This window comes from Streptomyces sp. NPDC002232, assembly GCF_042890295.1.
In the GTDB taxonomy this organism is placed as follows: Bacteria; Actinomycetota; Actinomycetes; order Streptomycetales; family Streptomycetaceae; genus Streptomyces.
Genome location: NZ_JBIARV010000003.1, coordinates 965,985 through 1,021,527, shown reverse-complemented (window position 1 = coordinate 1,021,527; position 55,543 = coordinate 965,985). Strand labels below are relative to the sequence as shown.

Below are 55,543 nucleotides of genomic sequence, written 5' to 3'. Positions count from 1 at the left end.
GCGACCTGTGGCTGGGGAAGTTCGAGGAGGCCCGCACCGGCGCCTTCCGCGTCCTGTCCCGGCTCCGCGACGAGGGCGTCATCAAGGCCTGGGGCCTCGGCGTCAACAGGACCGAGCCGATCGAGCTGACGCTCGCGCTCGACGAGCCTCGCCCCGACGGCTTCCTGCTCGCCGGCCGCTACACGCTCCTCGAGCACGAGCACGCCCTGGAACGGCTGCTGCCCATGGCCCGGGAGCAGGGCGTCGACATGGTCGTCGGCGGGCCGTACAGCTCCGGCATCCTCGCGGGCGGCACGCACTTCGAGTACCAGCAGGCGCCGCCGGAGGTCATCGAGCGCGTCGGACGGCTGAAGGCCCTCGCCGACCGCCACGGCGTCGGGATCAAGGCCGCCGCGCTCCAGTTCTCCCTCGCCCACCCGGTCTCGGCGGCCGTCATCCCCGGCGCCACGCGCCCGAGTCGCATCGCCGAGGACGTCGCGGCCCTCGACGAGACGGTCCCGGCCGCGTTCTGGCACGACCTCCGCGCGGCCGCTCTGGTCAGCCCGGCCGCACCGCTCCCCCACGGCGCCTGATCATCCCGCGCTCGTCGCGTCGGGCGCGTCGAAGTGCGGGTCCGGGCGGGTCCACAGCGTGAGGTCGCCGCTGGTGGCGACCGCGAGGGTCAGGCCCGAGGGCGAGAATCCGGCCGCGCGGAGCTCCGAGTGGTCGGAGTGGAAGACATGCCACCACGTGCCGCCCGCGGGTCCTCGGTGGGCGCCTCCGTCGGCGGAGAGGATGACGCGGTCGTGGGGCCAGTCGGGGCTCACGACGTCCAGGGTCCAGCCGTCCGGCGTGGTGCGGTGCAGGCCGCCGCCGAAGAGCCCGGCGATACGGACCGCCCGGCCCGCGATCGGACCGAGCCCGGGGCAGGTGAGCTCGGGCGCCGCGTCCGGAGTGCTGGTGTCGGGGTCGGGGTCCCGGTCGCGGGCGACCGTCTCGCCGGTGACGGCGTCGAAGACGCCGTGGCCGGCACCGGACACAACCATCACGAGGTCGTGACCCGTCCCGGGATGGACCGCGAAGCCGATGCCCAGCAGGCCCCCGACCGAGGTCGGGCGGTTCCACACCGGCTGCCACGGCGCGGGGGCCGGCATGACGGTGGCGGTGAGGTAGCGCGCACGCAGCCTCTGCTGGTACTCCGTGATCATTCCGTCTCCTGGGCGCGTCTCGGGCTCTGTGGCGCGGGACGAGGTCAGACCTGCTCGGGCGCCGCGGTGTCGGGACGTGGTGTCGTCCTTCTCCTGCGGTAGAGCACCGGGCCGCACGCCGCGAGGAGGAGGACGGCCACGGCGGTCACCCCGAGGGCCGTCCGCTCGGCGAAGAGCCTTCCCAGGACTTCGAGCGCGCCGATTCCCACGGTCGCGTAGATCAGCGCCCAGGCGGCGCCGCCCACGAACAGGGCGGGGAGGTAGCGGGGCAGCGGCATGCGCATGGTGCCCGCCAGGAAGTTGGCGGCGGTCTGGAAGCCGACGGTCAGGAAGGAGACGGCCACCACGGGCGCGCCCCACTTCTGGATCGCCCGCTCGGCACGCTGGAACTTCTCCGACGAGATCCGGTCCGCGAAGCGGCTGCGCCGGGCACCGGCGCCGGCGAGCCATCCGACGGCGAACGTCCCACCGGCGCGCAGCAGGATGATGACGTAGAGCGCCCCGGCCGTGAGCGCGACCTTTTCCACGGCGCCTCGTCCTCTCTGCGGTTCCGCCGTATGAATTCCCGCCCGCCGCACCGGAACCCGAACCCGCTGGCCGGAGTTCCGCACGCCAGGCAAGGTCAGCCTAACCTAAGGCACCACGGCTGGTACACGGCGCCCACCGCCCCGAAAACACACCATGACCGGAGTGGAGCAGGGCGGACCAAGATTCCCTGAAGCGAAAGCAAAGCGAAAGCAATCCGGTCGATCGTGCGCAAGGCTGTGCTCCGCGGGGGCGGACGACCGCTCGCGTCATCCGGAATCATGGGGGAAATACGTGAACTGGTATCTCGAAGTCCTCAAGAAGTACGTGGTGTTCACAGGGCGGGCGCGTCGCCAGGAACACTGGATGTTCTTACTTTTCAACATCATCGCGGTGATCGTCGTCGTGGTGGTCGACCTCGCGATCGGCACCTTTCCGCTGCTCTACCCGATCTACTTCCTGGCCGTACTCCTGCCGCACCTGGGCGTGACAGTCCGCCGCCTGCACGACACCGGACGTTCCGGCTGGACGGTCCTTCTCGGTCTGATCCCCCTGATCGGCGCCGTCATCCTGATCGCCTTCCTCGCCACCGAGGGCGAGCGGAACGACAACGCGTACGGGCCCAGCCCGAAGCCCGCCACGGCGTACTGACGGACACGCCTGCCCTCGCCCCCGGCGGCCGAGGGGGCGAGGGCAGGGCCTGGGCGATCCGTCAGCAGGGGCGGATCTGGAAGACGGGGGTCCAGCTCGCGGTGCCCGTGGACTTGGCCACGTTCGACCAGCGCTCGCTGCCGTCCGAGTTGTAGAAGCGGGCGCGCGTGCCGGGGGTCTGGTTGTTGTTGAAGGTGCCGTCGCCGATGCCGTCGAAGCTGTAGAGGCCACAGCGGTAGTAGTCGTAGGTGCGCCCGCGCCCGTCCGTGATGCACAGGTGGCCGTCCCCGCAGGCCAGGGCCGTCTCGGGCGAGGCCAGATCGCGGGTCTCGGAACGGCCGGGGACCTCCAGGGTGACGGTGCCGCCCGCGGTGGCGAGCCGGTTCGCGGAGATCTGACGGGCGTGCGGATCCTCCGCGAGGAACGAGTCGACCTGACGCCGGAGCTCCGCTGCCTGCCCCTCGGAGAGTCCTGCGGCTCGGGCCTGCCCGGCATAGGCGGCCGGCGCGGCCGAGGCTTGGGCGGACAGGGCGGGGCCGGCGATCAGGGCGACGGCGGCGGTCATGAGCGCCAGGGTCTTGCGCGCGGACATGAGGTGTCCCTTCTGCTTCCTGCATGCGGAAAGGCGTCCCGATCCCACGCCGGGCCGCCCGGACAACGGAATTCACCCTTCCACGGCCGGAGCGGCCTCTGAAGGACGGAACCGGTCGGCCGGAGCGGCCGTCGAACCGCCCCCTCCGCATCCGGCGGCACGACAGCTCCGTCCGTCTCGTACACGCGTGCACGCATCGATGCATGAGACAACGATTCTTCCCTGGCGGGACACGGGCTCATGCGACCGCCTGCCGGGAGGCCGCGCAGGGTCACCATGAGTGGCGGAATTGCGACGGAAAGTGATCGACGCATCCCGGTGAAAGGCTCGCGCGGCGGGCCGCGTCGGTCTTGCGCCACCCGGTCCCGCTGGAGTGGTCTGTCCTCCATGAAGAAGAGAACTGTGTGGGCACTGAGCACGGCGCTGGCCGTGGCACCCCTTCTGGCGGCGGGCGCCCCTGCCGTCGCGTCGCGCGCCGCCGCCCCCTCGCCCCCCGTCGACTCCGTACGCGTACGCGGGGTGGACCTGGACACCGTCACGATCCCCGAGTTACAGGCGCGCATGACGCGCGGGTCCCTGACGGCGTCCGAGCTGACGTCGGCGTACCTGCGGCGCATCAAGACCATCGACCCGAAGATCAACGCGGTGCTGCGGATCAGCCCCACGGCGCTGAGCCAGGCGGCCGCAAGTGACCTCAGGCACCGTCACGGGAAGGTCCGCGGCCCGCTCGACGGCATTCCCGTGCTTCTGAAGGACAACGTGAACACCCGCGACATGCCGACGACCGCCGGGTCGCTGGCGCTGGCCGGAAGCCCGCCCGGCTCGGACGCGGAGCTGGTCGGGAGGCTGCGTGCGGCCGGGGCGGTGATCCTCGGCAAGACGAACATGTCCGAATGGGCCAACTTCCGTGCCGCGAGGCCGACGTCGGGCTGGTCGGCGGTGGGCGGGCAGACCCGCAACCCGTACGTCCTGGACCGCAATCCGTGCGGATCGTCCTCCGGCTCGGCAGCCGCCGTCGCCGCGTCCCTGGCGCAGGTGGCGATCGGCACCGAGACGGACGGCTCCATCGTCTGCCCGGCCGGGATGAACGGGGTGGTGGGTCTCAAGCCGAGCCTGGGGCTGGTCAGCCAGTCCGGGGTCGTCCCGATCTCCGCCGAACAGGACACGGCCGGCCCCCTGGCACGCAACGTCGTGGACACGGCGATCACCCTCGCGGTGCTACGCGGCCACCGGGGCGGAAGCCGGGTCCCGGGCGACGACTCCGGCCGCGCGGAGGCCGCCCCGCCCGGGGCGCGCCCGCCCGGCGCCGGGCCGGTCCGGGACGGGCTGCGCGGCGACGGCCCGCCCGGAGACGGTCTGCGGGGCAAGCGGATCGGCCTGTGGCGCCTCCCCTCGCTCGGCGCCGACGTGGACGCCCTGATGACCCGGACCGCCGCCCGGCTGCGGGCGGCCGGGGCCCAGGTCGTCGAGGTGACACCCCCGTACCAGGACCGGCTCGCCGAGCTGGAGTTCCCCGCCCTGCTGAGCGAGTTCCACCGGGACATCGACGCCTACCTCGCCTCCCGCGAGGGGCCGCGCGATCTCGCCGCGCTGGTCGAGTTCAACCGTACGCACCCGGCCGAGCGGACCTGCTTCGCCGGCCAGGAACTGTTCGAGCAGGCCTTGGTCGCGCCGCCCACCACGGACCCGGGCTACCGGGCGATGCGAGCCGAGCTGAGGGACCTGTCCCGGCGGTCCATCGACGAGACGATGGCCGCCCACGGCTTGGACGCCATCGCCTCCCCGGCGAACCCACCCGCGTGGACGACCGATTGCGCGCGGGGCGACAACGACGTGATCCCGTCGTCCACCCCTGCGGCGGTCGCCGGATATCCCTCCCTGTCCGTGCCCGCCGGATCCGTCGGCCCGCTGCCGGTCGGTCTGCTCCTCATGTCCGGCGACCGTCAGGACGCCGCACTGCTGTCCCTGGGAGCGGCGGTCGAACAGCGGCTCAAGGCCTGGCGCGCGCCCCGGTACCTGCCGTCCTCGGGACCGCGTCCGGCGGCATAGCCGGAGCGGCCGGCCCCGGACGGGGACGGCCGCTCCGAGGACCCGCGGCTCAGGAGGGCTGATGGGCCCACTTCTGGTTGGCGGCGCCCGTGCAGGTCCAGATCTGCGCGCGGGTGCCGTCGGCCGAGGAGTTGCCGGTGACGTCCAGGCACTTGTCGGCGGCGGTGTTCACGACGTCGTGTGTCGTGGGGTTGTACGCCCAGCGCTGCGCACCGGTCCCGTTGCAGGTGTAGAGCTGGGCCTTGGTGCCGTCCGCGGTGCCGGCCCCGGTGGCGTCGAGGCACTTGCCCAGGGCCCGGACACTGCCGTCGGCGGCGAGCGTCCAGCGCTGGGCCGAGGTTCCGTTGCAGGTGTGGAGCTGGACGGGGGTGCCGTCGGCGGTGGCCGCTCCGGCGACGTCGAGGCACTTCCCGGCGAGGCCGGTCAGCGGCCCGCTCGGCGCGCCGGCACTCGTACCGGCCCAGGTGAAGGTGGCGGTGGTCCGGGCGGGCAGGGTGTACGTGAAGGACTGGCCGCCCCAGTCGACGCGTACGGACTGGGAGGTCGAGCCGGCGTTGTGGGCGATGAGCGCCTTCGATCCGTCCGGGTTGCGCCAGGCCACGTTCGGGACGGCGGAGTCGGCGGTGGAGGCGATCCGGTACGCGCCGGGCCGGACGAACTTGGTGAGGTGACCGGTCGTGTAGTACTCGATCGTGTAGTCGACCTGTCCGGCGCGCGGGCCGCCCTCCTGGACGGTGATCAGGCCGGTGCAGGTGCCGCAGCCGCCGTTGTGCGGGCCCATGTCCTGGTTGAGCGCCAGGCTCCACTTCACCAGGCTGCCGCTCCAGTTCCGTGCGTAGCCGACGAGGTCCTTCAGGTCCTCGTCGTGCTGGTTCGTGATCCAGGTGCCACCGGAGTGCTCCGTGCTGAACTGCCGCACGGACGGGTACTGGTCGTGGACCTGGCTGCCGACGGCCGGGTCCCCGGCGTACCCGTGCCAGGCGATGCCGCCGAAGAGGGGGTCGTTCCGCACGCCGCTGTCACCCAGGACGGCCGCGCCGAAGTTCGCGTAGTCGCCGTAGTTCCAGTCGTGCACGAGGACCTTGGTGGTGATGCCGGCGGCGCGGAACGCCGGGTAGACGTGGTTCTTGGTGAACTCGACGAGTCCCGAGGGGTTCCAGCTCATGCCGGGGTAGTTCATGGCGGTGGGGTTGCCGGCCTGGCAGCAGTTGGGCTCGTTCTGGACGGAGAGGTAGTCGACCTTGACGCCGGCCGCCTGGTAGCTCTGGATGTACTTGACCAGGTACTGGGCGTAGAGCGGGTAGTACTCCCACTTCAGCCAGCCCATCTGGTCCATCCGGCCGTTGTCCTTCATCCAGCCCGGAGCGCTCCATGGCACGGCCTTCACCCGGAGCGCGGGGTTGAGCTGCTTGGCCTGGGCGGTGAGCAGCCGCACGTTCGTGTCGTAGCCGTTGGTGCCGAAGTCGGCCAGGTCGCAGCAGGTGTCGTCGAGGGAGACGTTCCCCGGCCGGGAGAGGTCGGACGCGCCGATCGGATTGCGGACGAAGGAGAGTCCGATCCCGTCGGTGGGCGAGAACAGCTTGCGCATGACCTCGTCGCGGGTCGCGGCGCTGATCGCACCGCCGCGCAGGAGATGGGCGGTGGTGTCGGTGATGGACGCCCCGGCACCCTCGAACTGCTGGTAGGTGACGGACTCGTCGACGGTGATCGTGCGGTTCGCGCCGCCGCCGGCGGGGCCGAAGGCGACCGGCGTCTGCGGGGCGAGGCCCCGCGTGACGGTTCGGCCTCCGGCGTCGGAGGTGGTCGTCAGCCAGACGTCCACCCGCTCGCCCGCGGCCTGCGCGACTCCGGGGCCGGTGACGACGAGGCCGCCCGCGAGCAGGACACCAGACAGGAGGGCGGCGAGGCGGCGGGGGCGTGCTCGCCCGCGATGGGCGTACGACGGAGAAGTGCTCAGCACCTGACATGCCTTTCGGTGGGGGACGTTCGCGGCCCGGCAGAACGGACCGGCCGAGGCGGGTCCGTCCGTGCGCACGCCGGGAGACGACGGCAAGGCTTTTATCAAGGTGTGAAGTTATGAAGGAGCCGGACCCTCCGTCAACCCCTCGCGCACGCCAACTCCGCACGGGGACAGGTGTGTTCGACGGTTTGTCGACCATCGCCCGCGAGCCGAGTCACGGACACGACAAGGGCGGACCGGTCGATCGGAGCACCACCCGGGCCGACGCGCACTCCCCCACCCGCCGTGGCGACCACTGGACATGCTGGACAGCTGTCCAGTTATTATGGACACCTGTCCACTAAATCGAGAGGTCCCCCTCCATGGAAACCACAGCCAACGTCCTGGTCGGGCTCGTGGCCGCGCTCCACGCCTACTTCCTGGTCCTGGAGATGTTCCTCTGGCAGAAGGGGCCGGGCCGCAAGCTCTCGGGCTTCGACGCCGACATGGCCCGGGCCACCGCGCCGCTGGCCGCGAACCAGGGCCTCTACAACGGATTCCTGGCCGCGGGGCTCGTCTGGGGCCTGATCGCGGACGACCCCACCGGCTTCCGGGTCCAGGTCTTCTTCCTCGTCTGCGTGGTCGTCGCCGGCCTGTACGGCGGAGTCACCGCCAACCGGCGGATCCTCGCGGCCCAGGCCGCCCCCGGCGCCCTCGCGCTCGCCGCCGTACTGATCGCCCGATGACCGCCCCGTCCGCAGATCCCCGTACGGCGCGGACCCGGGCCAAGCTCGGCCGGGCGCTCCTGGAGGAATGCGCCCTGCGCCCGCTCGCGGACGTGAGCGTCGCCGCGCTCGTACGCCGGGCAGGGGTAGGGCGCGCCACGTTCTACCTGCACTACGCGGACCTAGAGGCCCTCGCCGTCGACGCCTGCGCGGACATCGTCCGGGAGGCCGTGGACGCCCTGCACGCGTGGCGGGGCGTCCCCGACCCCGAGGCCCCTCCCGCGGCCCTGCTGACGTTCTTCGAGGACATCGCCCCGCACGCCGCGCTCTACCGCGAGCTGCTGCGCCCGGGCGGCAGCGGCCCCCTCGGCCTCGTGCTCCACCAGGACCTCCGGGCCCGGAGCCGATCCGAGCGCGCGCTGGCCGGCGCCCCGGAACCGGACCTGGTCGCCTCCGCGGTGGCGGCGACGTTCGCGGGAGTCCTCGGCGACTGGCTGCACGGCCTCATCGACGCCACCCCGGACGAGATCGCCCACCGAGTCTGGCGCCTGCTCATCTCCCTGCACCGCACGCCGCTCCGCGCCTGAGGAGGGCAAGGATTCCGAGGGCGCGCTCGCGGGGTGAAATCCGTTTGCCGGGGCCGCGCGGGCACTGCTACGTTGCCGGTGGCCGTGCGAGAGAACAAGGAGGTGGTACCCGTGAACGTTTCGACATGGGTGCTCTCCTCCGGGGTCACGGTCGGGCGATAGGTCGTCGTCCGGGAGCGCCATTCCTGTGCACTCCGAAAGGCACGACCATGCATTTCACCTCCGAACAGCGCCTCGACGACGACGTCCGCGAGCGCGCGTTCACCCTCGGCGACATCCCCGGCATCCTCTGGACGCCGGCGTCCGCCTCACCGACCGCACCGGCACCGCTGATCCTGCTGGGCCACCCTCCCCTCGGGCTGCGCGCCATGCACCCGAGGCTCCTCGACCGGGCCCGGCACTGCGCCGCCCGGGGCTTCGCCGCCGCCACCATCGAGCTTCCCGGCAGCGGCGACCGGCCCCGCATGCCCGGCGTCGACCAGGCCCGCGCCGCCCTGCGGCAGGCCGTCCAAGCCGGCGAACCGGTCACCGACGAGATCATCGACGCCCTCATCCTGCCGCTCGTGGACGAGGCCGTCCCCGAATGGCAGACCGCCCTCGACTCGCTGCTGTCCCTGCCCGAGATCGGCGGCCCCGTCGGCTACTCGGGCGGAGTGATCTCCATCGGCGTACGGCTGGCGGCGGTGGAGCCCCGCGTCGCCGCCGCCGTCCTGTTCGCCGGGAGCTTCGTGCCCCGCGCGGTGTTCGAGGAGGCCCGCCGGGTCAGCATCCCCGTCCACGTCCTGTTGCAGTGGGACGACCGGGGCAACGACCGGCAGGCGTCCCTGGACCTGTTCGACGCGCTGGGCTCCGAGGAGAAGACCCTGCACGCCAACATGGGCGGGCACACCGGCGTCCCGCACCACGCGAGCGACGCCGCGGACCAGTTCTTCGCCCGGCACCTGAAGTGACGCCGGTCCGTCGTGCCGGCGACGGACCCTGAAGTGACGCCGGTCCGTCGCGCCGACGACGGACCCTGAACCGTGCCGGGCAGCACCCCTGCCCGGCACCTGACCCCACCCTGGGTGACGGGCGGCCGCCGCGAAGGACGCGTCGCCCGTCACCCGCGGAACCCGCTCTTCGGGGTCACGGCCCCGTCACACCGCGACGAGCTCGGGCGCGCCCAGGACGGGGTAATCGGTGTAGCCCTCCTCCCCGCCCGTGTCCATCAGGTACTGGTCCCGCACGGCGTTGAGCGGCGCGCCGACCCGCAGGCGTGCGACCAGGTCGGGGTTGGCCAGGAAGCCCCGGCCGAGGGAGATCAGGTCGGCACCCGCGGCGAGCAGCCGCTCGGCGGCGGCGCGTCCTCCGTCGGCGGGCAGCGGGCCGCCCCACCCCAGGACGGGGTTGGCGATCAGCGCGCCGGGCCAGGCCCTCCGTATCTCCTGGAACAGCGGCTGGTCCGGGTCGGCGAACACGACGTGGAGGTAGGCGAGGCCCTGATCGGCCAGCGCCGCCACGAGGGCCGGGTAGATGCGGTCGGTGTCGCCCTCCTCGATGCCGTTGACCCCGACTCCGGGCGAGATGCGCACCCCCACCCTCTCGGGACCGATCTCTTCGGCCACCGCCCGGACCACGTCGAGCGCGAACCGGATCCGGTGCGCGACGGGACCGCCGTACGCGTCGGTGCGCCGCTTCGTGTTCTTCGCGAGGAACTGGTGGATGAGGTAGCCGTTGGCCGCGTGCACCTCGACCCCCTCGAAGCCCGCGTCCACGGCCCGCCGCGCGGCGGCGGCGAAGTCGGCGACGGTCGAGCGGATCTCCTCGGCCGTCAGCTCACGTGGGACGGCGGCCGGACGGGTCCCGGCCGGGGTGTGGATGTCCTCCGGGAGCGCCACCGGCGAGGGCGCCACGGGCACGTGTCCGCTGGTGTCGGGGTGGCCGACGCGTCCCCCGCGCTGCACCTGCACGAACATCCGCCCGCCGGCCTCCCGCACCGCGTCGGTGACCCGCCGCCATCCGGCCACGTGGGCGGCGGTGTGGAGCGCGGGGATGTGCGCGTAGGTCTGGCCGACGGCGTTCGGCGTGGTGGCCTCGGCGATGATCAGACCGGCGGAGGCGCGCTGCGCGTAGTAGGTGGCCATGAGCGGCGTCGGTACCCCGTCGGCCGCGGCGCGGTTGCGCGTCAGCAGCGCCATGACCAGCCGGTCGGGCAGGGCGAGGGCCGATCACCACCGGCAAGCTGGTCGAGGAGCTCACAGCCGAGCGCGACCGGATCGACCGCATGATCCTCGACCTGGTCCGCTCGCGCGAGGTGCTCGACGAGGTCATCGACGCCGCGAACGTCACGACCTGAACCCTGCGGTGGACCGGGCCCGTTGGGCGCGTCGGCGGGCGGACCTGCGAAACGGGAGGCCCGTCCGCAGGGGCGCCACGCTCCGGGAGATCCGAGTTCTGGATAGCGTGATCGTCCAGTGCGTGGAGCGACCACGCGGCCGGCGGGTCCGTGCGAGGGCCCGCGGCGGAGAGTGATGAGGCTGCGATGAGTGAACTGACGAAGCCGGTGATCGACCGTCCCGAGGGTGACGCGCCGACCGAGCTGACGACGCGGGACCTCGTCGTCGGGGACGGGCCCGAGGCGAAGCCGGGGCGGGTCGTCCAGGTGCACTACGTCGGGGTCACCTTCGCGTCCGGCAAGGAGTTCGACGCCTCCTGGGACCGGGGCACCCCGTTCAAGTTCGCGGTGGGCGGCGGCAGGGTGATCAAGGGCTGGGACCGCGGGATCAGGGGCATGAAGGTGGGCGGCCGGCGCGAGATCATCGTTCCGCCGCGCCTCGGCTACGGCAAGCAGTCGCCGACACCGCTGATCCCGGCGGACTCGACGCTCGTCTTCGTGGTGGACCTGCTCTCGGTGGTCTGAGGCGGAGGACCCGCTGCTTGAACGCCGCCCGGGGGCCGAGGTCAGGGTTCGGTTCCGGGTCAGGCTTTGGTTCCGGTGCCGGTTCCAGTTCCGTCAGAGGAGCGGGTGGCGCCGCTGGTCCGGGCCTGGAGGGGCGAAACTCAGCCCGTTCTCGTCGAGCGCGTTGAACACCGTCACCCGCCCGGTCTCGAGAGCGAAGCTCACGTCGACGTTCCCCTGGGCGACGTCCTCGCCCGTCCATTCCAGCAGTTCGACCGCTCGGAGGGGCAGCCCGCGCAGTGCCTGGAGGTCGCCGATGGGTTCGGGTCTCCACGAGAGGTCGAAGCCGGGCCAGCGGACGGGGCGCGTGGGGTCGATCGTGTTCCACGTCAGGGACAGGTCACCGAGCTTCTGATGGTTGATCTCTACCTGCTCGCCCTCGAAGTCGAAGAGCACGGGGCAGTCGCAGAACCACTCGTCGTCGCCGAGGTCCCAGACCGCCCAGACTCCCGTGAGCGTCCGGCCGACGAGTGCGCGCAGACGGTCACCGTGCACGCGCGCGAGGTCGGAACGGCCGGTGAGCCAGGCCGGACGGTAGCCCGCGATACCGAAGTCGAACATGCCGACATCGTGCCAGAGGCCCCGGTCCGGTCGGGGCAGGGCGGGGGCCGGGAGGCGGTCCCGGTCACGGTGGAAGTACGGCCCGCGGGCTTCGGAATCGCGGTGCCGAAGGCCCCGCCGCGCGGGCCGGGCACCCGATCGTTCCGGGCACGGATCGTCGGGTGCTGGGAGGGTGGTGATTCCTACGGTGGAGGCATCAGGAGGAAGGACAAGCAGCCGTGCTGGAGCAGCTCAACCAGGCACTCGAACACATCGAGCGCCGCCTCGAAGCGGAGGCCGACCGCGAGGTCGACGTCGCCGAGGTCGCCCGGATCGCCATGACGTCGGAGTACCACTTCCGCCGCCTGTTCTCGGCGCTCGCCGGCATGCCGCTCTCCGTGTACGTGCGCCGTCGGCGCATGACCCTCGCCGGCGCCGAGGTGCTGGGCGGGGAGCGCACGCTGCTCGACGTGGCCGTGCGGTACGGGTACGGCTCGGGCGAGGCGTTCGCCCGGGCGTTCCGGTCGGTGCACGGCATCGGGCCCGGCGAGGCCCGGCGCACGGGTGCGACGCTCACGGCGCAGCCGCGCATGTCCTTCCGTGTCGTCGTCGAAGGGAGTACGACCATGCGGTACCGGATCGTCGAGAAGGAAGCGTTTCGGGTCGTCGGCAGGAAGGCCCGTGTGCCTCTCGTGCACGAAGGGGTCAACGCGGCGGCCGCCGCGCACGTCCAGAGCCTGGACGCGCAGGCGATCGTACGGATGAAGGAGCTGGCGGACGGGGAGCCGAAGGGGGTCCTGTCGGCGGTGGTGCACCTGACCGACAGCCGTGAGGAAGGCGCCGAGGTGGACTACTGGATCGGTGTGGTGGCCGAGCCCGGGGCGACCGCCGAGGAGCTCGACGCCCTCGACGTGCCGGCCGGGACCTGGGCGGTCTTCGACAACCACGGGCCGTATCCGAGCGCCCTCCAGGAGCTGTGGCGGGACGTCTTCACGCAGTGGTTCCCGTCGAATCCGTACGCGAGCCGGCCCGGTCCCGAGCTGCTGCGGACGCAGCCGGTGGAGATCGGCACGGAGACGGACTCCCAGCTGTGGGTCCCGGTCGAGCGGCTGGGCGAGAACGCCGGGGCGTGAGGTACGGCGGTTCGTCGGGGTCCCCGGTCGTGGTGTGCTCCGCCGCCGGGGATCAGGCCGGTCCGGCGATATTCCGCAGAGGGCCGTTCACCGCTGCGGCACCCGGCTGCGGAGTGCCGCGGCGGACCAGGTGAAGACGGGCTCCAGGCTCTCCGGGGCGGGCCAACCGTTGACGACGGCCAGCAGGGACAAGTACCGGTCACGTCGGGGGTCGTTCATCTGCTCCAGACGGGAGGCGAGGCGGCGGCGGAGGTCGGGGGCCGGGGGTGCGGTCGATAGCCCGAGGACGCGCGCGTAGTGGAACACGAGTCCGCTCACGATCGGTTCCGCCTCGGCCGAGTCCGGCTGCACACCGGCTTCCAGGGCCGGTGTCACCTGCGCCCGGATCCTTTCCGCGAGGAGCCGGGGCAGGCCCATGGCGTCGTCCGGCGCCCGGTCGGTCGCCAGGTTCCGCGCCACCTCGTGCAGCATGGAGCGGAAGTCGTCGTCCTGGGAGAGCTCGGCCAGTTCCGTCCACGCCTCGATCTGCTCGGGATCGGGGTCGTCGGGGAGTTCGGGGGTCAGTGAACGGGTGACCGCCGCGAAGGCGGGGTCGTCCCGCAGGTCCGTGAAGACCGCGTCGAGGAAGTCGTCGACGAGGCTTCGCCGTTCGGCTTCCGACAGGCGGGCCAGCTGGTGCATGAGTTCCATCTCCTCGGGTGTCGAGCCGCGCCGGGCCGCGGCCGAGAGCACGGCGCGGCGCCGCCGCAGGACGCGGATCTGCACGTCCAGTGCCTCGGCGTGTGTCGCCGCCACATCGGTCAGCGAGACGTCCCGGTCCATGACCTTGCGGATCGTGGCCAGATCGATGCCGAGTTCGCGCAGGGTGCGTACGAGTTCGATGCGCGCGACGGCGTCGGGGCCGTACCGGCGGTATCCGGCGGGGGTGCGGTCGGTGGGCGGCACGATCCCGGTGTCCGCGTAGAAGCGGATGGCCTTCACCGTCAGGCCGGTGCGGCGGGCCAGGTCACCGATGGAGTGGAGCGTCTCGCCGTTCATGGCTCCAGCATCGCGTCTCCCCCGACCGGAGACTCAACCCCGGCGCTTCGGTATCCGTCCCGCGCGCGGGAGTCGCGCGGTCGCCCGAATCGCTCAGCCGACCGCCGGGGGCACCCCGCCCACCCCCGCGCTCACGATCGACCTCCGGCGGCCGTCCGCGCGGCCAGGGCGTCCAGGACCGCGGCGTGCTCCCGGTCCACCGCGATGTCCAGACCCACCAGGCCGTCCTCGCCCAGGGTGACGGTGAAGGTGAAGAAGGAACAGCAGCCGGCCTCCCGCTCCACCAGATCCCGCAGCCGCTCCTCGACGTCTCCCGCCCTGACCGCTCAAGGGGTCCACGACGGCGTCCAGGCGCCTCAGCCCGCCGCGTCCGTGGGGTCGGCGGGAGCGGTGGGGCGCGCGGCGAGTCGGCGGGCTTCGGCGGTGACCTCGGCGTCGACCTGGCTCACCGCGCTGTCGCCGCATTCGAGCAGGTCGTACTCGTCGTCGAGGGCGGCGAGGCGCTCGACCAGAGGCAGCTCGTGTCCATGGCGCTGGTGCATCCGGAAGGCGAACTCCCGAGGCGTGAGTTCGCCGGTGAGCACGTGGCGCGCGAGGACTCGGACGGTGGCCTCCTGACCGGCCGCACTCCCGAGCGGGTAGAAGACGAGGCCGAGTTCGTCGAGCGCTGCGGGAAGCAGGTCGTGGACGTCGTAGTCCGCCTCGGCGCGGGTACAGGCGGCAAGCATCCGAAGGCCGGGGCTGTCGACCCCGGCGACGAGCGCGTCACAAGCGGCGTCCACCACGTCGCTCGCCGGGACGTCTCCCGTACTCCAGAGAGCGGCATGGTCCTGGAGCGCGATCTCCGCTGCTTCGGTCGATGTCACCCCTGCATGATCCCCCTCACGGTGAGTCCAGGTCGAGCCCATTTCACCAAAGGTGCTGTTCAGCGACGTACTGCACACCGGGCGGGCGGGCCCGAAGCCTGGATCGCCCCCCCCTGGCTCGGCCGGGCCGTTGGTCGTGTGCCGCCACGGATTCGGGTGAAGCCCCGGGTTCGGCAGGTCCGGGCAGCTGACCCGCACCTCCACGGTCCGGCCCGAACGTCCCTGGTGATTCCGCTCGAATCGTTGGCCGGGTGGGGGACTTCGCCGGGGTTCTCCGGTCAGGCCAGTCGCTGCGGAAAACTCCGCGACGGCGCTCGCGGCTCATGCCAGTGTGAGGGCGTGACAAAGATCGAGAGGGCAGATGTGTTCGCGGCCGGACGCCGCGGTAGGCATGGGAATCTCCATGCGTATCGGGTGCGTGGGCGGGGCCGCGGCGCGGTAGTGCTGTGGATCGGCGGCGAGGGCGACGAACCTGATCAGGTGCTGACGTTGCCGGAAGCTGATCGCTGTCAGGTGCCGGTGTTCGTGACTGTTCGGCAGGCACGGGTGTATGTGAGCCGACGGGGACGGGGGCTGGCCACCTCTGAGACCAACACGCTCGAGCTCACCCGTGTCCAGCATTGGCTGGAAGACCCGGTACGCCGGGGTGTTCCCTCGGGTGACGTGCTGGAGGCGTGGAACTTCTTCGAGGATCTGGCCCGGGGGCTCGGCGGGATCCACCGGATGCCCCAGCAGAGCGCGGTGCATCACAGCGCCTACGAGAAGCTGTTCGGAGACGAGTGCCGAGCCTGGACTCCCGCGGAGCAACACGCGGTGCTGGAACTGATGACAGCTGGGGTGGAACTGTGGAACTCCTGCCCAGTGATCGTGAAGCCCTGCTCGAGGATCGTCTTCGACAGCGGACGGGTCGGCCCCCGCTCGAACTCATCCTGGCTGAACCGGATCGAGGCCTAGGCCGTTCATTGTGGATCACTCCGGGGAGCGGGACGATGGCGGCCATGGTCTCTGACGAAACGCCCACCAGTCCCGTGAATCACGCCGCGAACGACCTCATCGCGTGCCCATGCTGCTTCCAGCGCACGTTGGAGGAGCGGGCGAACTTCGAGATCTGCCCCGAGTGCGGCTGGGAGGACGACGGGCAGGACGACGCGGACGCTCACATCGTCCGGGGCGGTCCCAACGGCCGGCTGAGCTTGGCGCAGGCCCGGTTGGACTACCTGGAAGAAGCGGCTGAGGGAAGCGATGAGTCCATGACGCGCGATGGTGAGGGGCTGTGGTTGTCAGAAGCACGGCGCCAGGTTCCGGACGTGGCCGATTAGGGCAGCGTCGAGCAACGCTGCTTCTCGTTGCCAGGGCATGCCGTTGACGGATGCGCGCCATCTTCCTCTGGTCGGCCCGGTGATCCACACGAGACCGCCTAGTTCACCGGGCCGTGCGCTACGCCGTGTCAGGCACCGAAGTGCTCGGGGTGAGGGCAGACATCCAAGCCGTCGTCCGGGCGATCGCTCCAGCCCCACCACAAGTGCCGATCCCCGCACTGCCACACGCTTCGGCAGACACGCTTCCCGTCCTCCTCCCGCCGCGAGAGGACCATCGCAGTGCAGATCATCGGCTGATCGCAGGACGGGCAACAGGGTGCCGTGCTGTTCGCTTCCACCGCCTGAAGGTAGCGCCTCGGCTCAGCCGGTCGCCCCCGACCCTCAATCCCTGGCCCGCAGGGCAAACGTTGCCTGATGCGGCACTAGCTCACGACGAAGTGGTGCGCCGGGAAGATCGTGGGCTGCACGTCCGCGTGGCCCAGGTCTGCCAGGATCGGGCCGAAGGTCTTCGCGTGGGCTTCGAGTGCCTCCGCGCTCTCCCAGACCTCGGTCACCTGGAATCCCTCCTCGGTCGGGCCCGCCGCATGCGAGAGGAGACCCGGATTCCCCAGGTCCGCGAACCGCCTGAACCCCTGCCCGCCCGTCACGCGCGCGATGACCTCGTCGTAGAGCTCCTGTCCGGCGCCCGGGAAGGTGAAGGAGACGATCACGGCCATCTGGATACCCCTGCCTGGATCCGCCGCTCGGCTGCGGCGCGCGCCCGCGAGTCTAGCTCCCCGTGTCCGTACGCATACGGGGAGCGACAGAGGTCCGGCGTCTGTGCATCGTGGTGGTCGCCAGCACTCCCCTACGGGATCGCCGCGTACCGCTCCAGCCGGTCGGCCAGCTCCACCGGTCGGCTGAGGGGCAGGCAGTGGCCGCCGTCCATGACGTCGGCCTCGACGCCCAGGCGGTCTCTGGCGACGCGGCGACTCCACCCCTCCGGAAAGAGGCGGTCGTCGCGCCCGATGAGCGCCCGGCACGGGAGCGACGGCCACCGCTCCAGCGGCCACGGGCCGTCCATCGGGGCCTCCCGCTGGATCCGCGTACGCCGCCGGGCCTCGGCGGCCAGCTCGGGCGGGACGTCGTGGTAGAACAGCTCCTCCCCGGCGGTGCGGACGAGGTCGCTGTGGCCCGTGTCGGCCCACCACTCGTTCGCGCTCTCACCCGGCCGGGGGATCATGCCGGCGACGAAGACGAGGAGGTCGGCGTCGAGTCGCCCGGCCACCAAGGGGGCGGTGAAGCCGCCCAGGGAGTGGCCGACGATGATCAGGCCGGTCCGGTCGGCGGTCGCCTCGACGACGGTGTCGGCGTACTCGTTCCAGGTCGCCGTCTCGTCCTCGCTGGGCAGGTCCACCGCCACGACCTCGTGCCCCCGCTCGCGCAGCGCCGCTTCCACCAGATGCCAGCTCCAGGCGCTGTCCCCCGCTCCGTGGATCAGTACGAAGGTCCTCATGGGGTGTTCCTTCCCTGGAAGTACCGACCGCCGCCCCCCGGGCGGAGATCCGGGGGCAGACATCGGGGGGACGGAGACCGGGCGGCGGGCGCGGAGATCCGACGGACGCGGTCGTCGTCGGCTCCAGGTTCGCAGAGAACGCCGGGTCCGGCGCGCGCCACAGATGTGAAGCAGGCATTGCAATCACGTTGCCTGGCATTGCGGTCGGCTGTCCGCCCTGTCGTTTCCCGGATGTCGTGCGGCAGGGTCATAGTGCTTGGTCCCGGCTTTCCGCACCGTCCCTTCCGGTACCGACGCACACCCAGGAACGACGGCAACCGCTCGTACAGGGGTCTCCTGCGAGCGGTCCGTCCCGAGCGGAGGATTCTGATGACGACCGGCACCCTGGCTCCCTCCGCCGCGACATTCCTGGACGATGTGCTGAACCGGCGCGCGACGCCCTGCGGCCACGACGTGGACTGGTCGGACCTCGGCATCCGCGACGAAGGCGACCTGCTCGCCGCGCTTCCGCCCCTGCTGCCGTTCGAGACGTCCGGCACCACGGGCGGCCCGGCCCTCCGGTGGCGGACCCGTGAGCGGCTCGTCCAGGAGGCCCGGCACGTCGCGGATCTCCTGGCCGTCGACCCTCCGGACGTGCTCGTCGTCCACGCCCCGCCGCGTGACCTGCACGGCCTGCTGTTCGGGTGCCTGGCGCCCGCGCTGCTCGGGCGCCACGCCCGGTACGCGCGGCCCGACGACCCGCTGCCGCGCGACGCGCGCCGTCCCCTGTTCGTGGCCGTGCCATCTACCTGGTCGCACCTGCGGCGTTCCCTGCGGGAGCTGCGCGGGTACGAGCGGCTCACGGTGACGCACGGCACCGGCCCCCTCCCGGAGGCCGCGCCCGCCGTGCGCCGCGCCGTCCCGCGACTGTCCCTGCTCGAAGTGCACGGCTCCACGGAGACCGGCCTGGTGGGGACCCGCGCGGACGGGCGATGGGACTTCACCCTCGCCCCCGACCTGGCCTTCGCCCCCCACGGGAGCGCCGCTCAGGCCACGTCACCCTCGCCCGTACCCCTGGTCGTCCGCAGCACGCGGATCCCGGCGGGCGGCGACGGCCCGCACTCGCCCGAGCACGTCCTGGCCGACCTGGTGACACCCACCGGCCCGCGCACCTATCGCCTCGCCGGGCGGCACGGCGATCCGGTCGGGTCCAGAGGACAGTGGGCCGGGCTCGCCGGCATCGAGGCCGTCCTGCGCGGCGCCGTACCGGGCGTCGGCCTGCGCTGCGTTCCGGTGCCCGATCCGCTCCGCGGAGAAGGGTACGAGGTCGTCGTCGCCGGTACGGAGCACGACCGGCGGGCCGTCGTGGCGGCGTCGCTGCGTGCGCTGCCCGCCTGGCAGGCGCCCCGGGTGGTCCGCCTTGACGCGCCCGGCGGCGCCGTCCCCGTACGCCTGCCTTCCGCCGGGGAGAACGACGCGTGACGGCTCGGCCCGGCCCGGCGGTGGCTGCGCGCGACCTGATCGGACTAGGTACGGTAAGGGAGTTGGAGCGGTTCGTGTCAGCGACGCACGCGCCCCCACCGCACCGCAGGTGAACCAGGCAGATCGACCCGGCGGCCCGGGGGTCCGGAACGTCGGCCGTGAGGAGGCTCTCATGTCCCGAGTCGTCGTGATCAGCGGCGGCGGCACCGGTATCGGCCGGGCCACCGCGGAACTCTTCGCCCGCGCAGGCGACCGGGTCGTCCTGGTCGGCCGGCGCGCCGACCCCCTCAAGCGCACGGCCGACGAGATCACGGAGGCCCTCGCCCGGGACGGCGCGGGCGACGGCCCACACGGAGCAGGAGCCGGTGCCGGTGCTGAGGTGACCACCGTCGTCGCCGACCTCTCCGAGACCGCCGGGGCCCGGCACGTACGGGACGTCGTGCGTGAGCAGTTCGGGCGGGTGGACGTCCTCGTGAACAGCGCCGGAGGAAATGCCGCCTTCGGCTCCCCCGTCGGCGACGGCGACCCCCTCGACGAAACCGCCGAACACTGGCTGGGCAACTTCCGCTCCAACGTCCTCACCGCCGTGCTCCTCACCGAGGCACTGCGCGACCTGCTGGCCTCCCCCGGCGGACGGGTGGTTCTCATCAGCTCGATCGCCGCCTACCGGGGCTCGGGCTCGGGTTCGTACGCCGCGAGCAAGGCCGCCCTCCACCCCTACACGTACGACCTGGCCGCTGCGCTCGGCCCCCGGGGCATCACGGTGAACGCCGTCGCCCCCGGCTATGTCGCCGACACCGAGTTCTTCCGGGGCACGCTGGCCCCGGAGCGCGAGCGCACCCTCGTCGGCCAGACCCTCAACGGTCGTGCGGGCGTGCCCGACGACGTCGCCCGCACCGTGCGGTGGCTGGCGGCGCCGGAGAGCGGTCATGTCACGGCACAGATCGTCCAGGTCAACGGCGGCGCGGAGCGCGGACGTTGAAGCAGCCGTCGCTGACGGGCGCCCCTGCGCTGTCCGCTCCCGCTCGTAGGAGGCGCATGCGGTCCGTGGCGCGGGCCGTCCGACTCCGGACGTAGGACCTGCGCCCCATGCGCGTCAGGGACCCGCTGGTCGGGGTCGGATCCCATGCACGACGGTAAGAAGGAGGCTTGGCTGCGGTGAGGGGAGTCCGCGGACGGCGCATGCGCGTGTGGGGCGGATCGGACGTAGGCGTCCGCAACCGCCCTGGGTGCCCTGCTTGAGCCGATGTCTCGGGGCCTCGGCCGTCCCGTTCGGACACGGGCGTGCGATGATCTTGCAGAGCTGGACCGGGCTCACCGCACGGGGGGTGTGAAGCGGATGCGTCGACTGGCGGCCACCGCATGTGCGGTGGTCCTGGGGGCGAGCACGGCCGTCTGGTGGGCGCTCCGGGACTCCAGCCCGTACAGCCTGCGCGAGACTCCCGCTGTGACCGTCACCGTTCGCGCCGCCGTGGCGGATTCCCCCGACGCCGAGGAGGTCGTCGACGAGGCGGAGCTCCTCATCAAGGCCTACGTCCAACGCCTCGCCGCCGGAGACGCAGCCGGTCTCGGCGATCTCGGCGCCCCCTGGTACACGGGCCGACGCGAGGCGGCCGAAGAGCTCGTCGCCGACTACGGGAGCGTCGCGGCGCGACCCGTCGAGGCGACCGTCGCCGATCCGGTCGTGCCGTACCTCGCCCACGTCGACGTCCGCTTCACCGGCGGCAAGCGACAGACGCTGTACCTGACCCGCGGCGACGGGGTGTGGTGGGTAGAACTCGGCGAGGACGACCCCGTCCACCCCTGAGGGCCTCTGACGGCATCTCACCCGTCCCGCCCAGGGCGGTGGTGGGCCGCTGCCCCTCCTCTCCCCTCTCCCCCCCCACACACAGGGCCGGCATCGAGACGCTGACCCACTCCGGTGATCCGCGCCGTACTCGTCGGCGCAGGCGCATGGTGTGCGGCGGCCACCCTCGGCGTTTCGGCCAGTACCGCTTCCCTCGCGTCCTGTTGCGGGAGGCGGGTCGGTGCATCCGCCACGCTCCGCCGCGCGCGGAATCTCGGGGTTCCGGCGACGACCGAAACACATGTGTTCGATATCCCTGCGGTCTCGTTGAACCTGACGACCACGCCGGACAACCGTCAGGGGGACCACGTTGACCTCGGCCGACTCCCGCACACAGCAGACCACCGCCGCACCGCCGCCACCTCCGCCCGCGGAGATCACGTACGGCGGGCAGTACTCCGTCAATCCGCTCGCCGAGACCTCCTTCCTGCGGATGTGCCGCCAGCTCCCGGCCGTCCTCGGCCGGATCGCCCGACTGTCGTGGCGGACCGACCGGCAGGCGGTGCGGCTGCTGCTCGTCTGCCAGGCGGTCACGGGGCTCTCGGCCGCCGTGCTCCTGGCGGCCACCGCACGCGCCATGCAGCCCGTCCTCGGGGACGGTTCCGCCGGGGACCGGCTGCGGGGTGCCGTCCCGGCGCTCCTTGTGGTCGCGTGCGCCGCCGGGCTGGGCCGCGGCACGGCAGCCGTGGCCGCGTACGCGGAGCGGCGGATCACCCCGCGCCTCACGACGGAGACCGACAGCGCCCTGGTGGAGGCGGTGTGCCGGGTCGAGGCGTCCGCGTACGCGGTGGACGGGTTCTCGGACCGGCACGAGGCGGCCGAGATGGGGGTGATCCGCACCCATGTGATGGTCACGGACGCGCAGCGGTTCCTGTCCTCGCTCATCCGCATGGTCACCGCGGGCGGCGTGCTGTCGGTGCTCAACCCGCTGATGCTGCCGCTGCTCCTCCTCGCCGTGCTGCCGGCCGGTGTCGGCGCCGTCCTGACCGCGCGGGTCGACTACGAGATCCACTACGCCAACGTCGCGGACCGCAACGTCAGGGGGATGATGCGCTGGTGGGCGACCGCATCGAAGTACGGCGACGAGGTCCGCGCCAACTCGATGACGGACTACCTGGTCTTCTGGTATCGCGCCCTGTCGGACCGGTGCGACCGCCGCACCCTGGCGGCCACCCCGCGCACCCTGCGGATCGCTCTCCTGTCCGCGCTCGCGGGCGGTGTCTTCCTCGTCGTGACCTGGGGCGCCCTGGCCTGGCTCGCGGTGACCGGGCGTATCGCGCTCGCGGTCGCGGCGACGGCCGTCATCGCCGTGCAGACGACGCTCGCCGCGCTGTCGCAGGTCGTCACGTACGGTGCCGCGCTCTTCCACACCAGCCTGTATCTGGGCGACATGCAGTCCTTCCTCGACGACGCGGCCGCCCGTGCCCCGCGCCGCGGGCCCCGCAGTCACTCGGCGCCGGCGGAGGAGATCCGGCTCGACGAGGTGGTCTACCAGTACCCGGGCAAGGACCGGCCCGCGGTCGACGGTGTCTCGCTTGCGCTCCGGCGCGGCCAGATCCTCGCGATCGTCGGCGCGAACGGCTCCGGAAAGTCCACGCTCACCCGGCTGCTGACCGGCATCTACCTGCCCGACAAGGGAAAGGTCACGTGGAACGGCACCGATCTCGCCGAGGTGGACCCCGCCACGGTGTGGGCCGACACCGGTCTGGTGCCGCAGATCTTCGCGCAGTGGCCGCTGCGGGTGCGCGAGAACATCACCCTCGGCCAGCCCCGTACCCACGACGACGTACCGGTGTGGGAGGCGGTCGACGCGGTGGGACTCCGCGAGGCCGTGGAGGACCTGCCCGACGGTCTGGACACGCTCCTGTCGCGCGACGTATTCGGCGGCACCGAGCTCTCCGGCGGCCAGTGGCAGCGCATCGCGTGCTCCCGGGCCCTGTACCGGCGCCCCGGGCTGCTGATCCTCGACGAGCCCACGTCCCAGATGGACCCGCGCGGCGAGCACCAGATCTTCGAGCGGATCAAGGCCATCGCGGCCGACCGCATCACGATCGTGGTCACCCACCGCCTGGAGAACACCCGGATCGCGGACCACATCGTGGTGATGGAGCAGGGCCGGATCACCGAGCAGGGCCGGTACGACGACCTCGTCCACGGCGGCGGGACCTTCGCCGAGCTGCTGCGGCTCTCCCAGGACCGCTGATCGCACGCGCCCACCCGTCCCGCGACGGGACGGGAGTTGACGGGACAGGACCCGGCGTGACGGGACGTCACGTGGCAGGCGGAACGACACCGAGGAGGAACCGTGTTCCCGTACCCCACCACCACCCCCACCGACGACCGCGTCACCCCGGCGCCGACCGTGCCACCTCCCGCCGGGGCCACGCGCCCCTCCCGTGACCATCTGCGCTCCACCCTCGCCGCATACCTCGCCCGGCACCCCGCCGAACGCGGCGCGCTCTCCGGGCTCATCGTCGCGCTCGACGCGGAGGACGACCCGACGGACCGTGTCGCACCGACCGGCCGCATCACCTGCTCCGGTGTCGTCGTCGACGCCGAGGGACGCGTCCTGCACTTCGCCCGCACGGCCTCCGGCCTTCTGCGCACCCCCGGTGGCCCCGTCGAGACCGGGGACTCCACCCTCCTCGCCACCGCGCTGCGGGAGATCGTCGAGAAGACCGGCATCCCGCCCTCATCTCTCGTCCTCGCACCGGAGTTCGGGCACACGCCCATCGACATCGACGTCCACCCGATCGCGGCCGGCGAGAGGAAGCGGGAGGATGCGCACGAGCACTTCGAATTCCGCTACGTCCTCCGTCTCGCGGCTGCCGACGGCACCGGCCTCGTCCTCCAGGAGGGAGACGTTCCGGGAGCCGTCTGGCTGCCGCAGGACGGGGTCCGGTCCCCGACGCTCCGCGCGAAGCTCCGGGGGGCCGCCCTGGAGAGGGCGATCACCCCCGTGAACGCGAGCGCCGTGATCCACGACGGCCGAGGCCGGTACCTGCTGCACCTGAGGGACGTGAAGCCCGGGATCTGGGCTCCTGGATGCTGGGACCTGCTCGGCGGCGGCCGCGAGCCGGAGGACATGACGCCGTACGACACGGTCGTCCGGGAGCTGCGCGAGGAGGCCGGCCTGGAGATCCCGGGCCTCCGGCCGTACGAGGTCGGAGCCGTGATCGGCACCGACGGAACGCTGGTTCCCGTGCAGCTGTTCACCGGCGTGTGGACCGGTGACCCGGGCACGCTGCCACTGGCCGAGGGGCAGCTCCTCGCCTGGCGCAGCCCTGAGCAGCTGCCGTATCTGACGATGCTCCCCACCACCCGGGAGCTGCTCGTACGGCACGCGGCCGAGCACCACTCGGATCCCCCGCCCGGACGGCTCACCCGTCCCCCGGCCGGTCACGGCGCCGACGCCCGGTCGACGGGGCTCCGGGCCTCGTCGCCGCCCCCGGGCACGGAACCTCATGTCGTCGGTGTCCACCTCGTCCTCGAACAGGACGGCAAGGTCCTGCTCGGCCTGCGGCATCCCGACTCGGCCTACGCGGGCGGGATGTGGCACGTCCTCGCCGGACACTGCGAGAACGAGTCGGCGACGGCGTGTCTGGTGCGCGAGGCCCACGAGGAGGCGGGGCTCGTCCTCAGCGCGGACGACCTCACCCTCGTCCACACGGTGCACGCGGCCGACCGCCCCGGTGAACGGCCCAGGATCCAGCTCTTCTTCCGCGCGCACACCTGGGAGGGCACGCCCGAGCTGCGAGAACCGGACAAGACCGTCGCGTGGCGGTACGAGGACGTCGACGCCCTTCCGGACGCGGTGGTCCCCTACACCCGCGCGGCGCTCGAAGGCATCCGGGCTGGCCGCGCCTACACGGAGACGGGGTGGTCCCGCTGACCGCCTTCTCCTCTGTCGGCGCCGTCCACGCCGAGCATCCGGCAGTGCCCCCGTGCCCGGCTGCGCCACGACACCGTTGACGCCGCCGAGGTCGACGAAGGCCTCCCCCACCCCCGAGGGGCGGGAGAGGCCGTGTCCGTACGGGTCTGCCTCCCGGGTCGGTCAGCCGGTCTCGACAGGCTGCGCCGGGGCGTCGGGCGCGGTGTGGGACGAACCACGCGCACCGGTCCTGCCCGCGTCGGCGCCGTCGCCGCCCTCAGTGCCGTCAGCGCCGTCCACCTCGTCGGCGAGCCGCTGCAGACCGCTGGTGGTCTTCAGCGGCTTCTCCTTGACGAACACGACACAGATCAGGGCAAGCAGCGCGAACGGGGCCGCGACGAGGAAGATCTCGCCCGTGGCGACGCCGTACGCGTGCTCCACGATGGCGCGGATCGGGGCGGGGAGCGTCGCCATGTCCGGCACCGCGCCGCTTCCGGCGCCGCCTCCACCGGCGGGGACGCCGGCGTCGGCGAGGCCCTTGGTGATCTCCGCGGCGACGCGGTTGGCCAGGATGGCGCCGAGCACGCTGGTGCCGATGGTGCCGCCCAGGCTTCGGAAGAAGGAGAGGACGGAGGTGGCGGCGCCGAGTTCGGAGGCGGCCACGTCGTTCTGGGCGGCCAGGACGAGGTTCTGCATCAGCATGCCGACGCCGACGCCCATGACGGCCATGTAGACGCTGGTCAGACCGAAGCTCGTGTCGGAGCCGATCGTGGAGAGGAGGCCGAGGCCGGCCGTCATCGTGGCGCCGCCGGCCACCAGGTAGGCCTTCCACCGGCCGGTCTTGCTGATGATCTGTCCGGCGACGGTGGAGGAGATCAGGAGGCCCATGATCATGGGGAGGCTCATGAGGCCGGCGACCGTCGGGGACTTCCCCAGGGAGATCTGGAAGTACTGCGAGAGGAAGACCGTGCCGCCGAACATCGCGAGGCCGACGAAGAGGCTGGCGACGGTGGTGAGCGCCACGGTGCGGTTGCGGAAGATGCCGAGCGGGATGATCGGCTCGGAGACCCTGGACTCGACGAAGACCGCCGCGACGAGCAGCACCAGGCCTCCGCCGGTCAGGGCAGCGGTCTGCCAGGAGGCCCAGTCGAAGGTGTTGCCGGCGAGGGAGACCCAGATGAGCAGCGCGCAGACACCGGCGACGATCAGGAACGCGCCGAGGTAGTCGATCTTCGCCTCGCGGCGGTTCACGGGCAGCTTCAGCGTCCGCTGGAGCAGCACGATGGCGAGCAGGGCGAAGGGGACGCCGATGAAGAAGCACCAGCGCCAGCCCAGCCAGGAGGTGTCCACGAGGACACCGCCGATGAGGGGTCCGGCGACGGTGCCGACGGCGAAGACGGCGCCGAAGATGCCGGCGTACTTGCCGAGCCTGCGCGGCGGGATGATCGCGGCCATCACGACCTGCGCGAGGGCGGTGAGGCCGCCGGCGCCGATGCCCTGGGCGACGCGGCTGAAGATCAGCAGCCCGACTTCGTGGGAGAACCCGGCGAGGAGGGAGCCGACCACGAACAGCCCGAGGGAGATCTGGAGGAGCAGCTTCTGGTTGTAGAGGTCGGCCAGCTTGCCCCACAGCGGGACCGTCGCCGTCATGGCGAGGAGTTCGGCGGTGACGACCCAGGTGTACGAGGACTGGCTCGCCCCGAGGTCGGCGATGATGCGGGGCAGCGCGTTGGAGACCACGGTGCCGGCCAGGATGGCGACGAACATGCCCGCCATCAGGCCGGACATGGCTTGGAGTATCTGACGGTCGGACATGGAGGCGGCCGGGGGCGCGTCGGCCGGCGCCGCTGGTGAGGTCACAGCATCTCTCTCAGTGTTCGTGGGTCGCCGGACCGGCCGCTTCGCGGTGTGCGCGGGCGGCCGGGGGCGGCGCTCCCCAGGGGGAGCGTTCGATGGGCAGGTAGAAGGAGAAGGCGGTCTGCGGGCTGCGGGCCGCGGGTCAGCGTCCGTCGGGCGGGGCGGGCGAGCCGGATGTGGTGCCCGGATGAGGTGGTGCGGGGAGGCCTGCGGCGAGGTGCTCGAACGTCTCCCGGAAGACGTCCGCGAAGGCGGCCTCGTCCTGCCGGACGGACCAGTGCTCGACGGCGACGCGGACGGCCGTCGTACCGACGGCGGCGAGCAGGCGGGGGTACAGCCCGAGGGCCCGCCTCCGCTCCTGGTCGTCCTCGTCGGCGAGCGGGGGACGGCCCTGGGCGAAGAGCGGCGAGCCGGCTCCGATGCGCTCGGCGAGGGTCTCGGCGAGCCCGGCCTCGTCCGCCAGGTGGGCGCCGATGCTGCGTGCGAGCAACTGGGGTGTCCGGCGCAGGACTTCTGCATGCAGCTGCCACAGCTCGCGCTGCTGCTCGATCTCCCCGAGTTCGGCCGCGAGGGCGTCGCGGAGGGCCTCCAGGGGGGAGAGTTCGGCGGGAGCGGCGAGGACGGCCCGCCGGACACGGCCACCGGCGTCGGCCCCGATCATGACGAAGACCTCGTCACGGGAGTCGAAGTAGTTGAAGAACGTCCGCGTGGAGACGCCCGCCGTCGCGCTGATGGCGTCGACGGTGACGTGCTCGACGCCGTGCTCGGCCGCGAGGCGTACCGCCGCCTCCACCAACGCGGCGCGCGTCGCCCGCTTCTTGCGCTCTCTGAGCCCGCCCGACGCAGGGACTGCCTCTGCCATACCTGCATGGTACGCAAAAATGCATGGTCTGCAAAAATAGGTCTGGTGCGAGATCACCTCCGGTGCACCGGCTCGGCGCGGGCACGTGGCTGTCGCGTCGGCCGGCGGCGGCCGGTCAGGCGGCGCATCACGCGCTGTCCTCCCCCGCCCCGCGGGCGACCGCCGGTAGCACGCCCGCGGGCGACCGCCGGTGGCACGGGTGCCTCCGCCACGGCCGTGACAGCCGTGCGGGAAACGGACGGCGGTCCGTCGTGGGACGGGCCTCCCATCCGTCGCGGGGGAACGCGGGCGTCACGGTCGGCGACCGCACACATCGCGCCGCGCCGGACGGCATCTTTCGGCGGATGATCCCGGGAAACCCTGAGACGCGCACCCGCCGACCGCCAGGATGGCCCCATGGACCAGGACGACATGCATGCGGACGGCTGCGACGTGGTGGTGAGGATCCCCGTCGAGCCGGTGGAGGCCGCCGTGGAGGCGGATGCACGTGACGCGGCGGTGCACAACGGGACCTTGGCCGTACGGGGTCCCCTGTTCGGGGTGGCCGCGCAGGGCGCGGGAGACGGGCGCCGGTGGCGGGTGGTCGTCGAGGTCACGCAAGGCTGCCCGCAGGAGGCCCGCGACGCGCTGAACTCGCTGCTCTGGTTCCGGGCGAAGGACGAGGCCGGGGACCGGGCCGAGCGGCGCGCGCTGCTCGCGGCGGTCGCCCGCCTGGAACGGGAGCGCGTGGACGAGCTCACCGTGCTCGGCACCCGCTTCCGGGTCGTGCGGGCCGAGGAGTACGCGGGCATGAACGTCCACGGGGACATCGAGACGCCACGGCCGACCGACCCCGAACCTCCCGTCCCCGACTGGAGCCGCGCTGCGCGGGGGCCGAGGGTCGACGAGGGGCTCGTCCTGGACCCCGACGCGCCGCTCTCCCCCGCCCTGGCGGCGGAACGGCTGGCGTTGCGTTCCCTCGTCTACACCGGGGCGAGGTTCCCCCACCGCGTGCTGCGCGACTCGGAGCACGCCCGGGCGAGCCACCCCGACGTGCTGCTCCTGCCCGCGCTGTTCCGGGTCGTGGAGCGGTCCGGCGGCGGGGCCTGGACGCCGGGCAGCGGCCTGCACGCCTCCGCCCACGACGCCCGGCGGACCCTGGACTTCGCCCTCGTCTGGTGGCAGCCGCGCTCACGGGGGCTGATCCCCGAGGCCTCCGCGGAGGACTTCCTCGCCCAACGCGACGCGCGCACCCTGGTCGCCGAGGGCACCGGCTCCTCCGTCGCCGAGCTGGCGTTGTACGCCGAGGCGGCCGACCGGCTCCGCGCCGAGCGGCTGAACCAGGTCGAGGTCCACGGCACCACCTCCCGGATCGGCCGCACCCGACGCCTGGTGCGCTGGGGTCCCGACGGGCCGGAGGGGCCCCGCCCGTCCGACGTCGAGAACCACGCCCCGAACGCCATGCACCCGCCCCTCGACGAGGACGGCAACGTCCTTCCCGAGGAGCCGGGGGAAGAGGACGAGGCGTACGAGGCGGGCCCGGGAGACGTGGAGGACCGGGGGGACGCCGTCTCGTGACCCCGGCGGAACGGGAACTTGTGGCCTCGGCCTGACAGGGCTCAGTTGTTCACGAACGTCAGGCTGGTCGCGTCGTAGCGGGTGCCCGCGATCTGCTCCGGCGGCGCGGCTGCCTCGATGCCGGCCAGGTCCTCGGCGGTCAGCTCCACGGTCAGCGCCGCGAGGTTCTCCTCCAGGTTCCGCTGCCGCCGGGTGCCGGGGATCGGCACGACGTCGTCGCCCCGGTGCTGCACCCAGGCCAGGGCGAGCTGGCCGGCGGTGACCCCCTTCGCCTCGGCGAGCGCGTCCAGCCGGGCGACGACCGCGAGGTTCCGCTCCAGGTTGCCTTCGGCGAAGCGCGGCTGGCTGCGCCGTACGTCGGTCTCGGCCATGCCCTCGACCGAGGCGTACCGTCCCGTCAGGAAGCCCCGGCCGAGGGGGGAGAAGGGGACGAGGCCGATGCCGAGTGCGCGGCAGAGCGGAGCGATCTCCCGCTCCAGGTCACGGGTCCACAGCGACCACTCGCTCTGGAGCGCGGCGATCGGATGCACCGCGTGCGCCCGGCGGATCGACTCGGCTCCCGCCTCGGACAGGCCGAGGTGGCGGACCTTCCCCGCCTCTACGAGTTCGGCCATCGCCCCGACGGTCTCCTCGATCGGCACCCGCGGGTCGACCCGGTGCTGGTAGTAGAGGTCGATGTGGTCGACTCCGAGACGGCGCAGCGACGCGTCGCACGCCTCCCGGACGTAAGCGGCGTCGCCGCGGATCCGGGTGGGCTCGCCCAGACGGTTGGCGTAGCCGAACTTCGTCGCCAGCACCACCTCGTCGCGGCGCGAGGCGACGGCCCGTCCGATGAGTTCCTCGTTGTGTCCGGCGCCGTAGAAGTCGGCGGTGTCGAGGAGCGTCACCCCGAGGTCGAGGGCGCGGTGGAGGGTGGCGATCGACTGCTCGTCGTCGGAGGCCCCGTATCCGTGGCTCATCCCCATGCACCCCAGACCCTGCGCGGAGACCACGAGGTCGCCCAGCTTTCGGGTGGAAACGTCGGTCATGATGGCTGCCTCCTGCGTGTGGGATCCGTCCTTGAGGACGCTAGGCAGTGGAGTGCACTCGAAGTCAACCGTGCCCCGCCGGGACCACCAGCCCGTCGCTCATCTCCCTTTGGATTCACGGCACTTGCCCAATTCGGCCATGACCGATCAGGTTCGCGCCGAATAGGTCGGATCGGGGCTCTTGAGCCCTCGGGCGTCGCGACCCTGGGGGGAGACGGGACAGCGCCCGTGGGGGGCGAGCGCCCGCACAGCTGAAACAGGGGGTTCCAACCGTGGCTTCTCTTGTTTACGACATCCTCACCGACCCGGCGCCGCTCCAGGCGTCGGAGCCCGGTCGGGAGTCCCGGGGATCGGTCTACGTCGTCGTCTCCAACCCCAACCTGAACGGGGAGGTGGACTGGCGCTCGATCGAGGTCCGCGTGCCCTTCGGCGGCAAGGCCGGAGACCTGACGTCCGATCCGGAGGCCGTCAAGGCCCGGATCTCGCAGAACAGCGCTACGGAGCCGGGCAAGGACCCGACGGTGGAGTGGGACGGCAAGAACGGCGTCCTCACCGTGACCGCCCAGCCGAACTCCCTCTTCAGGGAGGCCGGTTCCCTCGTCCTGGTGCTGGACGACTTCCCGGTCTCGGGCGAGCCGGGGCTGGTCCTGCTCCAGGTGACCGAGCGGGCGGCGGACGGCGCCAAGGTCCAGCGGAACCCGGTCGCCCTGAGTCTGCTGAAGCGGCTGCCCCGGGTGCCGCGCAACTTCCGCCCGAAGGACACCCTGGTGGCCGCGGGCGGGGACATCGTCCTCCAGTGGGACGGACCCGACACGCTGGCGTACACGATCCACGGCCCGGACGGCCTCACCGAGCCCGTGCCGCAGCGCACGGGGGCCGGATGGCAGTGGTCGCCGGTGGCGGGCAAGGAGCCGAAGCGGGACGCCACCTACACCTTGGTGGCCGCCTCGCGGTCCCCGCAGCAGGAGCCGGGCTACTTCCTCACGACCACCGTCCACCTGCGCCACCCCGAGTTCGACAGCGTCACCGCCACGCAGGGGCTGCGCACCCCGTGGGCGGAGGGCACCACGGACAAGGGGCGGATCACCTTCACCCCGCGGGGCGTGCAGGTCCACGACGACGCCCACACGCCCGGCGCCGTCACGGCCGACAAGGTCAGCGCGACCGCCGTGAACACCACGTGGGTGGGCGACCACGACGCCGGCAAGGGCTGGATCGAGTTCCCGCAGTCCGGAGTGGACGTCCGCAGGGACGGATCGCGGGAGTGGGGCACGGTCGCGGCCGACAAGGCCGACCTGAACGGCATCCACACCAAGTGGGTGCAGGGGCGCGACGGCAGTGCCGGCTGGATCGAGTTCCCGCCCGCCGGAGTGAACGTGTTCGAGGGCTCCGGGAACCGTCAGTGGGGCACCGTCGCCGCCGGGACGGCGGACCTCAACGACCTGGTCAGCCACCGGGCCCAGGTCAAGGAACGCCTCACCCTCCAGGGCGGGCTGACCGTCGACGGTGTCCTGGAGACGCAGGACGGACCCCCTCGGCTCGTCGTCCACGGCAGGCTCGACGCCCAGGGGGAGGTGAGCGCCGCGGGCGGGGTGGGCGTCGGCGGTGACCTGTCCGTCGACGGTGACCTCGTCGTCCGGGGCGATGTCCGTCCGCTGCGGAACCTGGACGTCGGTGGACTGGTGACGGCGGGCGACCTGACGGTCAGGGACAAGCTGACGACGGACCACGAGCGGTTCGCGCTCCTCGTCCACGGCGAGTCCCTGTTCCTGGGGAAGGTGAACGCCAACCGGCTCCTGTCCGTCCGGACCGGGGAGGCCTGGGTCATGCACATCAACGAGGAGATGGTCGCGATCCAGGGCAACCTGCGGGTCCACGGAGCGTTCCGCTCGGACAGCTGAGCGTCCTCGGACGACGGCCGCCCGGCGGGGGAAGCCCCCTGCCGGGCGGTCGCCACCCGGCGTTCCGCCGCCGGGAGCCCGGCCGCCCCTGGGCGGGAGGGCGAGCGGCGGCGGGGGACGTCCCGTCACGTGGCGTCCGACCCCTGGCGGTGCCTGCATGCTCTGCGGCATACTTCCCGTATGCCAGACACGAGCGTCAGGATCGACGAGACCACGCGGGACCGGTTCAAGGCCCTCGCCGACGCCGCCGGGCTGTCCGTGAAGGACTACCTGGAGCGCGTCGCGGACGAGAAGGAGCGCGAGCAGCTCCTCGACACCGCCACCGGCGCCTTCCGGCGCGCCATCGGCGCTCCCGGCGTGATGAGCCGCTTCGACGCCGACTTCGGCGGGCTGCCGCCCGTCAAGCACGAGACCGAGCGGGTGGCCTGACCCGTGCGGCTGCTCGTCGACGCCCGCTGGCTGCTCGACCGCCAGGAGGAGATCCTCCGCAGGGACCTCACGGTCAGCGACTACTCGGTCCTGGCCGGCATGGCCGCCCGGCACCGGGTGAACACGCCGCACCTCGACCAGGCGGACCCCGACGCGTTCTGGCGCGCCGCCGTCTTCCTCCAGGAGTGCGTCCTGCTCCGCCCGCTGCCCACGCGCAACGAGCTCTACGGCTACGGGGTCGCCATCGCCTACCTGGAGGCGTCCGGCCACCGGGTCGACCCCTCGTACGAGCCCTGGCGCGATCTCATCCGCGACATCCAGGGCCTGCGGCTCACGAGCTACGACACGGCGGACCGCCTCCGGTCCCTCCGCCAGGATCAGTAGGCGGCGACCCCAGGTCCTCGGCGCGAGGGAACGGCTGAGCTGCGTCTTGACCTCGGCGCGGGGCGTCTGGGTGGGTGATCGACGGGTCGGTGGACGCGTTACGGTCTCCCCTTTGGGCGCCTTCGAAAGGAACCGTCATGAATCTTCCCGCATCAGGCAGGCGCGTGCTCGTCAGTGGTGCGTCGCGGGGGCTCGGGCGTGCGGTGGCTCAGGCGTTCGCGGCGAACGGGGACCGGGTCGCCGTCCACTTCGGGTCCCGTGCCGACGATGCGCGCGTGACCCTGGAGTCCCTGGCCGACACCGGGCACGTACTGGTCGGCGGCGACCTGTCGAAGCCCGCGGGGGCGGCGGCCGTGGTGGAGATGGCCTCGGAAGGGCTCGGCGGCCTCGACGTACTGGTGAACAACGCGGCGGTGAACGTCCGCCACCCGCTGGCCGAGACGCCGTACGAGGAATGGGTGGCGGTGTGGCAGCGACACGTCGCGGTGAACCTGCTCGCCACCGCGAACCTGAGCCATCTCGCCGCGCGGCTCATGATCGACCAGGGCACGGGCGGCCGGATCGTGAACATCGGTTCCCGGGGCGCCTTCCGGGGTGAGCCCGACCACCCGGCGTACGGGGCGACCAAGGCCGCCGTGCACGCCCTGGGCCAGTCGCTCGCCGTCTCGCTCGCTCCGCACGGGATCGCCGTCGCCTCCGTCGCCCCCGGATTCTTCGCGACCGAGCGCGTCGCACCGCGCCTGGAGGGCCCCGAGGGCGCGGCGATCCGTGCGCAGAGCCCGTTCGGCCGGGTGGGCTCGACCGAGGAGATCGCCGACGCCGTGCTGTGGCTGGCCTCCCCCGCCGCCGCGTGGTCGTCCGGGACGATCCTCGACCTCAACGGCGCCTCACACCTGCGGAGTTGACGCTCGCGGCACGAAGAGGGGCCCGCCCCCCGTCCGAGACCGGACGGGGGGCGGGCCCGTGTCGGCGCGCCGCGCGCTCACGCCTCCTCGGGCTCCCAGCGCAGCAGGTCGCCCGGCTGGCACTCCAGCGCGTCGCAGAGCGCGGCGAGCGTCGCGAACCGCACCGCCTTGGCGCGGCCGTTCTTGAGCACCGCCAGGTTGGCGGGCGTGATCCCCACCCGCTCCGCGAGCTCGCCCACGGACATCTTCCGCCGGGCCAGCATCACATCGATGTCGACGGCGATGGGCATCAGATGACCTCGTCCAACTCGGCCCGCATGCGGGTGGCTTCGACGTCGCGGGCGACGGCCTGGGCCAGCAGCATGCGCAGCACGAGCACGATGAGCGCGACCCCCAGGACTGCGAGGGCGATCCCTCCCATGATGACGCTGACCCCCGGGTCGTCCCGCTGCCCGGGTGCGTTGACGACGGTGACGGCGAACCACAGCAGGGCGACGGCCACGATCGCCCCGATGACGCGGTCCACGTACCGGAAGGCGGCATGGGAGAACACGGTCCCCTTGCGCACCATCGCCACCAGCCGCCACACGGAGACCAGGGCGACCTGGGCCGCCACCATGCCCAGGATCACGATGACACGCATGGGGGTCAGGGGCAGCGACCCCTCCTCCTGGTCGTTTCCGCTCACCAGGACCCACACCATCATGATCTGCACCAGCACGGTGCCCGTGAACACCACCGCGAGCACGGCGCGCAGCGCGCGCACTGTCAGCTTCCCCACGGCCCCTCCTTCCATCGAATCACGATGTGAATCTATCGAATTTCGATAGATGGAGCAAGCAGAGGGCAGAACCGAGGTGACGTCATCCGCGCGGGGTCGTTTTCCCGGTATGCATGTCTCCCAGAGGAACGGCACGTCCGACCGCACCGCTCGCATACCCGCCCCGCGCTCACCCTCCCGGGACGCGGCCGAAGCGGCGCTGGTCGAGCACTACCCCGCGCTCGTCCGGCTGGCGCATCTCATCCTGCCTCCGGCCCTCGGCCGCCACCGCAGGGTGCTCGCGGCCCACGCGCTGGTGCAGCGCAGCCTCGCGCGCAGGAGAGGGCCGCACCCCGGACGCCACGACGCCGGCGGGGAGGACTCGGCGCACGACTGGCTCCGCGCGCGGGTCGTCCGGGGAGCCCTGCGGCCGCCGCTCACGGTGTCGGTCGGAGTGGCCCTGCCGAGAGCGCTCGGCCTGCGCGTCTTCCCCCGGGCCGGCGGCACGGACGAGCTCGCCCTGGACCGCGCCCTCGCGGCGGCGGATCCCGCGACACGGGCGGCCCTCGCCCTGACGGCCTTCGAAGGCCTCGCCCCGGCCTCCGTCGTCGCCCTGCTGCGCGCGGCCGGCGTGCCCGATCCCGAGCGCGCTTCGAACGGCGCCGAGCGGCTGGCCGCGAGCTGCGGTCCCGGCACGGCCGGACTGCTGCGGGGGCCGGAGTTCGATCCCTGCACCGTCCATCTGCGCCCCACCGACCTGCTCGGACGCCGCAGACGCGCCCGGTTCGCCGCGCTCGCGGGCACCCTGGTCCTGCTCGGCGCGACGGCGGCGGTCGCCCTCGACGCACCGTCCGCGCCCGCCCCGCGCCCTCCGGTCTCCGCCGCCCCCGCCGCACCGGCTCCGGTGCGCGTCCCGGCCGGACGGTGGGCCGACACCTCCCGGGTCGACTTCACGGCCTGGCCGGCCCGCGGCGGCCTGGCGTCCGACCGGGACCTCGTCCGCAGGGCCGTCGCCGCCTGGGCGCCCGGCTCCTCCCGTACGACCGGGCCCGAGCCCCCTTCGCTGCTGTACGCGGGGAAGGTCGACGGAGCGAGGGTCGTCGTCCTGTACACGGGCCGCTCGCTCGTCCGCTACACCGAGCCGGGTACGGGTCGCGCCCGGCCGGCCCTCGTGGAGACGCGGGCCGACGACAGCGACGTGACGACCGCGGCGGCCGTGGTCCTGGCGCGGGCCGGAGGACGGACGCGGTACCTGCTCGCCCCCTGGATCGCGGAGGCCGGTGTGCGGGACCTGCGGGATCCCCGTACCGCCGCCCAACCCCTGCGGATCGCGTCCGACGGGACCACGGATCCCGTGAGCGACGGCGCGCGGGCGGCCGGGCCGGGAGGCTGCGGCGGTGTGCCGGCCCTCCAGCTGCGCTCGTCGACCCTCATCGTGGAGGACCACGCCTTCCTCCTCGTCGATCTGGGCGGACTCAGCCCCGCCCACCTCACCTGGACGTCCCTGCCCGTGCCGGGCCAACCGGCGCGCCGGCCGCGCGAGGCGGCGGGTCCGCTCGGCCTGGCCGCCTGGTCGCACGCGGCCTGTTCCCTGCCGCCCCTGCGGGACAGCGGCGTCCGTGCGGTCAACCGGTGGGAGTTCGCCGAACAGACGCTTCCCGAGAGGGCGGGCCGCGCCCTGTGGGTCTGCACGCGCGCCGACACCTGGGAGGGCCGCGGGCGGGTGGACGTCACCCTGGAGCCGCCCGGCCGGACCGTCCCCGTCACGACGGTGCGCGACACCGCCGCCTGCGGCCGGTTCGGGCAGGACGTTCTCGCCGGAGCCTTCTGGTCGGCGCCGCGCGGCACGCGCTACCTGCTCGCCGCGGGCAGCAGGCGCGTCGTGGGCGTCCGCGCGGACGGGGCGGTCAGCGCGGGAGCGCGGGGCCCGGTCCTCGCCGCGCACGCCGGCACACCGGCGCCGTTCCGCCTCAGCGGACGGCTCCCGGACGGCTCGTCGCTGCCCGGCTGGACGAGCCCGTCGGCCCGGGGAGCCGGGTGAGCGGAGGAGACGGATCAGCGGCAGCGCCCCCTGTCCCGCGCGCGTCCGGCTCGCGTCGTTCGCGCAGCGTTCCGCGCGTAGGGTGAGGGTATGGCCGAAACGATCCACGGCGTGACCACCGGAGCCGTAGCCCGGCGCCTCGGCGTCTCCCCGACCACCGTCCGTTCCTGGGAGCAGCGGTACGGGATCGGCCCGGCGGTCCGGTCCAGCGGCAGGCACCGGCGGTGGATGCCGGCGGACATCGCGCTCCTGGAGGAGATGTGCCGTCTGACGGCGACGGGAGTGCCTCCCGGCGAGGCGGCGCGGGTGGTGCTCGGTCAACCCGCCGAGGCACCGCAGATCGAGACCGTCCCGGTCGAGGCCCCGCCGCTCGTAGCCGTCCCGGCCGAGGCCCCGCCGGAGGAGGACGACGCGCTGCCGGTCCCCGAGGCGGAGCCGTCGGCGCATCGGCCCGCGCGGCAGCCCGGCTCGGGGAACGGGCTGCCCCTCGGCGACGTCCGGCAGGAGTGCCGGGGACTGGCCCGTGCGGCGGTCCGGCTGGACTCCCCCTCCATGGAGGTGCTGCTGCGGCAGGTCATCGACGACCACGGCCTCGTCACCGCCTGGGAGGAGGTCATGGTGCCGACGCTGCACGCCGTGGGCCGCAAGTGGGAGTCGTCGAGCGACCGGTACGTGGAGGTCGAGCACCTGCTGTCGTGGCAGGTCTCCACGGCTCTGCGGAGGGCCGCGGTGGCCGGGACCACGTCGGCGAAGGGGCCACCCGTCGTCCTGGCGTGCGTGCCGGCCGAGGCCCACACCCTGCCGTTGGAGGCCCTCGCCGCGGGCCTGGCCGAACGGGGCCTGCCCTTCCGGATGTTCGGCGGTGCCGTCCCCGCCGAGGCCCTGGACGCGGCGGTGCGCCGGTCGGGTCCCGCGGTCGTCGTCCTGTGGTCACAGGCGCGCTCGACGGCGAGTCACGCCCTGGCCCGGCACCTGGCGGGTCTGTCGTTCGGGCTGCGCGGCGCCCGGACGGCGCCGCTCGTCCTCCTGGCGGGCCCCGGGTGGGCCGGCCCGCCGCCCGGCGACGGCATGCTGCGGCCGGGCGGGCTGCGCGAGGCGCTGGGGGTGATCTCCACCGTCTACGGGGAGCAGCGTCAGGGGGCCGACGCGTGAGCGTCCGGGCGGGCCTTGCGGCGCGGCGGGAGCGGGAAGAAGCCGCTGGTCCGCGCACGGTAGTCGGCGTACCCCGGCCGCTGTGACATGTGGTTCTCGAGGAGCCGCTTGCCGCTTCCGAAGATGAGGAGGCCGCTCATCACCAGCGGCGAGACCACGGTCAGCGCGGCGGTCTGCCAGGACGCGCACGCCAGTAGGTAGAGGCCCCACCAGACGAGGAAGTCGCCGAAGTAGTTGGGGTGGCGGGTCCAGCTCCACAGTCCCCGGTCCATGATGCGGCCCTTGTTCGCGGGGTCGGCCTTGAAGCGGGCGAGCTGGTGGTCCCCCGTCGCCTCGAAGGTCACTCCGGCGGCCCAGAGCGCGATCCCTGCGTAGGCCGCGGCGCCGAGCGGCCCGGGGACGAGCGAGGCGACCTGGACGGGGAGGGACACGAGCCAGACCAGGGCGCCCTGGAGCAGATAGACGGTGCGGAGCGCGTAGAGGCGACGGCTCCCCCGGGCGCGGTCCAGCATCCGCGCGTACCTCGGGTCCTCGCCGTGTCCTCGGCCGCGCCGGGCGATGTGGAAGGCGAGCCGCAGCCCCCAGACGACGGTGGCGAGGGCGACGACGGTCCTGCGGGTCGTGTCTCCGTATCCGTCGGAGAGGAACCAGCAGACCACGGCGACGGCGGCGAAGGCGGCGCCCCAGGCGATGTCGACGACCCGGTGGAGGTTCCTCGCGCTGCCGATGGCGAAGGTGATCAGCATGACGGCCAGTGCCGTGGCGGCCGAGGCCGCGAGCAGGAGCAGCAGGGCGTCGGTGTCGATGACGGTCACTCGGGTGCCCCTCCCTCGTCGTCGCCGGTCCGTCGGGCGTCGGACCGTCCGGCATCGGAACGTGCGAAATCGGTCCGTCCGGACTCGGAGTGTACGGACTCGGTGAGAACGAGCTGCCGGACGTCGAGGTAGCGGGCCCGGAAACCGGCCTCCGCGTAGGCGAGGTAGAGCTCCCACATGCGGCGGAAGACACGGTCGAAGCCGAGCGCGTCGACGTCCTCGCCCGCCGCCAGGAACTTCTCCCGCCACAGCCGGAGCGTCTCGGCGTAGTGCTCGCCGTGTCCGGTGTCGTGGACGATGTCGAGACCGGCCTCGGAGCCGTGCCGGGCGATGGCCTCGCGGGACGGGACGAGGCCGCCGGGGAAGATGTACTTGCTGATCCAGGTGTGGGTCCGCGCGGTGGCGAGCATGCGGTCGTGCGGCATCGTGATGGCCTGGAGGACGGCGCGGCCGCCGGGCGCCAGGAGTTCGCGCAGGGACGTGAAGTAGGCGGGCCAGTACTCGGGGCCGACGGCCTCGATCATCTCCACGCTGACCACGGCGTCGTAGCTGCCGCTCGCCTCGCGGTAGTCGCGGAGTTCCACGTCGACGCGGTCGGCGAGTCCGGCCGCCCGGATGCGCTCCGTCGCCAGGGCCTTCTGCTCGGCCGAGAGCGTCAGGGTCCGCACGCGGGCTCCGCGGGCGGCGGCGCGCAGCGCGAGTTCGCCCCAGCCCGTGCCGATCTCCAGGAGCCGGGTGCCGGGTCCGACCTGGGCCAGGTCGAGGAGCCGGTCGATCTTGCGGTGCTGGGCCGCGGTGAAGTCCGCGTCCCGCGCGGGCAGGGAGGCGAAGAGCGCGGACGAGTAGGTCAGGCTGGGGTCGAGGAACAGGGTGAAGAGGTCGTTGGACAGGTCGTAGTGGCGGTGGATGTTCCGGCGGGCTCCGTCGAGGGAGTTGCGGTCGTGCGGAGGCCGCCGGTGTGCCCAGGCGCCGCGCAGTCGTTGCAGCGGCGCCGGGACGAGTTCGTCCATGCTGCGGGCGAGGACCGTGAGCAGTCCGACGAGGTCGTCGCTGTCCCATTCGTCGGCCATGTAGGACTCGCCGAAGCCGATGAGGCCGTCGACGCCGATCCTCCGGTAGAAGGCCTCGGGGTCATGGAGCGTCAGCGTCGGCGCGTGCGCCGGGGCTTGCGCGAAGGCGTTGTACGGGGTGATCGTCCGTACGTTCAGACGGGCGAGGGCACGGTCCACGACCGTGCGCGCGACGGCCGTGCGCAGCGCGGAGGCGCGGGGGCGGCGGGCGACGTCCGGCCACCGTTCGGCGTCGACGGGGTACAGGCTGTTGGCACCGTCTGGTATGACGACCGCGCGCGGCAGGTGAGTCACAGCATTCCTTCTTGGGTGGGAGCGGTGGGCCGGGACCGGACGGGAAGTCCCTTGAGGTAGAGGCGGATTCCGTGGAGACGTATGCCCAGTGAGACGGCGGCGGTCGACCAGGGGTGACGCAGGGCGACGGCGAGGAGGGTGCGTGGCCCGGCGGGCCGGCGGGTGCCGCGGACGGTGGCGGTGAGCGGGCGGGACCCGTCGGCGTGCCGGAGCTGGACGGTGAGGTCCAGCCGGTCGCCGGGAAGGGGCAGGCGCATGCGGTAGGAGCCCTCGACGTCGAAGAACGGTGAGACGAAGAAGTCCTTGGGGACCTCGTCGACGCCCTGGGGGTCGGGACTCAGGAGGTAGCAGTGGCGCTCCCCGTACGTGTTGTGCACCTCGGCGACGACGCGGACGAGGCGTCCGTCCTCGCCGTGGCACCAGTACAGGGTGAGGGGGTTGAAGACGTGTCCCAGGACCCGCGCGTGGCAGAGCATCAGCACGTTGCCGAGGGGTTCGGTCACGCCGTTGGCGGTGAGGAAGGCGGTGACGCCGGCGCGCAGGGTGGGCGCGGCGCCGCCGAAGTGGTCGCGGGGGTCGAAGCGGGCGAGGGGGCGCAGGAGGCGGGGCAGTGCGGGCAGCTCGTCGATGTCGACCAGCCAGAAGTACGTGCGGTGGCGGAGCCCGTACCGCAGAGGGGTCACGCGGGTGTGCGCGACCTCTCCGGGGTAGAGGGCGGGCACCTGCGGGAAGGCCTCGCCGCTCACGGCCCCGGCGGGCTGGGCGGCGGCGTCCGGTCCGGCCGGGGACGCGGCCCGCTTCCCGGTCACCAGTCCACTCCGAGCGCCCGGGCCGCCTCGGCTCCCGACCGGCAGCCGTCCTCGTGGAATCCCCAGCCGTGGTAGGCGCCCGCGTAGGCCGTGACGGGGGTGTTGAGCTCCGGGAGTTCGGCCTGCGCGGCGACGGACTCGGGGGTGTAGACGGGGTGTTCGTAGGTCATGCGGGCCAGCACGGTGGAATCGTCGACCCGGGTCCCGGGGTTGAGGGTGACGATGTGGGGCTCGTCGCAGGTGAGTCGTTGCAGGCGGTTCATGTCGTAGCTGACCTGGACGGCTCCGGGGCGGGCGGCGCAGGAGGGGAGCCAGTAGTTCCAGGAGGCCCTCGCGTGCGGGCTCCTCGGCAGGAGGGTGGGGTCCCGGTGCAGCACGGTGGGGTTCCGGGAGTAGGTGAACGCGCCGAGGACGCGCCGTTCCTGAGGGGTCGGGTCGGCGAGCAGCCGCAGTGCCTGGTCCGGGTGGAGGGCCAGGACGACCGCGGAGTGGGTGGTCTCGTCGCCGTCCTCGGTGACGACGCGGGCGTGGTCGGCGCCGCGCACGACGGTGCGGACGGGCGTGGCGGTCCGGACGGCGGTGATCTGCTTGGCGACGCGGTCGACGTAGGCGGCGGAGCCTCCGGTGACCGTCTTCCACTGCGGGGAACCGGTCACCGACAGCAGTCCGTGGTGGTCGAGGAAGCGGAAGAGGTACGCCGCGGGGTAGCGGAGCGCGGTGTCGGGGGCGCAGGACCAGACGGCCGAGACGAGCGGGATCGCGAAGTGGCCGACGAAGTAGGGCGTGAAGCGCCCGCTCCGGAGGAAGTCGCCGTACGTCGTCGTCCCGTCTCCGGACTCCAGGACGCGGCGGGCGGCGCGGTGGAAGCGCGGGACGGCCGCGAGCATGCGGAGGTGGGAGGGGCGCCGGAGGTTGCCGCCGCCGAGCACACCGCGCGGCCCGCGGGCCCCGGCGTACTCCAGGCCGCAGCCGTCGCACCGGACGGACATGCTCATCTCCGCGTCCTGGGTCTCCACGCCGAGCTCGCGGAAGAGGCGCAGGAGGTGCGGGTAGGTCCGCTCGTTGTGCACGATGAAGCCCGAGTCGACCCGGACGGTCCCGCCCTCGCGGAGGGGCAGTTCGTGGGTGTGGGCGTGACCCCCGAGGCGTCCGTCGGCCTCGTACAGGGTGACGTCGTGGACGCGGGCCAGGAGGTGGGCGGCCGTCAGGCCGGCCACTCCCGCCCCCACCACGGCGATACTGCGGCGGTTCATGTACTACGCCCCTCCTCTCCACCCAGGTCTCGCGGACGCGAGATCGGGTGCGTCGGTGTCGAGCCGTCCGTCACCCGTCCGGGCTGTGTCCAGGCTCCTTCCGGCCGACTCTTCGCGACAACTCGCATCGCTTTCGCATCGAATTCGAGTACGGGGAGGGGCGGGCCCCGTGTCGCCGCCGCGGCTGCCGGTCAGCCCGCCTCGCGCGCTTCCCGGAAGCGCGCCAGACCGTCCGCGAGCCCGACGAGCGGGTCGGGGTAGTCGAACCGGGCGCGGTCCAGGCCGGTGAGGGTCCAGGGCTGGTGCACGGTGGGCGCCGGGAGGTCGGCGAGTTCGGGGACCCAGAGGTGCACGAAGCGGCCGTCCGGGTCGTAGCGCTGGGCCTGCCGTACCGGGTTGAGGACGCGGTTGGGCCGGGTGTCGGTCCCCGTGCCGGCGACCCACTGCCAGTTCAGCTGGTTGTTCGCCACGTCGCCGTCCACCAGGAGGTCGAGGAAGTGGCGCGCGCCCTCCCGCCAGTCGATGTAGAGCGTCTTGGTCAGGAAGGACGCGGTGATGAGGCGGCCCCGGTTGTGCATCCACCCCTCGTGGGCGAGCTGCCGCATCGACGCGTCGACGATCGGGTATCCGGTCCTGCCCTCGCGCCAGGCCTCCAGGTCGGCCCGCGCGTCGGCGCCCCGGCGCCAGCCGTCGTGGCGGGGGCGGTAGTCGTCGACGGCCGCCCCGGGCCGGGCGGCCAGGACCTGCTGGTAGAAGTCCCGCCAGCACAGTTGCCGGATGAAGGCCTCGGCGCCCGATCCGCCGCGCGTCCGCGCGCGGTGCACGGCCTCGACGGGCGAGAGGGCCCCGAAGTGCAGGTACGGCGACAGCCGGGAGGTCGCGTCGCCGGCGAGGTCGTCGTGCAGCTCCTCGTAGCCGTCGACGTGCCGGCTCAGCCAGGACGTGAGCCGCTTGCGGCCCTCGCTCTCGCCCCCGACGGCCAGGCCGGGCGACACCCCGGAGACCGAGGAGCGCGCCGGGAGCTTCTCCGAGCGCACCGCGGTCGGCACCCTGACCTCGCGCGGGGCCGGGAACGGCCTGCGCACCGGCTCGTCGGACCAGCGCCGGTAGTAGGGCGTGAAGACGGCGTAGTGGTCCGATCCCTGCGGGGTGACGTCGCCGGGCGCCACCACGGTCGTCACGGCGTCGTGGACGTAGACGCGGCAGCCGTCGGCCTCCAGCGCGTGCCGGAGCCGCTCCTGGCGGGCCTGGGCGAAGGCGGAGTGCCCGGCCGCGACGTGGACCTCGTCGGCCTGGACCTGCCGGACCACGGCGCTGACCTCGGCGACCGGGTCCCCGCTGCGCACGACGAGCCGGCCGCCCCGGTCCGCGAGGCCCTGGTCCAGGTCGGCGAGGCAGTCCGCGAGGAAGGCCAGCCGGTTGGGCGCCGCGAAGCCCGCCCGGTCGACCGCGGGATCCCGGACGAAGAGGGGCACGACCTCGTGCGCGCCTTCCGTGGCGGCCCGCAACGGCGGATGGTCGTGAACCCGCAGGTCCGACGTGAAGAGGACCACGGAAACAGTCATGACGAACTCCCGGTGACGGCCGTCGAACGTGCGAGGAAGCCCAGCCGGCCGGGCACTGGGCTGGAGGTTGCTTCCGTGACCGCGGCCCGGTCGGATGCGGCCCGGGGGCACGTGTCCGCCACCGGGCACGGCAAGCACCTCGGCAGACACCGGCGGGGGCCGTCTGCCGGGGCTTCGGCAGGGGCTTCGGGAGGGGCTTCGGCAGGGCAGATTTCGACGCAGCTCATTTCGATGCGGTTTCGATGCGAATTGTCATCCGCCACCGTTTCGGTGGAGGTTCGTTGCGGATGGGTGCCCTTCCGACTGAGGAGCAAGCCATGAACGCCGACATCGCCGCCCGGTTCGCCGCAGGGGACGAGGAAGCGCTCGCTGCGGCGTACAAGCAGCTGGGCCCCTTGGTCCACACGCTCGCCTGGCGTTCCCTCGGGAACGTCCAGGACGCGGAGGACGTCACGCAGCAGGTCTTCCTCGCCGCCTGGCGAGGACGCGCGGGGTACCGCAGCGAGCGCGGCACCCTCACCGGCTGGATCGTGGGGATCACCCGTCACGTCATCGTCGACGCCCTGGCGGGGCGCACGCGACGCACGGACACCGAGCGGGCCGTGGCCCGTCGGCAGGAGGACGCGGTCCGGCACTTCAGCGGCGACGAGAGCGAGCGCGCCCTCGACCGGGTCATGGTGCTGCAGAAGCTGACGTTCCTCTCACCCGTCCAGCGGCGCCTGGTCGGCATGACGATCTACGGGGACATGACGCAGGCGCAGATCGCCCGGGAGACGGGGCTCCCGCTCGGCACCGTGAAGAGCCACATCCGCCGCGGCATCCTGACCCTGCGGAACGTGATGGAGGCCCCGGCCTGAGCCGGTCGTACGGCACGGTCCGCGCCGCGCGGGCGTCGCACCGGGGCCGCCCGGCAGGGTCCACCCCCTGTCGGTCTGGGCACGCGCCCGGCGGGTGACGGGCCGGGTGACCGGCCCCGGCGCCGCCCCGCCGGGCACGGGAGTCAGACGCCCCGTCCGAGGTCGGCCAGGACCTCCCGCGCGGCCCGGGCCCCGGAGGCGAGGGCGCCCTGGAGCGAACCGGTGGTCCGGTGGTCGCCGCAGACGTAGCGGCCGCCTTCGAGCCGGGTGGTGCGCGTCAGGGGGTGCGGGGGCGGCATGGCCGGCAGGGCGTCGGGCACCGTGATCCGGTGGACCGTCTCCCAGGAGCGCGTGTCCGTCCCGTACACCTCGGCCAGGGCCGCCCGCAGCCGGGCGTCCCGCTCGGGAGGCAGCTCTCCGAGCACCGAGGTCGCGACGAGGGCGCGGCCGTCCCGGGCGTATCCGGGCTGCACCTCCGTGAGGACGCAGGTGTTCAGGAAGCGGCGCCGCGCGTCCACGACGAGCGTGGGTTCGGTCAGCGGCGACTCCTCGGCCGCGTGGTAGACCGTGCTCACGGTGCGTCCGGCGGGCACGTCCAGGCCCGGGAGCAGACGGGCCGCCGCGCGGGTTCCGGTGGCGACGACCACGGCCCGGGCCGTCAGTGCGGTGCCGTCGGCCCGGCGCACTCCCCCGGCAGTGAGGCGGTCGACGGGCGACTCCGTCGCCAGTACGCCGGCCGGGAGGCCCGCGGCGAGCTGGGCGGGGACGGCTTCGGCACCGTCCGCCGGCAGGCAGAGCGTGCCGCGCAGGAGGGTGCGCCAGACGAGGTGGAAGACGCGGGACGAGGTGGCGAGCTCCTCCTCCAGGAAGACTCCGGACAGGAAGGGCCGGAAGAAGGTCTCCACCATGGCATCGGAGACCCCGGCCCGCGCCAGTGCGGTACGGGTGGTGGTGTCGGTCCGGGAGCGCAGCAGGGCCGCGGGCTCCAGCATGTCGCGCGCCGAGAGCACGCCCGCCGCGAGCAGGTCCCGGGGCGAGCCCGCCCGGCCGGAGAGCAGGTCACCGCTGCGCCGCGGGTCCCGGGTGGGGTCGGCGTAGCGGCGGATCCCGTCCGGCGTCGACACGAGGACACCGGGGGTGAAGGGGCGCAGCCGCAGCCGCCGCAGGTCGAGCCGCCGCTTGACCTGCGGGTACGAGGTGTTGAACACCTGGAATCCCCGGTCGACGGTGAAGCCCGCGACGCGGTCGGTGCGCATCCGGCCGCCGGGGGCCGTGTCCGCCTCCAGGAGCCGGACGGAGAGCCCCGCCGCGCAGAGGTCGGCGGCGCAGGCCAGGCCCGCCGCACCGGCTCCGACGATCACGACGTCCACGCTCTCCTCAGCCGACTCGGTCACGGGTGTGCTCCTCTGTGTCCGTCGTGACGGTCTTCTCCGCGGTGCGGGCGATGTTCCGCGCCATGCCGCCGAACACCACGGCGTGGAACGGGGCGACGCTCCACCAGTACAGATGTCCGGCCAGGCCCCGAGGGTGGAAGAGGGCGCGCTGCCGGTAGCACGTGCGTCCCTCCTCGTCGCGGTCCGCGACCATCTCCAGCCAGGCGAGGCCGGGGAGCCGCATCTCGGCCCGCAGGCGCAGCAGCCGTCCCCGCTCGATCTCCTCGACCCGCCAGAAGTCCAGTGCGTCGCCGACCCGGAGCCGCTCCGCGTCCCTTCTGCCGCGGCGCAGGCCCACGCCCCCGACGAGGCGGTCGAACCATCCGCGGACCGCCCAGGCGAGGGGGAAGGAGTACCAGCCGTTCTCGCCGCCCACGCCCTCGATGACGCGCCACAGCGCGGCCTGCCCGGCGTCGACGGTGCGGGAGCGGCTGTCGGTGTAGAGGCTGCCGCCGGCCCAGTCGGGGTCGGTGGGCAGCGGGTCGCTGGGCGCCCCGGGCAGGGACGCGGAGGACCAGCGCGTGACGACCTGGGCGTCGCGCACCCGCTGGATCGCGAGCTTCAGGGCCCGGTCGAAGGTCAGCGGGGAGCCGGCCTCGTCGGGGACGTACCGCTTGATGTCGTCCTCGGAGCAGACGACCTCGTACTTCAGGGACTCGGCGAGGGGCCGTGCCAAGGAGGCGGGCACGGGCGTGACGAGTCCGATCCAGTGGCTGGAGAGACGCGGGGTGAGCATGGGAACGGAGAGGATGAGCCGGCGGGGCAGTCCGGCGACCTGGGCGTAACGGATCATCATGTCGCGGTACGTCAGGAGGTCGGGGCCGCCGATGTCGAAGGTCCGGTTGACGTCGTCCGGCATCCGCGCGCTGCCGACGAGGTACCGGAGCACGTCCCGTACGGCGATGGGCTGGACCCGGGTGCCGACCCAGCTGGGGGTGACCATCACCGGGAGACGTTCGGTCAGGTAGCGGAGCATCTCGAAGGAGGCCGAGCCGGAGCCGATGACGACGGCGGCGCGCAGGACGGTGGTGGGGACGCCGGAGTCGAGCAGGATGCGGCCGACCTCGGTCCGGGAGCGGAGGTGCGGGGAGAGTTCGTGCGGGGGCATGTCCGGCGGGACGAGTCCGCCCAGGTACACGATCCTCTTCACTCCGGCCGCGCGGGCCTCGGCGGCGAAGTTGCGCGCGGCGTCACGGTCGGCCCGCTCGAAGTCGGCCGTGGAGGTCATGGAGTGGACGAGGTAGTAGGCGACGTCGATGTCGCGCATCGCCGGCCTGAGGCTCTCGGCGTCGGTGACGTCCCCCTGGACGACCTCCGACTGCTCGACCCAGGGGAAGTCGGCGAGTTTGTAGGGATGCCGGGCGAGACAGCGGACGCGGTGTCCCTGCTCGAGGAGCTCGGGGACGAGCCGGCCGCCGATGTATCCGCCGGCGCCCGTGACGAGGCAGCGGAGGACGGCCGGCGGGGTCGAGGACGTGGCCATGGTGGAGTGTTCCGTTCCGTCGGACGTGGGCGGTGTGCACCTCTGGGAATGCTTCGCCGCCAACCCGCCCCGAGGATGCGCCTGTCGCCCTCCGGTTCACCTGTTCGTACGTATTCTTCCGGCCTTTCCGGGGCCTGACGCGGCCGTTCGGACCGGCCGTGCCGGCCTGCGCGGCCCGCGGATCAGGCGGAGCCGGTCCTGCTGAACCAGCCGCTGAAGTCGGGTGCCCCGGCGTCGGGCGCATCCTGGGGCCTGCCGCCCGCCGGGTCCGTGTCCGTACCGGAGTCGCGCCGTGCCGCCCGCGCCAGGACCCGCTCCGCCTCGGCCCGCCAGGTCGCCGCGCTCGCCCGGGGCGGTGGCAGGAACGGTCCGCGCTCCGGCGCGTCGGCGGCGGCTCCGAAGAAGTCGCCGCCCTTGCGCTTCACGTCGTCCGTCCCCCAGGAGCGCCCGGAGCCGCGCGCCGGGACCCGCTGGAGGTGCGGGATGTGCTTGGCGCAGTGGATGTACGCCTCCTCGACGGTGATCACCACCCAGACCAGGGCCCGGCGGCCGGGCACGGGGTCGACGGTGAGCCCGGAGTGGGCGCGCCGCATGTCCTCGTCGGCCACGATCCCGGCGCGGCCGTTGACGTGGAGCCCGATGCGGTCGCGGAGGAAGTCCACCATGAGGACGCCGACGTGCGGGTTCTCCTCGATGTTGCCCAGGCTGGCGTGGACGCCGTTGCCCCGGTACTCGGGGTAGGCGAGGGTCGTGTCGTCCAGGACGTGGAGGAAGCCGGGCGGGCCGGCGCGGAAGGTGTTGTCGCACTCGCCGTGCCCGTCGGCGGTCGCGAGGAAGAACATCTCCTGTCGGGCCACGAACTCGCGCATGCGCGGGTTGAGCCGGTCGAGGACCTGCTCGGCGTAGAAGCGGTCGGCGCGCTCCGCGGTGCCCATGCGCTGCTGCACCAGGTGCTCGCCGCCGCTGCCGGGACGGGTGGTGCGCAGGGGCGCCGTCAGCGCGTGCTGCTGCTCCGTCTGTTCGAACGTGCTCACGTCGTCGCCCCGACCAGTCCTTCGATGGAGTCGTGCCGTATGCGGTGGGAGGGGACGCCCATGCCAAGCATGGTGTCGACGCCGCGCCGGATCATGCCGGGCGGGCCGGAGAGGTAGACGTCGTGGGTGTGCCACGAGCCGTACTCGCGCACCGCCTCGGGCAGTCCTCCGGGCAGTCCGGCGGGCCCGTCGTCGACGACGGGCCGCACCGACAGCCAGGAGTGCGTCTGCTGGAGCCGCAGCATGGTGTCGAAGTCGTACAGGTCGTCGTTGCGACGGGCTCCGTAGAACACGTCGACGGACCGGCGGCGGCCGTGCTGCACCACGTCCTCCACGAGGGCCTTGATGGGAGCGATCCCGGTGCCGCCGCCGAGGCAGAGCAGTCCGCTGTCGGTGGTGTGGTCGACGGTCATGGAGCCGGTGGGGGGACCGAGCCGGAGGACGTCGCCGGGTCGGGCGCGGTGCACGAGGGCGTTGGAGACCCAGCCCGCGGGAACGGCCTTGACGTGGAAGGAGAGCAGGCCGTCGGAGCGCGGCGCCGAGGCGAAGGAGTAGTGCCGCCACACCCGTGGCCACCAGGGCGTCTCCAGGGCGGTGTACTGCCCGGCGAGGAAGGGGTACGGCTGCTCGGGCCGGACGGTGACGATCGCGACGTCCTTGGTGCGCATGTCGTGGGCGACCACCTCCGCCTGCCACCACGCGGGCGCGTGCAACTCGTCCGCGGTGGCCGCGTCGATCATGATCTGGGAGATGGTCGTGTAGGCCGCGACCCACGCGGCCTCGGTTCTGGGCCCCCAGGTCGACGGGGCGTAGCGGCTGAGGGCGCCGATCAGGGCCTCGCCGACGGCGGGGTAGTGCTCGGGCCGGGTGCCGTACTTGCGGTGTCCTCGGCCGAGGTGCGTCAGGTACGTGGTGAGGGTGACCGGATCGTCCGCGTGGGTGGCGGCGGTGAGCAGCGCCGCGAACAGCCGGTCGCGCTGGGTGTCCATCGCCGCGGGGAAGAGCGCCCGCAGGGCGGGGTGGCGCAGGAAGAGCAGCGCGTAGAAGTGCGAGGTGACGGTGTCCGCGATGGGCTCGATCTCGGCCATCGTGCGGCGCAGCAGGGCCGCGTCGGAGGTGTCCGCGTCCTGGGCGGGCGGGGCCGGACGCTGCTGCCGCGGCGGTCCGGAAGGGGGCGCGGACCGTGGGCCGTTCCGGGGCGCGGACCCAGCGCCGTCACGGGGCGGGGGTACGGGTGCGGTCCCGCCCGGGGTGCGCGCGAACCAGCCTCCGCCGGACGCTCCCCCGCCGGTTCGGTCGCCGTCGGGCGAAGCGGTGGCCGGAACTTCCATCGGTCTGCCTCGCCTCGAACGTGTGCCGTCAGTCTTCCGTCCTGGGCCGATCGCCACGCGGGGCCCGTGAGAGCTGAATCGCTCCCTCCTCATCCACCCGGTCAGGTGAACGGGGCCGACCATACCCCGCTTGAACGAACACACAGGCGAACCCGCCGAGCATCCAAGGAATTCACATATCCGCAGGTCAGCTGCGCGTTACTGATGAGTCACCTCGCTGTGCCGACCCTTCCGCCCCACACCTGGTCACGATTCACCGACGGAAGACTCACGGAGTCACCAGACCTCCTTCACATTTGACGGACGGTCTTCACGCATGGGTCGGCCGAAACGCGTCGCGTGAAGGGTGGCTCGATTCCGGTCGTCCCGGTCTTCATCGAAGCGGCCCGGGGTTCCTCAGGACGTCCGCCAGACCGTCAGGTCCCCGGCCAGGAAGCTGACCCCGCTGTCCGGCAGGGCGGTCGACTTCACCTGGACGACGAACAGGCCGACGGCTCCGGAAGGATGCCTGAAGCAGATCTCGCTTCCGGCCGCCACCAGGGTCAGGGTCAGCCGGCGGGTCGGGGCGATGTCGAGGTCGGAACGGCACGCGTCGAGGGTGGCCCCCGGCTTGCCCATGTGCATGCTCATCACGCTCGTGACGCTCTCCAGAGCACAGGTCTGGGCGCAGACGAAGCGGATGTCCCCCTCGCGGTTCTTCCGCTCGACCGGCTCCTTGAGGCTCAGGGAGTTCTTCTCCGTCATCATCTGCCAGGGGTACGCCACGGCCTGAGGCGCCTTGCTCGCGGTGGCCGGAGGCACGGAGCGGCGGGCCTTCCCCACGGTCCGGCCGGAGCCCGTCGAGGCGGAGGGCGAGGGCTTCGGGGCGGGTGTGCCGGAGGACGGCGCCGCGCGGTCGCGGAGCCGGTCGGCGGCGTCCCTCACCGTCCAGGTCAGACCCGTGAGGAGGAGGGCTCCCGCCGTGACGGCGGCGGTGACGAGCACGGCGCGGCGCCTCCCCGACCGCCGCGGCCCGGCGGGCGCCGCCGGCCCCGGACGGCTGACCAGGCGCAGTGTGGGCACGGAGGTGGGCGCGGGGCTGGGGACGGGGTCCGGGACGGTGCGCTCCGGGCCCGTGACGTCCCGCCAGACGGCCGGGCCCGCGCCCGCGTCGGCGTCCGGGCCGAGCAGGCGCCGGGCCCACGCGACGACCTCCGCGGGGGTGGCCCGGTCCTCCGGATCCGCGGCCAGGCAAGCGGCGATCAGGGGACGGAGCTCCGCCGGAAGACGGGACAGGTCGGGTGCGGAGTGCACGATGCGGTAGAGCACGCTGACGGACGGGCCCTCGCCGTACAGCGGCTCCCCCAGCGCCGCGTAGGCCGCCGTCTGCCCGAGCGCGAAGACGTCCGTCGCCGCCGTGAGTTCGCCCGCCGCCGCCTGCTCGGGTGCCATGAACACGGGCGTGCCGATCGTGACGCCCGTCTCGGTGTACGAGGTGATGCCGGAGGCGAGCGAGATGCCGAAGTCGATCACCCGCGGCCCGTCGGAGGCCAACAGGACGTTGCCCGGCTTCAGGTCCCGGTGCACGATTCCCGCACCGTGAATGGTCTGGAGTGCCTCCGCGACGCCCGCCATGAGCCACAGCACCGCCGGCACCGGCAGCGGTCCGCGCCGCTCGACGGCCTCGGCCAGCGACGGCCCGGGCACGTAGAGCGTCGCCAGCCAGGGCGGCGCCCCGTCGGCGTCGGCGTCGATCAGCTCCGCCGTGTAGGCGCCCCGGACCCGCTGCGCCGCCTTGATCTCCCGGCGGAACCGGTGCATGAACGCGGGCGTGTCGGCCAGCTCGGGCCGTACGACCTTGATCGCCACCGGCCGGCCGCCGGGGGTGTGCGACAGGTAGACCCGGCCCATGCCACCGGCCCCGAGCCTGGCTGCGAGGCGGTATCCCGCCACGAGGGGCGGATCGTCCGCCTCCAGTGGCTGGCACACCTCAGTCGCGTTGTCCATGCCTGCCGTCCCCCTGAATCCCCTGGTCAGCAGCCGATTTGGCCGAGGGACGCAGCCTATGCGGCGGGACGCCGACGCCTACCGCCAGGGTCCGCGCCCTCGCCGTCGCACCTGGCGCGGAAGGCCTGCGGCGAGAGCGGTTCGGGGCGGCGGGGGATAGGGCCGGGACAGGGACCGGTCCGGGATGGGGATCGGGTCCGGCCTCGGGTTCCGGATCGGGATCCGGCTCAGCTTCGGCACGGGCACGGGCACGGGCAATGGCACCGGCGCCAGCTTCGGCACTGGCACTGGCTTCGGCTTCGGCTTCGGCTTCGGCTTCGGCTTCAGGGGCAGTCGCCCGGGTTCTCTCCGGGACGCCCCCGGCGGGTTTCAGGGCTTTTCCCGAGGCCGCCGGTGCGGACGCCGTCCTAGCGTGAAGTCATGTCAACTTTACGACTCATCACAGCCTTTGCCGCCTGCGTGGTGGTATTGGCCGTCACGACGCCGAGCACCGTCGCCGCCTCCGCCGGTGCCACGTCCGCCGCCTCGGCCCCGTTGGCCCGGTTCCACGCCCAGGCCGTCGACTGGCACGGCTGCGCGACCGGCGCCGACGACGGGCTCGGCCGGTCCTTGGACGAAGCCGGCGCCGACTGCGCCGACATCACCGTGCCCCTCGACTACTCCGACCCCGGCGGCCGGACGCTCACCGTCGCCGTGTCCCGCCTGAAGGCCACCGACACCACCCACCGCATCGGAACTCTCCTCCTCAACGACGGCGGACCGGCCGGGCCCAGCCTCCACATGCCGCTGACCAAGAGGAAGGTGCTGGGCGAGGTCGCCGGCCGCTACGACCTCATCGGCATGGACCCGCGTTTCGTCGGCCGGAGCACGCCGCTGGACTGCGGCTGGGACATCGGCTCCGCCCTCGTGCGCTCCGCGGGCGCCGACCGGGAGGCGTACCGAGGAGAGGTCGCCCTGGCCCGCCGCCTGGCGGAGCAGTGCCGACGCACCAGCGGGGACGTGCTGCCGTACGTCACCACGCGCAACACCGCCCGGGACATGGACGTGATCCGCGCCGCCCTCGGCGAGCGGGTCCTCTCCTATCTCGGCTACTCCTACGGCAGCTACCTCGGCGAGACCTACACGCAGCCCCGGTCGCACCGACCGCATGGTGCTCGACGGCGTGAACTCCCCGGAGCACTACGCCCAGAACCTGCTGCGTGGCGCGGAAGCGGCCAACGAGGCTGCTCTGCGGGCATGGGCGTCGTGGGCCGCCGCGCGGCACGACACCTACCGGCTGGGCACCACTCGCGCCGAGGTCCTGGAGACGGTGACGCACATCCTCGATGCCGCCGAGGAGCGGCCGCTGCGGATCGGGAAGACGTACCGGCTGGACGAGCACGTGCTCCCCGCGCTCTTCGTGGGCGGCCTCGGCAGCGACCTCGACGCACGGAGGGCCGCTCTGGCCGAGACTGTACGGCTCCTGGCGCGCGCGGCGGACCGTGAGCCGGTCGAGCCCTCCGAGAAGCTGGCCGGGCAGCTGGACTTCCTCCTGACGAGGACGGGCGCGGCCGCCTCCAGCCAGATGACGGCGATCATCTGCGGTGACGTGGCCGAGCGGCACGGGACGGGTGGCTACTGGCGTGCGGTCGAGGAGTCGCGCGGACGGTTCCCCCTGGTCGGCCCCCTGGCCAACAACATCACTCCCTGCGAGTTCTGGGGCCGGCCCGCGGAAGCGCCGACCGTGCTGGACAACGACGTCCCGGCCCTGCTCGTCAACGCCACCGACGACCCCCGCACCCTCTACCAGGGCGCCCGGAGTCTGCGGGCGCAGTGGCCGAGCTCCCGGCTGCTCACGGTGAAGGGCGCCCGTCAGCACGGTCTGTACGGCGAGTACGGCAACGCCTGCGTCGACACCCGCGTCACCGCCTACCTGAGGACGGGACGACTCCCCGCCCACGACCCGACCTGTGACGCGTCGACGAGGAGCAGAGGGTCCTTGAGCACAAGGACAGGGCCCTGAGCACGAGCCGCGTCCGGTGCCCCAGCTTCCGGCTCAACTCGGCCACGAAGCCGGGCAGGGACACCACACCCCCGAGGCAGCTTCAACGAGGCGTCGTTTCGCCGTGCGCGCCGGGGTCACCACCGTCCCCCGGGATCGCGGTGGCGCGAGGGATGGAGGGGGCCCGGGAAGCCGACGCTCTCGCCCTCGCCGGACGGTCCCGGCACCGGCGGCGGGAACGGGGGCTCCGGAGGTGCCGGTGCGTCCTCGGGGCCCGTGACGAGATCGGTGTCGTAGGCGGGCCAGTCTCCGCCCGGCGGGGTGGGCGTACCGGTGTGGGGGTACGGCGGTGTCGCGCTGTGGAAGGGCGACCACGCGGGCCCCGGAGCGGCGGCGGTGCCGTCCAGTGCGGTGACCTGCTCCACCGGGATGGCGTCGGGGTCGGCCTCGGTGCCCCGGCCCAGGTGGTTCAGCAGGTAGTTGAGCAGGATCGCGACCAGGCAGCCCGCCGTGATGCCCGAGCCGAGCACGGTGGCGGCGGGGGCCGGCAGGCGGTCGTAGAAGTCGGGGTGGGCGACGGGGAAGAGCCCGAAGGCGAGCGTGACGGAGACGATCAGGCTGTTGTGCCCCGTGCCGAGGGCCGCCTTGGCCAGGGTGCGTATGCCCGCCACGGCCACCGAGCCGAAGAAGACGACTCCGGCGCCGCCGAGGACGGGCAGTGGTACGAGGGCGACCAGGGACCCGAGGATCGGGACGAGGCCCATCAGTACCAGGAGGGCTCCGCAGAGCGTGACCACGTAGCGGCTGCGGATCCGGCTGAGGGCCACCAGGCCGACGTTCTGCGCGTACGACGTGCTGATGAACGACCCCAGCACGCCGCCGAGCGCGGTCGTCAGGCCCAGCGCGCGCAGGCTCCCGGTGATGGTGCGGTCCTGGGTGGGGCGGCCGGTCACCGCGCCGAGCGCCAGCAGGGAAGCGGTCGACTCCATCATCGACACGAGCATGACGACCACCGTGGTGGCGATCACGGTGGGCACCAGCCGCGGCATGCCGAAGGCGAAGGGTTCGGGCAGCGCGAACAGGGACGCGTGGGCCAGGGGGGCGACGTCGACCTTGCCGAAGGGCAGGGCGATCAGCGTGCCCGCGACCATGCCGAGCAGGATCGCGATACGGCCGAGGAACCGCCCGGACAGCGCCCGGTGGATGACCAGGGTGATGACGAGGGTCGCGCCGGCCAGGGCGAGGTTGGACGGGGAGCCGAAGTCGGGGGCGTGGGTGTCTCCGCCTCGGGCCCAGACGCTGGCGACGGGCAGCAGGGAGATGCCGACGAGGGTGATGACGCAGCCGCTGACCACGGGCGGGAAGAACCTGAGGAGCCGGCGGAAGGCGGGGGCGAGCAGCAGACACAGGAGGCCCGCGATCACGGTGGCGCCGAAGATCTCGGACAGGCCGTCGGCGCCCTGGGGCGCGGTCGTGGCCAGGGCCGGGGAGACCACGGCGAAGGAGACGCCGTTGGTCATGGGCAGACGCGCCCCGATGCCGAAGAGGTCGAGGGTCTGGGCGATGGTGCCCAGGCCCGCGACGACGAGGGCCGCCGCGAGCAGGGCGGAGAGTTGACCGGCGGTCAGACCGAGGGCCCCGCCGACGATCAGGGGCGGGGCGGTGAGGCCGGCGTACATGCTGGCCACGTGTTGGAGCGCCGCGGGTACCAGGCGGCGGGCGGGGAGGATCTCATCGACCGGGTGCGGGGCCGTGGCCGGTCTCCGGGCAGAGGCGCGGGGCGACAAAGTGGGTCCTTGGGCACCACCCGCCGGAAGGCGGTTTCCGGGGGTGCGTGGAGTCAGGGGCGGACTGGACGAGAGACGGCTCATCCCGGACGGAGCAGGAGCAGGTGGTGGCGGGCTGAAGAGGACGGGCGACAGCCGACGCATATGTTCCGCACTGTGGAATTCATTTTCCGCAGTGCGGCGGAACGGGACTCTAGGGAGCCGCCC

At 72.9% G+C, this 55,543-nt stretch carries 52 protein-coding genes and 2 pseudogenes (1 of these 54 running past the window's edge); 26 read left to right on the top strand and 28 right to left on the bottom strand.

Translation table 11 applies throughout. The features are described from left to right. Positions 1-572, top strand: the 3' portion of a protein-coding gene (locus tag ACFYXU_RS17030) for an aldo/keto reductase (RefSeq protein ID WP_389458197.1). It extends 439 nt beyond the left edge of the window; 572 of the gene's 1,011 nt are visible here — the last part of the coding sequence; the start codon falls outside the window, past its left edge; it ends in the stop codon at positions 570-572. On the opposite strand, the gene ACFYXU_RS17025 is transcribed toward ACFYXU_RS17030, so the two are convergent. After that, entirely contained in the window at positions 573-1,187 is a 615-nt protein-coding gene (locus ACFYXU_RS17025) for a hypothetical protein (RefSeq protein ID WP_389458195.1), read from the bottom strand. A gap of 44 nt (positions 1,188-1,231) precedes the next feature. Then, positions 1,232-1,714 carry a DedA family protein gene (locus ACFYXU_RS17020; protein ID WP_389458193.1) on the bottom strand — a complete coding sequence of 161 codons (483 nt, stop codon included), beginning with the start codon at positions 1,712-1,714 and terminating at the stop codon, positions 1,232-1,234. 292 nt (positions 1,715-2,006) lie between these two features. Between ACFYXU_RS17020 and ACFYXU_RS17015 the strand changes: the two genes are divergently transcribed. Further along, the gene (locus tag ACFYXU_RS17015) at positions 2,007-2,363 is read left to right on the top strand and encodes a DUF805 domain-containing protein (RefSeq protein WP_376507807.1); all 357 of its coding nucleotides are present in this window, start codon (positions 2,007-2,009) and stop codon (positions 2,361-2,363) included. A 61-nt stretch (positions 2,364-2,424) separates the two neighbouring features. Here the strand turns inward: ACFYXU_RS17015 and ACFYXU_RS17010 are convergent, their stop codons facing one another. Beyond that, a complete protein-coding gene (locus tag ACFYXU_RS17010; protein WP_389458191.1) occupies positions 2,425-2,955 on the bottom strand; it encodes a hypothetical protein in 531 nt (176 codons plus the stop codon). A gap of 387 nt (positions 2,956-3,342) precedes the next feature. Here ACFYXU_RS17010 and ACFYXU_RS17005 point away from each other — a divergent pair, with 387 nt between their 5' ends. Continuing rightward, positions 3,343-5,004, top strand: a complete 1,662-nt coding sequence (locus tag ACFYXU_RS17005; RefSeq protein WP_389458189.1) for an amidase family protein — start codon at positions 3,343-3,345, stop codon at positions 5,002-5,004. Between the two features lie 49 nt (positions 5,005-5,053). On the opposite strand, the gene ACFYXU_RS17000 is transcribed toward ACFYXU_RS17005, so the two are convergent. Then, positions 5,054-6,964, bottom strand: a complete 1,911-nt coding sequence (locus ACFYXU_RS17000) for a ricin-type beta-trefoil lectin domain protein (RefSeq protein ID WP_389458187.1) — start codon at positions 6,962-6,964, stop codon at positions 5,054-5,056. A gap of 362 nt (positions 6,965-7,326) precedes the next feature. On the opposite strand from ACFYXU_RS17000, the gene ACFYXU_RS16995 reads away from it, so the two are divergent. From ACFYXU_RS16995 to ACFYXU_RS16985, 3 genes are all read left to right on the top strand, one after another. Continuing rightward, positions 7,327-7,689, top strand: coding sequence for a DUF1304 domain-containing protein (locus ACFYXU_RS16995; RefSeq protein WP_389458185.1), 363 nt, complete (start codon positions 7,327-7,329; stop codon positions 7,687-7,689). Next, positions 7,686-8,255 carry a TetR/AcrR family transcriptional regulator gene (locus tag ACFYXU_RS16990; RefSeq protein WP_389405693.1) on the top strand — a complete coding sequence of 190 codons (570 nt, stop codon included), beginning with the start codon at positions 7,686-7,688 and terminating at the stop codon, positions 8,253-8,255. The genes ACFYXU_RS16995 and ACFYXU_RS16990 overlap by 4 nt, the downstream gene beginning before the upstream one ends. A 209-nt stretch (positions 8,256-8,464) precedes the next feature. Next, positions 8,465-9,205 (top strand): dienelactone hydrolase family protein, encoded by a 741-nt coding sequence (locus tag ACFYXU_RS16985; protein ID WP_389458183.1) that lies wholly within the window; start codon positions 8,465-8,467, stop codon positions 9,203-9,205. Positions 9,206-9,391: 186 nt separating this feature from the next. Here ACFYXU_RS16985 and ACFYXU_RS16980 read toward each other — a convergent pair whose 3' ends face one another. Beyond that, entirely contained in the window at positions 9,392-10,432 is a 1,041-nt protein-coding gene (locus ACFYXU_RS16980) for an alkene reductase (protein ID WP_389458181.1), read from the bottom strand. Positions 10,433-10,467: 35 nt separating this feature from the next. Between ACFYXU_RS16980 and ACFYXU_RS16975 the strand changes: the two are divergent. Together ACFYXU_RS16975 and ACFYXU_RS16970 are read left to right on the top strand one after the other, a co-directional pair. Next, positions 10,468-10,590, top strand: a pseudogene (locus ACFYXU_RS16975) (MerR family transcriptional regulator); the annotation flags it as partial. Between the two features lie 186 nt (positions 10,591-10,776). Then, complete coding sequence (locus tag ACFYXU_RS16970) at positions 10,777-11,154, top strand: FKBP-type peptidyl-prolyl cis-trans isomerase (protein WP_361398140.1); 378 nt, start codon at positions 10,777-10,779, stop codon at positions 11,152-11,154. A gap of 93 nt (positions 11,155-11,247) precedes the next feature. On the opposite strand, the gene ACFYXU_RS16965 is transcribed toward ACFYXU_RS16970, so the two are convergent. Beyond that, positions 11,248-11,754, bottom strand: coding sequence for a hypothetical protein (locus ACFYXU_RS16965; protein ID WP_389458179.1), 507 nt, complete (start codon positions 11,752-11,754; stop codon positions 11,248-11,250). Positions 11,755-11,972: 218 nt separating this feature from the next. Here ACFYXU_RS16965 and ACFYXU_RS16960 point away from each other — a divergent pair, with 218 nt between their 5' ends. Further along, positions 11,973-12,866 (top strand): GyrI-like domain-containing protein, encoded by an 894-nt coding sequence (locus ACFYXU_RS16960; protein ID WP_376507816.1) that lies wholly within the window; start codon positions 11,973-11,975, stop codon positions 12,864-12,866. 87 nt (positions 12,867-12,953) lie between these two features. On the opposite strand, the gene ACFYXU_RS16955 is transcribed toward ACFYXU_RS16960, so the two are convergent. From ACFYXU_RS16955 to ACFYXU_RS16945, 3 genes are all read right to left on the bottom strand, one after another. Further along, positions 12,954-13,904: a MerR family transcriptional regulator gene (locus ACFYXU_RS16955; RefSeq protein WP_389458177.1), complete on the bottom strand. Its 951-nt coding sequence runs from the start codon at positions 13,902-13,904 to the stop codon at positions 12,954-12,956. Between the two features lie 131 nt (positions 13,905-14,035). Continuing rightward, entirely contained in the window at positions 14,036-14,188 is a 153-nt protein-coding gene (locus tag ACFYXU_RS16950) for a hypothetical protein (RefSeq protein ID WP_389458175.1), read from the bottom strand. A gap of 72 nt (positions 14,189-14,260) precedes the next feature. Beyond that, positions 14,261-14,770: a hypothetical protein gene (locus ACFYXU_RS16945; protein ID WP_389458173.1), complete on the bottom strand. Its 510-nt coding sequence runs from the start codon at positions 14,768-14,770 to the stop codon at positions 14,261-14,263. Between the two features lie 339 nt (positions 14,771-15,109). On the opposite strand from ACFYXU_RS16945, the gene ACFYXU_RS16940 reads away from it, so the two are divergent. Continuing rightward, positions 15,110-15,724, top strand: a complete 615-nt coding sequence (locus tag ACFYXU_RS16940) for a hypothetical protein (protein ID WP_389458171.1) — start codon at positions 15,110-15,112, stop codon at positions 15,722-15,724. 44 nt (positions 15,725-15,768) lie between these two features. Next, on the top strand, positions 15,769-16,089 hold the full coding sequence (locus tag ACFYXU_RS16935) for a CPCC family cysteine-rich protein (RefSeq protein WP_361398123.1): 321 nt from the start codon (positions 15,769-15,771) through the stop codon (positions 16,087-16,089). 422 nt (positions 16,090-16,511) lie between these two features. Here ACFYXU_RS16935 and ACFYXU_RS16930 read toward each other — a convergent pair whose 3' ends face one another. Together ACFYXU_RS16930 and ACFYXU_RS16925 are read right to left on the bottom strand one after the other, a co-directional pair. Continuing rightward, complete coding sequence (locus ACFYXU_RS16930) at positions 16,512-16,805, bottom strand: hypothetical protein (protein WP_376507955.1); 294 nt, start codon at positions 16,803-16,805, stop codon at positions 16,512-16,514. A gap of 131 nt (positions 16,806-16,936) precedes the next feature. Next, on the bottom strand, positions 16,937-17,584 hold the full coding sequence (locus ACFYXU_RS16925; RefSeq protein WP_389405701.1) for an alpha/beta hydrolase: 648 nt from the start codon (positions 17,582-17,584) through the stop codon (positions 16,937-16,939). A gap of 369 nt (positions 17,585-17,953) precedes the next feature. Between ACFYXU_RS16925 and ACFYXU_RS16920 the strand changes: the two genes are divergently transcribed. From ACFYXU_RS16920 to ACFYXU_RS16900, 5 genes are all read left to right on the top strand, one after another. Next, a complete protein-coding gene (locus tag ACFYXU_RS16920) occupies positions 17,954-19,045 on the top strand; it encodes a hypothetical protein (protein ID WP_389458169.1) in 1,092 nt (363 codons plus the stop codon). A 172-nt stretch (positions 19,046-19,217) separates the two neighbouring features. After that, the gene (locus ACFYXU_RS16915) at positions 19,218-20,027 is read left to right on the top strand and encodes an SDR family NAD(P)-dependent oxidoreductase (protein WP_389458167.1); all 810 of its coding nucleotides are present in this window, start codon (positions 19,218-19,220) and stop codon (positions 20,025-20,027) included. A 465-nt stretch (positions 20,028-20,492) separates the two neighbouring features. After that, positions 20,493-20,852, top strand: a complete 360-nt coding sequence (locus tag ACFYXU_RS16910) for a hypothetical protein (protein WP_389458165.1) — start codon at positions 20,493-20,495, stop codon at positions 20,850-20,852. A gap of 472 nt (positions 20,853-21,324) precedes the next feature. Beyond that, a complete protein-coding gene (locus ACFYXU_RS16905) occupies positions 21,325-23,094 on the top strand; it encodes an ATP-binding cassette domain-containing protein (protein WP_389458507.1) in 1,770 nt (589 codons plus the stop codon). Positions 23,095-23,196: 102 nt separating this feature from the next. Next, positions 23,197-24,783 carry an NUDIX domain-containing protein gene (locus ACFYXU_RS16900; protein WP_389458163.1) on the top strand — a complete coding sequence of 529 codons (1,587 nt, stop codon included), beginning with the start codon at positions 23,197-23,199 and terminating at the stop codon, positions 24,781-24,783. 162 nt (positions 24,784-24,945) lie between these two features. Here the strand turns inward: ACFYXU_RS16900 and ACFYXU_RS16895 are convergent, their stop codons facing one another. Together ACFYXU_RS16895 and ACFYXU_RS16890 are read right to left on the bottom strand one after the other, a co-directional pair. Continuing rightward, entirely contained in the window at positions 24,946-26,577 is a 1,632-nt protein-coding gene (locus ACFYXU_RS16895; RefSeq protein WP_389458504.1) for an MDR family MFS transporter, read from the bottom strand. Positions 26,578-26,761: 184 nt separating this feature from the next. Next, complete coding sequence (locus ACFYXU_RS16890; protein WP_389405706.1) at positions 26,762-27,481, bottom strand: TetR family transcriptional regulator; 720 nt, start codon at positions 27,479-27,481, stop codon at positions 26,762-26,764. Positions 27,482-27,877: 396 nt separating this feature from the next. On the opposite strand from ACFYXU_RS16890, the gene ACFYXU_RS16885 reads away from it, so the two are divergent. Next, positions 27,878-29,038 (top strand): DUF5954 family protein, encoded by a 1,161-nt coding sequence (locus ACFYXU_RS16885; RefSeq protein ID WP_389458161.1) that lies wholly within the window; start codon positions 27,878-27,880, stop codon positions 29,036-29,038. Between the two features lie 41 nt (positions 29,039-29,079). Here the strand turns inward: ACFYXU_RS16885 and ACFYXU_RS16880 are convergent, their stop codons facing one another. After that, complete coding sequence (locus ACFYXU_RS16880) at positions 29,080-30,066, bottom strand: aldo/keto reductase (protein WP_389405708.1); 987 nt, start codon at positions 30,064-30,066, stop codon at positions 29,080-29,082. A 272-nt stretch (positions 30,067-30,338) separates the two neighbouring features. Here ACFYXU_RS16880 and ACFYXU_RS16875 point away from each other — a divergent pair, with 272 nt between their 5' ends. The 4 genes from ACFYXU_RS16875 to ACFYXU_RS16860 all read left to right on the top strand — a co-directional run bounded on the left by ACFYXU_RS16875 (position 30,339) and on the right by ACFYXU_RS16860 (position 33,685). Continuing rightward, positions 30,339-31,967 (top strand): hypothetical protein, encoded by a 1,629-nt coding sequence (locus ACFYXU_RS16875; protein WP_389405709.1) that lies wholly within the window; start codon positions 30,339-30,341, stop codon positions 31,965-31,967. Positions 31,968-32,147: 180 nt separating this feature from the next. Next, positions 32,148-32,396, top strand: a complete 249-nt coding sequence (locus ACFYXU_RS16870; RefSeq protein WP_361398083.1) for an antitoxin MazE7 — start codon at positions 32,148-32,150, stop codon at positions 32,394-32,396. Between the two features lie 3 nt (positions 32,397-32,399). After that, on the top strand, positions 32,400-32,780 hold the full coding sequence (locus ACFYXU_RS16865; protein WP_329857679.1) for a toxin Doc: 381 nt from the start codon (positions 32,400-32,402) through the stop codon (positions 32,778-32,780). A gap of 137 nt (positions 32,781-32,917) precedes the next feature. Beyond that, positions 32,918-33,685, top strand: a complete 768-nt coding sequence (locus ACFYXU_RS16860; RefSeq protein WP_376507832.1) for an SDR family NAD(P)-dependent oxidoreductase — start codon at positions 32,918-32,920, stop codon at positions 33,683-33,685. Between the two features lie 77 nt (positions 33,686-33,762). Here the strand turns inward: ACFYXU_RS16860 and ACFYXU_RS16855 are convergent, their stop codons facing one another. Both ACFYXU_RS16855 and ACFYXU_RS16850 read right to left on the bottom strand, forming a co-directional pair. After that, complete coding sequence (locus ACFYXU_RS16855) at positions 33,763-33,975, bottom strand: helix-turn-helix transcriptional regulator (protein WP_329857683.1); 213 nt, start codon at positions 33,973-33,975, stop codon at positions 33,763-33,765. After that, positions 33,975-34,466 carry a DUF2975 domain-containing protein gene (locus ACFYXU_RS16850; protein ID WP_376507833.1) on the bottom strand — a complete coding sequence of 164 codons (492 nt, stop codon included), beginning with the start codon at positions 34,464-34,466 and terminating at the stop codon, positions 33,975-33,977. The genes ACFYXU_RS16855 and ACFYXU_RS16850 overlap by 1 nt, the downstream gene beginning before the upstream one ends. 109 nt (positions 34,467-34,575) lie before the next feature. On the opposite strand from ACFYXU_RS16850, the gene ACFYXU_RS16845 reads away from it, so the two are divergent. Together ACFYXU_RS16845 and ACFYXU_RS16840 are read left to right on the top strand one after the other, a co-directional pair. Next, positions 34,576-36,486 (top strand): hypothetical protein, encoded by a 1,911-nt coding sequence (locus ACFYXU_RS16845; RefSeq protein WP_389405710.1) that lies wholly within the window; start codon positions 34,576-34,578, stop codon positions 36,484-36,486. Between the two features lie 90 nt (positions 36,487-36,576). Beyond that, entirely contained in the window at positions 36,577-37,638 is a 1,062-nt protein-coding gene (locus ACFYXU_RS16840; protein WP_389405711.1) for a MerR family transcriptional regulator, read from the top strand. Here the strand turns inward: ACFYXU_RS16840 and ACFYXU_RS16835 are convergent. The 5 genes from ACFYXU_RS16835 to ACFYXU_RS16815 all read right to left on the bottom strand — a co-directional run bounded on the left by ACFYXU_RS16835 (position 37,620) and on the right by ACFYXU_RS16815 (position 43,444). Then, positions 37,620-38,453: a DUF1295 domain-containing protein gene (locus ACFYXU_RS16835; RefSeq protein WP_389405712.1), complete on the bottom strand. Its 834-nt coding sequence runs from the start codon at positions 38,451-38,453 to the stop codon at positions 37,620-37,622. The genes ACFYXU_RS16840 and ACFYXU_RS16835 overlap by 19 nt on opposite strands. Further along, positions 38,450-39,817, bottom strand: coding sequence for a class I SAM-dependent methyltransferase (locus ACFYXU_RS16830; RefSeq protein ID WP_376507837.1), 1,368 nt, complete (start codon positions 39,815-39,817; stop codon positions 38,450-38,452). Before ACFYXU_RS16830 ends, ACFYXU_RS16835 begins: the two co-directional genes overlap by 4 nt. Continuing rightward, positions 39,814-40,563 carry a DUF1365 domain-containing protein gene (locus tag ACFYXU_RS16825; RefSeq protein WP_389406432.1) on the bottom strand — a complete coding sequence of 250 codons (750 nt, stop codon included), beginning with the start codon at positions 40,561-40,563 and terminating at the stop codon, positions 39,814-39,816. Before ACFYXU_RS16825 ends, ACFYXU_RS16830 begins: the two co-directional genes overlap by 4 nt. A gap of 59 nt (positions 40,564-40,622) precedes the next feature. Then, positions 40,623-41,879, bottom strand: a complete 1,257-nt coding sequence (locus ACFYXU_RS16820) for an NAD(P)/FAD-dependent oxidoreductase (protein WP_376507838.1) — start codon at positions 41,877-41,879, stop codon at positions 40,623-40,625. A gap of 191 nt (positions 41,880-42,070) precedes the next feature. Continuing rightward, a complete protein-coding gene (locus ACFYXU_RS16815) occupies positions 42,071-43,444 on the bottom strand; it encodes a cryptochrome/photolyase family protein (protein ID WP_376507840.1) in 1,374 nt (457 codons plus the stop codon). A 317-nt stretch (positions 43,445-43,761) separates the two neighbouring features. Between ACFYXU_RS16815 and ACFYXU_RS16810 the strand changes: the two genes are divergently transcribed. After that, positions 43,762-44,301 (top strand): sigma-70 family RNA polymerase sigma factor, encoded by a 540-nt coding sequence (locus tag ACFYXU_RS16810; RefSeq protein WP_329857698.1) that lies wholly within the window; start codon positions 43,762-43,764, stop codon positions 44,299-44,301. A 143-nt stretch (positions 44,302-44,444) separates the two neighbouring features. Here ACFYXU_RS16810 and ACFYXU_RS16805 read toward each other — a convergent pair whose 3' ends face one another. From ACFYXU_RS16805 to ACFYXU_RS16780, 6 genes are all read right to left on the bottom strand, one after another. Further along, positions 44,445-45,695: an FAD-dependent oxidoreductase gene (locus ACFYXU_RS16805; RefSeq protein ID WP_389405713.1), complete on the bottom strand. Its 1,251-nt coding sequence runs from the start codon at positions 45,693-45,695 to the stop codon at positions 44,445-44,447. Next, positions 45,679-47,217: an SDR family oxidoreductase gene (locus ACFYXU_RS16800; RefSeq protein ID WP_376507842.1), complete on the bottom strand. Its 1,539-nt coding sequence runs from the start codon at positions 47,215-47,217 to the stop codon at positions 45,679-45,681. The genes ACFYXU_RS16805 and ACFYXU_RS16800 overlap by 17 nt, the downstream gene beginning before the upstream one ends. Before the next feature lie 182 nt (positions 47,218-47,399). Next, a complete protein-coding gene (locus ACFYXU_RS16795; RefSeq protein ID WP_389406433.1) occupies positions 47,400-48,152 on the bottom strand; it encodes a pyridoxamine 5'-phosphate oxidase family protein in 753 nt (250 codons plus the stop codon). A gap of 95 nt (positions 48,153-48,247) precedes the next feature. Then, a complete protein-coding gene (locus ACFYXU_RS16790) occupies positions 48,248-49,705 on the bottom strand; it encodes a globin domain-containing protein (RefSeq protein WP_376507843.1) in 1,458 nt (485 codons plus the stop codon). 273 nt (positions 49,706-49,978) lie between these two features. Continuing rightward, a complete protein-coding gene (locus ACFYXU_RS16785; protein WP_389458158.1) occupies positions 49,979-51,568 on the bottom strand; it encodes a protein kinase in 1,590 nt (529 codons plus the stop codon). Positions 51,569-51,975: 407 nt separating this feature from the next. Then, positions 51,976-52,209, bottom strand: coding sequence for a hypothetical protein (locus ACFYXU_RS16780; protein WP_389458156.1), 234 nt, complete (start codon positions 52,207-52,209; stop codon positions 51,976-51,978). A 139-nt stretch (positions 52,210-52,348) separates the two neighbouring features. On the opposite strand from ACFYXU_RS16780, the pseudogene ACFYXU_RS16775 reads away from it, so the two are divergent. Both ACFYXU_RS16775 and ACFYXU_RS16770 read left to right on the top strand, forming a co-directional pair. Continuing rightward, positions 52,349-52,636, top strand: a pseudogene (locus tag ACFYXU_RS16775) (alpha/beta hydrolase); the annotation flags it as partial. A gap of 79 nt (positions 52,637-52,715) precedes the next feature. Beyond that, entirely contained in the window at positions 52,716-53,570 is an 855-nt protein-coding gene (locus ACFYXU_RS16770) for an alpha/beta hydrolase (protein WP_389458154.1), read from the top strand. A gap of 116 nt (positions 53,571-53,686) precedes the next feature. Here the strand turns inward: ACFYXU_RS16770 and ACFYXU_RS16765 are convergent, their stop codons facing one another. Further along, positions 53,687-55,228, bottom strand: coding sequence for a nucleobase:cation symporter-2 family protein (locus ACFYXU_RS16765; RefSeq protein WP_389406434.1), 1,542 nt, complete (start codon positions 55,226-55,228; stop codon positions 53,687-53,689). Positions 55,229-55,543: the final 315 nt, after the last annotated feature.

Bases quoted from the DNA above. Each gene is read 5' to 3' on its own strand.
- ACFYXU_RS17010 (WP_389458191.1), bottom strand. From the start codon at position 2,955: ATGTCCGCGCGCAAGACCCTGGCGCTCATGACCGCCGCCGTCGCCCTG.
- ACFYXU_RS16965 (WP_389458179.1), bottom strand. From the start codon at position 11,754: ATGTTCGACTTCGGTATCGCGGGCTACCGTCCGGCCTGGCTCACCGGC.
- ACFYXU_RS16930 (WP_376507955.1), bottom strand. From the start codon at position 16,805: ATGGCCGTGATCGTCTCCTTCACCTTCCCGGGCGCCGGACAGGAGCTC.
- ACFYXU_RS16970 (WP_361398140.1), top strand. From the start codon at position 10,777: ATGAGTGAACTGACGAAGCCGGTGATCGACCGTCCCGAGGGTGACGCG.
- ACFYXU_RS16880 (WP_389405708.1), bottom strand. From the start codon at position 30,066: ATGACCGACGTTTCCACCCGAAAGCTGGGCGACCTCGTGGTCTCCGCG.
- ACFYXU_RS16935 (WP_361398123.1), top strand. From the start codon at position 15,769: ATGGTCTCTGACGAAACGCCCACCAGTCCCGTGAATCACGCCGCGAAC.
- ACFYXU_RS16860 (WP_376507832.1), top strand. From the start codon at position 32,918: ATGAATCTTCCCGCATCAGGCAGGCGCGTGCTCGTCAGTGGTGCGTCG.
- ACFYXU_RS16925 (WP_389405701.1), bottom strand. From the start codon at position 17,584: ATGAGGACCTTCGTACTGATCCACGGAGCGGGGGACAGCGCCTGGAGC.
- ACFYXU_RS16765 (WP_389406434.1), bottom strand. From the start codon at position 55,228: ATGTACGCCGGCCTCACCGCCCCGCCCCTGATCGTCGGCGGGGCCCTC.
- ACFYXU_RS17005 (WP_389458189.1), top strand. From the start codon at position 3,343: ATGAAGAAGAGAACTGTGTGGGCACTGAGCACGGCGCTGGCCGTGGCA.
- ACFYXU_RS16795 (WP_389406433.1), bottom strand. From the start codon at position 48,152: ATGGGCACCGCGGAGCGCGCCGACCGCTTCTACGCCGAGCAGGTCCTC.
- ACFYXU_RS16905 (WP_389458507.1), top strand. From the start codon at position 21,325: ATGTGCCGCCAGCTCCCGGCCGTCCTCGGCCGGATCGCCCGACTGTCG.
- ACFYXU_RS16845 (WP_389405710.1), top strand. From the start codon at position 34,576: ATGCATGTCTCCCAGAGGAACGGCACGTCCGACCGCACCGCTCGCATA.
- ACFYXU_RS16995 (WP_389458185.1), top strand. From the start codon at position 7,327: ATGGAAACCACAGCCAACGTCCTGGTCGGGCTCGTGGCCGCGCTCCAC.
- ACFYXU_RS16790 (WP_376507843.1), bottom strand. From the start codon at position 49,705: ATGGTCGGCCCCGTTCACCTGACCGGGTGGATGAGGAGGGAGCGATTC.
- ACFYXU_RS16870 (WP_361398083.1), top strand. From the start codon at position 32,148: ATGCCAGACACGAGCGTCAGGATCGACGAGACCACGCGGGACCGGTTC.
- ACFYXU_RS16800 (WP_376507842.1), bottom strand. From the start codon at position 47,217: ATGGCCACGTCCTCGACCCCGCCGGCCGTCCTCCGCTGCCTCGTCACG.
- ACFYXU_RS16780 (WP_389458156.1), bottom strand. From the start codon at position 52,209: ATGTCGGCGCAGTCGGCGCCGGCTTCGTCCAAGGACCGGCCGAGCCCG.
- ACFYXU_RS16990 (WP_389405693.1), top strand. From the start codon at position 7,686: ATGACCGCCCCGTCCGCAGATCCCCGTACGGCGCGGACCCGGGCCAAG.
- ACFYXU_RS16980 (WP_389458181.1), bottom strand. From the start codon at position 10,432: ATGGCGCTGCTGACGCGCAACCGCGCCGCGGCCGACGGGGTACCGACG.
- ACFYXU_RS16785 (WP_389458158.1), bottom strand. From the start codon at position 51,568: ATGGACAACGCGACTGAGGTGTGCCAGCCACTGGAGGCGGACGATCCG.
- ACFYXU_RS16885 (WP_389458161.1), top strand. From the start codon at position 27,878: ATGGACCAGGACGACATGCATGCGGACGGCTGCGACGTGGTGGTGAGG.
- ACFYXU_RS16985 (WP_389458183.1), top strand. From the start codon at position 8,465: ATGCATTTCACCTCCGAACAGCGCCTCGACGACGACGTCCGCGAGCGC.
- ACFYXU_RS16770 (WP_389458154.1), top strand. From the start codon at position 52,716: ATGGTGCTCGACGGCGTGAACTCCCCGGAGCACTACGCCCAGAACCTG.
- ACFYXU_RS16815 (WP_376507840.1), bottom strand. From the start codon at position 43,444: ATGACTGTTTCCGTGGTCCTCTTCACGTCGGACCTGCGGGTTCACGAC.
- ACFYXU_RS16855 (WP_329857683.1), bottom strand. From the start codon at position 33,975: ATGCCCATCGCCGTCGACATCGATGTGATGCTGGCCCGGCGGAAGATG.
- ACFYXU_RS16820 (WP_376507838.1), bottom strand. From the start codon at position 41,879: ATGAACCGCCGCAGTATCGCCGTGGTGGGGGCGGGAGTGGCCGGCCTG.
- ACFYXU_RS16915 (WP_389458167.1), top strand. From the start codon at position 19,218: ATGTCCCGAGTCGTCGTGATCAGCGGCGGCGGCACCGGTATCGGCCGG.
- ACFYXU_RS16840 (WP_389405711.1), top strand. From the start codon at position 36,577: ATGGCCGAAACGATCCACGGCGTGACCACCGGAGCCGTAGCCCGGCGC.
- ACFYXU_RS17025 (WP_389458195.1), bottom strand. From the start codon at position 1,187: ATGATCACGGAGTACCAGCAGAGGCTGCGTGCGCGCTACCTCACCGCC.
- ACFYXU_RS16810 (WP_329857698.1), top strand. From the start codon at position 43,762: ATGAACGCCGACATCGCCGCCCGGTTCGCCGCAGGGGACGAGGAAGCG.
- ACFYXU_RS16920 (WP_389458169.1), top strand. From the start codon at position 17,954: ATGACGACCGGCACCCTGGCTCCCTCCGCCGCGACATTCCTGGACGAT.
- ACFYXU_RS16955 (WP_389458177.1), bottom strand. From the start codon at position 13,904: ATGAACGGCGAGACGCTCCACTCCATCGGTGACCTGGCCCGCCGCACC.
- ACFYXU_RS16895 (WP_389458504.1), bottom strand. From the start codon at position 26,577: ATGTCCGACCGTCAGATACTCCAAGCCATGTCCGGCCTGATGGCGGGC.
- ACFYXU_RS16890 (WP_389405706.1), bottom strand. From the start codon at position 27,481: ATGGCAGAGGCAGTCCCTGCGTCGGGCGGGCTCAGAGAGCGCAAGAAG.